This window comes from Thioclava arctica (genome assembly GCF_040892615.1).
In the GTDB taxonomy this organism is placed as follows: Bacteria; Pseudomonadota; Alphaproteobacteria; order Rhodobacterales; family Rhodobacteraceae; genus Thioclava; species Thioclava arctica.
In genome coordinates this window covers 453,338-509,724 of sequence record NZ_JBFRYC010000003.1, presented here as the reverse complement: position 1 = coordinate 509,724, position 56,387 = coordinate 453,338, and the positions used below count along the sequence as shown (strand labels likewise).

Below are 56,387 nucleotides of genomic sequence, written 5' to 3'. Positions count from 1 at the left end.
CGACCAGCCCGAATTCCACGACCGGGCAATGATCTTTGACAAAGCGCGCATCCGAAGTGCCCCCAGACGTCGAGAGTTCCGGCGCCATACCGGTTTCCGCCTGAACCGCATCCGCAACCAAATCGACAAACGGGCCGGGCGGGGTGACAAAACTTTCGCCCGAAATATCGGGGTTGAGAGTGAAATCAACGCCGGTTTGCGTCGTGATGCCTTGGGCCAGTTCATGCGCCCACGCAATCAGAGACGCGCCCGTATGGGCATCGTTGAAACGGATATTCACCGTCGCCTTGGCCCGCGCCGGGATCACGTTATTGGCCGGGTTGGCGCAGTCGATCGTGGTGATCTGCAGACTTGTCGGCTGAAAATGTTTCGTGCCCGGATCAAGCGGCTCTGCCACCATCTGCCCAAGCAAAGCGACCAATGCATGCAGCGGGTTTTTCGCGCGATGGGGATAGGCAGCATGGCCCTGCACCCCCTCGGCCTCGATGTAAAATGTCATCGAGCCACGCCGCCCGATTTTCATCATCTGCCCCATCACCTCGGGGCAGGTCGGCTCACCCACCAGACAGACTGACATCGCCTCGCCCTGATCGGCCATCCAGTCGAGCAATGCGCGGGTGCCATCACGCCCCGGCCCTTCTTCATCGCCGGTGATCGCCAAGATCACCGCGCCGTCGGGCGGGGTGGCGCGCACGAAATCCACCGCAGCGGCGGCAAAGGCGGCCACGCCCGATTTCATGTCTTGCGCCCCACGTCCCCACAAAACGCCCGAATTTATCTCGCCACCAAACGGGTCATGGCTCCAGGCACGCGCGTCGCCAACCGGCACGACATCGGTATGGCCGTTGAAGCCAAAGGTCTTGGCCGCCCCCTTCGCCCCCCAGCGCGCAAACAAATTGGGTGTGCCATTGCGATCCACGCGCGTGCAACTAAACCCAGCCCCAATAAGCAGGGATTGCAACAACACCAGCGCCCCGCCCTCATCAGGGGTGACCGAGGGGCAGCGGATCAGATCGGCGCTTAGGGCAACGGCATCGGTGGTCATTTGCGCTCCTTTCGATATCGCTCACAGGAGTAAAGCGCAGGCGCGGTGCGGGCAATGGCTGTTGCAACACCGCCACCGCTGCTCGCCATTGCGAGACCGGGGTCTCGTAATCGCCGTAAAACCTGTCAGTATAAAGAAAAATATAAACGGCCCGAGGCAGGGCAACACGAGCAGGGCAAAAGCCCACACCAAATAAACGAGGCCAAATGGCCCGCGAAATGCGGCAATGACCGCAAATGTGTTGCGCTGTCTTCGAGGGGTTCGGGGGCAGAAATGGCTGAGTTGACCTATGATCTAAGCGCGACTGCGATGGAGATGGCGCAGGATGCTGGCGCGCAACCGCTGGTCTGGCGCGGCTCCAAAACCGGTACGGCGGAGACCGAGCTTACCCCGACCGGCATTCGCAAAGGCACGTTTGGGGCAACCCGCGATCAGATTGTGTCGCCACAGCATCGCGTGCTGGTGCGCGATCCGAGCGCCGAAATCCTGACGCTTTTTCCTGAACTCGATCCGCTCACCGGCATAGGCTACGGCGCACCCGCCCGCCCGCTGCTGCGCAGCTTCGAGGCCAGCTTGCTGCAAAGGCGCGCCGCATGAGTCACACATCTGGTTGGATTGCCGCCTTTGAGGCCCATCGCGGCCCTTACCGCTTTGATGATCGCGTTTTGCCGGCGATGCTGGCGCAAGGCACGTTGATGCTGGAATTCTCGCTGGTGCGGGGCGAAAACGGCCCCCTACCGCTGATCCATCTGGAAAACCGCGCTGCTGGCTGGCGTGAATTTCTCTCGCTCGGGCTGGACGCGCAGGGGCGCATCGCGCTGACGCAGCGGCGCGGCGATCTGGTGCATGCGATTTCGCTTGATGCCAAGCAGGAAATCATGACCGGCGGGCGCATGCGGTTGAGCTGGCGCTGGGATGGGCCGGGCCGGGAAAGCCTGCTGACGCTCAAGGCGCTGGATCACGGGACGTTGCGCCAACATTCCGGGCGCGCGCCGCTGCCGCTGACGCGCACCGAGGCGCTGGCGCTGGTTGCGGGTGATGGTCGCGCCAAGATCGGGCCGCGCGTGTCCTGGCTGGCGCTGGGCGATCATTTGCATCCGCTGGGACCGGGCGCGTGCTTTGCCCCCGCGACCCCGATCGAGACGCCGCAAGGACCGCGCCCCGCAGCGCATATCAAAGCAGGCGATCAGGTGCTGACAAGCGATGCCGGGCCGCAAGACGTTGTCTGGGCTGGTCGCATCTCTCTACCCGCCTTGGGCCATCTGCGCCCGGTACAGTTGCGCGCCCCGGTTTTTGGCAAAACCCGGGATCTGTGGCTGCTCCCGCAACATCGTATCGCGCTATGTGGGCCCTCGGTCGACTATATTCTGGGCGAAGAAAAGGTGCTGATCGAGGCACATCACCTCGTCGATGCCTGTACTGCGCTACAACCGGATCGGCCCGGATTGCTTAGCTGGCAAGGGATCTTGCTGGGCGGGCATCATTTGCTGATCGCGGATGGGTGCGAGGTGGAAAGCCTGCATATCGGGCGGCTTGCGCGCCAACCTCTGCTGGCCGCGACAACCGCTTTGGCCGATCTCGCGCGTGCTGGCAGCTTGCCGCTGCATCGCAAACCCGCGCTCAAGATCGCCAGCGGATACGAGGCCACGACTTTGGCCGCAGCGCGCCGTCACGGGCGCGGCCCAGTCGCCGCCTGATCCTATCGCCGGCAAATCCTATCGCCGCCTAGCCCATCAGGGCGCGACGCACCAGATTGGCGCCCGCGAGACCCAGCAAGATCAGCGTCAGGCGGCGAAACAGCACCGGATCCAGCCGGTCCTGCGCGCCAAATCCCAACCGCATCCCGATCAAAGCGGGCACCACCATCAGCGCCGAAAGCGGCACGGTCTGCGCATTCAGCACGCCAGACGCCAGATGCGACCCGGTCAAAATCACCGAGCCGATCATGAACACGACGCCCTGAATACGCACCGCTTCGCGTTTGGGCGCATGAATAGACAGCAAATAAACGATCAGCGGCGGCCCCCAAATGCCTGAAATGCCGCCATATAGCCCGCCGATGATGCCCAAAATACTCTCGGTCAGCTTGCGATGATGCATCGGCAGCACCAAGGGCCGCCCGGACAGCTGCCAGATCGCAAAGGCAACAATCGGCACTCCCAGCAGCAGATACATCGTGTTTTGCGGGATGATGCGCACAAAGCCCGCACTGATCGGAATGAACACGATAATCATCGCGATAAATATCTGATAGCGCCGGATCGAGCCCCACGCCGCCCCCACGCCTTGTCGGAACGCTTGAATAAGATTGCTCACCAAAGTGGGCAGGATCAGCAGCGCCAGCGCGATCTCGGGCGGCAGAAACGAGGCAAAACTCGACAGCATGATCATCGGCATCGCGAACCCGACCGCACCTTTGACGAATCCCGCAAACAGCGTCACCGCCAGCGCCATGGCGATTTGCCAAATCTCTAGTCCTGCCATCTCTTTCCCCCCGTTTGACTTGCTTTTAGCGAGTTTTGTCGCCGTAGCCAGCCCACGGGCAAAATCGCGCAAAGATCGGGCGTGCCAGCCAAATATCGAGACTCGGCGCGACATTTTAGGTCTTGATCGCAGCGTCTCGCGTATTTTAATTGCGCTGCGAGTGCAAAATACCTATGCACTATGCAACTGCAGAATAGGGAGCCGATTCATGGCGCATGACGGGGCCGATATAGTGATGACGATCATTCTGGATGACCTTCTAACACGCAGCGAAGCGGCCTTGCCTGAACTGGCGGCGCTGGTCTCGCAGGCGACCGAAGCTTTGCGCGCGAAAGTCAGCAAGGACGGGCGCATTTCTGGCGCGTTGCTTGAAGCGCATCAGTATCAGGCCCACGGACTGGCATGGCTGACGACCTATGAGCAATCGCTCAAACAGTTGCATGGCTGGGCCAAGCGACTGGCCGATGAGGGCAAGTTCGGCGAGATCGAACAGTTGATCCTGCAAATCGGCTTTGGCGAATACCTCGCCCAGATCGCTGGCGGCATCCAGATGAACCAAGGCGAGATGGTGCGCCTTGCCGATATGGACATCAGCTGGACCCCATCCGACGCCGCCGCCACGCTGATCGCGTCAGGCAACTCCAACGCCGCGCGCCTGCGTCTGGTCGAGCTGATGCAAGATGTTCAAGGCCGCTCGATCTTTGGCCAATCCGGTCTGGATGACGAGCTGGAGATGATCCGCGAGCAATTCTACCGTTACGCCGAGGACCGGGTGAAACCCTTTGCCCATGAATGGCACCTCAAGGACGAACTGATCCCGATGTCGGTGATCGAGGAACTGGCGGAGCTGGGCGTGTTCGGCCTGACCATCCCCGAAGAATATGGCGGGCTGGGCCTGTCCAAAGCGACGATGGCAGTCGTGACCGAGGAACTTTCGCGCGGCTACATCGGGGTGGGATCGCTTGGCACGCGCTCCGAGATCGCGGCAGAGCTGATCATCTGCGGCGGCACCCAAGAGCAGAAAGAAAAGTGGCTGCCCGGTCTGGCCAGCGGCGAGATCCTGAGCACCGCTGTCTTCACCGAACCCAATACCGGATCGGATCTTGGATCGTTGCGCACCCGTGCAGTCAAGGATGGTGAAGATTGGGTCGTGACCGGCAACAAGACGTGGATCACCCACGCCGCGCGCACCCATGTCATGACTCTGCTGGCGCGCACCAATCCCGATTCAAGCGATTATAAAGGCCTGTCGATGTTCCTGGCCGAGAAGACGCCGGGCACCGATGACGCCCCCTTCCCCACGCCCGGCATGACCGGCGGCGAGATCGAGGTGCTGGGCTATCGCGGCATGAAGGAATACGAGCTGGCCTTTGACGGCTTCCGCGTGAAGGGCGAGAACCTGCTGGGCGGCGAAGAGGGCAAGGGTTTCAAGCAGCTCATGGAGACGTTTGAATCTGCGCGCATCCAGACCGCCGCGCGCGCCGTGGGCGTGGCGCAATCAGCGCTGGAAATCGGCATGCAATACGCGATTGATCGCAAGCAATTCGGCAAATCGCTGATCGAGTTTCCGCGGGTGGCCTCCAAACTGGCGATGATGGCGGTCGAAACCATGATCGCGCGCCAGTTGACCTATTTCTCGGCATGGGAAAAGGATCACGGCCATCGCTGCGATCTTGAGGCGGGCATGGCGAAACTGCTGGGGGCGCGTGTCGCATGGGCGGCCGCCGACAACGCGCTGCAAATCCACGGCGGCAACGGGTTCGCGCTGGAATACCAGATCTCGCGTATTCTGTGTGACGCACGCATCCTCAATATTTTCGAGGGCGCGGCAGAAATTCAGGCGCAGGTCATCGCGCGACGTCTGCTCGGCTAAGGCGGTTTGTTCCAGATCCTCAAGGCGGCGTCCCTGCGGCGCCGCCTTTTGCATCGGTGGCAACTGCGCCACAAGTGAATGCCCGGCGCGTCGGGGCAAGCTTGACTTCACCCCTGCCCTCCCCAATTTGAACACAACCGCTCACATTAGGAGGGCCGTATGCCCCGCACGATCCTCGTCACCGGCATCACCGGGTTTATCGCCAAGAAGATCGCCTATGATCTGCTGGCGCGCGGCGACACAGTGCGCGGCACCTTGCGCAAATCCGGACGCAGCCAAGAGGTGCGCGCGGCGCTCGCGGGCTTGCCACCCGAGGCCTTGGCGCGGCTCAGTTTTGTCGAGGCCGATCTGATGACGGATCGCGGTTGGGCCGAAGCGATGGGCGGCGTGGACGGCGTGATGCACACGGCCTCGCCCTTTCCCCTCAGCAAGCCCAAGGACGAATCCCAGATCATTGGCCCGGCGGTTGAGGGCACCAAGCGCGTGCTCAAAGCGGCCCATAAAGCGGGCGTGACGCGTGTTGTGCTGACATCCTCGATGGAGGCGGTGATGCATGGCGTGACCTCGAACCCGATGACCGAGGCCGATTGGTCCAACCCCGAGGCCCCGACCTGCAGCGCCTATACGCGCTCAAAAATCTTCGCCGAACGGGCCGCTTGGGACTTTGTCAAAACCCATCCCGAGATGCAGTTGAGCGTGATCAATCCCGGCCTCGTCTGCGGCACGCCGATGGATAAGCACACCGGATCTTCCGTCGCGGTGATTGCGCGCCTGTTGTCGGGGCGCGACCCGATGCAACCTGATCTCGACATGCCAGTTGTGGATGTCGCCGATGTCTCAGCATGTCATATCGCTGCGCTGGATACGCCCGAAGCGATCAACAAGCGCTATATCTGCGCCGAAAGTTTCGCCAATTTCCGCGATCTTGCCGCTGCCCTTCAGGCGAATTTCCCCGATCGCAAAATCTCGCAGCGACTGGCTCCGAAATTCGTGCTGAAGCTGCTGGCCTTGTTCGATGCCCAGATCGCGCTGATCTTGCCGATGATCGGCAAGAAGATGCATCTCAGCCATGCGGCGGCAACCGATGAGCTGGGCGTCAAATTCACCCCTGCCGATAAGGCCGTTATCCGCACCGCGCGTTTCCTCGCCGCGAAATGAGGCTTGCACGCCGCCGTGATGCGCGCCAATTCTGCGCCTGAACAAGGAGAGCGCAGATGATCCGGGACGCCAAATCCGAAGATGCCGAAGCCATCGCTGAAATCTACAATGACGCGGTGCGCAACACGACCGCGATCTGGAACGATATCGAGATCGATGCGCAGAACCGCCGTGACTGGATCGCGGATCGACAGGCGGCAGGCTATCCGGTGCTGGTCTGGGAGGAAGCTGGCAAGGCCGTGGGCTATGTCAGTTTCGGCCCGTTTCGCCCCCATGACGGCTATCGTCTAAGCGTGGAACATTCGGTTTACGTTCATCGCGATCACCGCGCAGGCGGCAAGGGCGCGCAGATGATGGAGGCGCTGATTGCGCGCGCCCGTGAGGGCGGTTTCCACGTCATGATCGCGGCGGTTGATGCAGCCAATGCCGGGTCGGTGCGCCTACATGAGCGGCTTGGGTTTGCCCATGTCGGGCGGCTGCCGCAAGTGGGCAAGAAATTCGGGCGCTGGTTGGATCTGGCGCTGTTGCAACTGGTGCTGGACGACCGCGCTCAGCCCTGACGCGACAGCAGATCGACCAATCGGTTACGGGCCTCGGGCAGCGGGCGATTGCCCAGATCGGGGGCCATCCGCTCGCCCAGAAAAAACCCGGTCAGGCGCAACCCCTGTGCAATCTCGGCCCCCGAGGCCGGCCCCTGCCCCAGCAGAAACAGCGGCAGATGCAGCAGCTTGGGCGCCCATTCGCCCGCCGCCTCACGACTAACGGCGCGCCCGGTGCGCGGGCTGACATAGGCCAGATCATCGCGCGTGCCAGTCACCGCGCATTGGCTTAGATCGAGGCCATAGCCCATCTCTTCAAGCAGCCCCATCTCCCAGCGCAGATAATCAGCCGCCCAATCGCCGCCCTCAACGAACAGATCAAACAGTGCCTCGGACGCCGCGAAGACACGCATATGCGCCTCGCGCTCGGGCAGGGTAAAGCGTAGCAGTGCGCAGGTCGCATTCAGCCCCGCCAGCGCCAAGCGATCGGACAAGATCACGGTGCGGCTTTGCAGCGGCTCGATGGTGAAGCTGCCCATATGATCCTCAAGCCGCGCCCGCCACGTTGCCGAAACGCGATTGCCCGGCTGCAATATCCCCACCATCTTGCGCGACGCACCACCGCGCACCACCCCCGCATGACGGCCGTGATCGGCAGTGAACAGCTCGACGATCATCGAGTTTTCACCATGCGGGCGCGCAGAAAGAATGGTGCCGTGATCTTGCCAATCCATGGCGCGACTATCGAATGGGTGACGTTGCGGCGCAAGCGGCTTCGTGAATTGTGCAACGGCCTTGGCTGGCCCTAACTTGCGCCCATGACACGTATTTCCCGTTCTCTCGCATTGCTGATTTTCCTGTGTGAAGCCATCGCCTTCGCCGCAAGCTTCAGCACCAATCTCGCCGCCCATCCCCATGCCTCGGTGCCGTTGGGGATTTTATGGCTGATGGTGCGCTATTTCACGATCTGGACCAACTCATTGGTCGGGGTTTTGTTTGGCGTGATGCTCTGGCGCAAACGTTTGTTTTCGCCTGCATTACTGGCGGCCCTCACGCTGTGGATGATCATCGTGGGCGCGGTCTATCACCTGCTGCTCGCGGGAGACGAACCCTTGCACGGCCTCGATTGGCTGGAGAATTTCCTGTATCACACTGCAGTGCCGATTTTGCTGCCGATCTGGTGGCTGATCTTTGCGCCCAAGCGAGCGTTGCAATGGCGTGACGCGGCGCTGTGGCTGATTTGGCCGCTGATCTATCTGGTCTATGCGGAAATCCGCGGGCTCGAGACCGGGTTTTACCCGTATTTCTTTCTCAATCTCACGCAGCTTGGCTGGAACGGGCTGGCGATCTGGTGCGCGCAATTTGTGATTGCGTTCTGGATTGGCGGGCTCGTGATAATCGCAGTGGGGCGTGCGATGGCGTTGCTGCGCCTTACGCGTTAAGCCCGTCTTCATCCAGCAACGTGCGCCCATCCCGGCTTTCGATCTCGATCACCCAGAGGTCGGGGTCAAAGCCGCGCTGTTTGGCGATGCTCGCGTCGACCTCGGCCTCGGGGCCATCGTGCAGCAACATCCACGCGCTGGCCCCCGTCATCAGATCGGTCCGCCGTTCATAGCTTTGGGCGGTGCCGTCAAGACGCGCGCATTTCACCAGAACCGCGCCCGAGCTTTGCTGCCCATGCGCGGTCACATAGGCGGGGATATTGGCCAGCTCCAGCCGCTTGAGATAGGCGTGCACCCACAGATCGGTCGTGAGCCGCGCCGCCATCTCAGTTGCCGTCCTTGAAATCGAGACCCATCTCGGAATAGCGCTCGGCATCGTCCAGCCAGTTCGGGCGCACTTTGATCTGCAAGAACAGATGCACGGGGCGGTCGAGGAATTCGATCATCTCCATCCGCGCCGCCTTGGAGATCGACTTGATCGTCTCGCCCTTATGGCCAAGGATGATGCCCTTATGGCCATCGCGCGCGACATAGATCAGCTGATCGATGCGCACCGAGCCATCCTCGCGTTCTTCCCAATTCTCGGTCTCGACGGTGAGTTGATAAGGCAGTTCTTCATGTAACCGCAGTGTCAGCTTTTCGCGGGTGATTTCCGAGGCGATCATGCGCAGCGGCAGATCGGCAATCTGATCTTCGGGGTACAGCCACGGCCCCTCGGGCATCTCGCCTGCCAGCCATTCCTTGAGGTCCGCCACGCCATGACCACGCTCGGCAGAGATCATGAAGGTCTTGGCGAACTCGAATTTTTCGTTGAGTTGCGCCGCAAGACCCAGCAGCGCCTCGGATTTCACCTTGTCGATCTTGTTGATCGCAAGTGCCACGCGCAGACCTTCGCGCTCTTTGAGCGACTCCAGAATGGCCTTGCCGCCCTCAGTCAGACCGCGATGCGCCTCGATCAGCAGCACCACGACATCGGCGTCAGCCGCCCCGCCCCAAGCAGCCTGCACCATTGCACGGTCCAGACGGCGGCGCGGGCGGAAGATGCCGGGTGTGTCGACGAACACGATCTGGCTTTGCCCTTGCATCGCAACGCCACGGATGCGCGCGCGCGTCGTCTGCACCTTATGCGTCACGATCGAGACCTTGGCCCCCACCATCGCATTCAGCAGGGTGGATTTTCCGGCATTGGGCTCTCCGATGAGGGCCACGAATCCGGCGCGTGTCGGGTTGGTCATTCGCTCTCCTTCAGCCGCGCCAGCAAAGCCTTGGCAGCAGCCATTTCGCCCTGACGCTTGGACTTGGCCTGCGCGGTTTCGCGCGCGCCATTGTCCAACAGGACTTCAATCGTAAATTTCGGGGCATGATCGGGGCCATCGCGGCCAGTGATCTCGTATTTCGGGGGGGGCAGACCGCGGGCCTGCGCCCATTCTTGTAGCGAGGTCTTGGGATCGCGCGCGTCCTCTTCGACAGAGTCCAGACGCGCCCCCCAAAGCCGTAAGATAAAGGCACGGGCCGTTTCAAACCCGGCATCCAGATAGACGGCGGCAATCACCGCCTCCATCGCATCGCCCAGCAGCGCCTCTTTGCGCCGCCCGCCGGTCATCATCTCGGAGCGCCCCAGTTTGAGCACCGCCCCCAGATCAATCTGGCGCGCGACATCGGCGCAGGTCTCTTTGCGCACGAGCGCGTTAAAACGTGGCGCCAACTGTCCTTCCGAGGCCGCGCGATCGGCCAAGAACAACGCCTCGGACATCACCAGCCCCAGCACCCGGTCGCCCAGAAACTCAAGGCGCTGATTGTCGGGCCGGGTCGCGGTCGAAATCGACGAATGCGTAAGCGCGCGCAGCAAGATCTCGGGCTTGGTAAAGTGATAACCCAACCGGCCCTCAAAGGCCTTGATGTCCGCGCTCAGCTTCAATTGATCGCCTTGAAGAAGCGATCCGAACGCCACGTCCAGAAGTAGAACAACGAGCGGCCCGCCGAGGAAAACATGATGCGATCCGCGCGCCCGACCAGATTGGCCAAAGGCACATAGCCCACACCACCCACCGATTGCGAGAACCGGCTATCTTCGGAGTTGTCGCGGTTGTCACCCATGAAGAAATACTCGCCCTCGGGCACGGTGAAGACCGGGGTGTTATTGGCATAGCCACCATCGGTGATCTTGAGGATCTCGTGGCTCACGCCATTGGGCAGCGTTTCGATATAGCGGTGCTTGATGCAGGTATCGCCCTCGCCCACCGGAGCATTGCTACAGCGCGGCATCAACTGCTGCGGACCTTGCGGGGCCATCACCTCGGAGAAATCGCCGTCGGGTTTTTCCTGAACTGGCTTGCCGTTGATATAGAGCAGCCCATCGGTGACCTGAATCGTGTCGCCGGGCATCCCGATCAGACGCTTGATGAAATCGACATCCTTTGTCGGATGGCGGAACACCACAACATCGCCGCGCGTGGGCGCGCGCTCAAGGATGCGACCCGGAATCGGGCAGGCCGAGAACGGGCAGGAATATTTCGAATAACCATAGGCCATCTTGTTGACGAACAGGAAATCGCCGATCAGCAGCGTGTCTTTCATCGAGCCGGATGGGATCCAGAACGGCTGAAAGAACAGCGTGCGGAACACGCCCGCGATCAGCAATGCCCAGAAGATCGTCTTAACGGTTTCCCAGACACCGCCCTCGGTTTTCTTTTTCGCCATCTGCCCTGCCCTCATGAATTCTCGCCCTCCTTACCCAGCCTCACGCCCGAGTCAAGAAAGCTTGCGCGCCTCGATCACCACAAAGGCCTGCGCCCAAGGGTGGTCATCGGTCAATGTGACATGCACCACGGCCTCGTAACCCTCTGGCGTCATGGCCTTTAGCCGATCCGCCGCCCAACCCGTCAGGTGCATTACCGGCTGCCCCGTTGGCAGATTTGTGACCGCCATATCTTTCCACGAGATGCCCATACGCAGCCCGGTACCCAACGCTTTGGAACACGCCTCTTTCGCCGCCCAGCGCTTGGCGTAGGTGCCAGCAACGTCGCGGCGACGCTCGGCCTTGCGCTGTTCGACCTCGGTGAAGACGCGATTGCGAAAGCGGTCGCCAAAGCGTTCTAGCGTGCGCGCGATCCGCTCGATATTGGCCAAATCGGTGCCGATTCCAAGGATCATGGGTCAGTCGCTCCGATCGTCCGCCGCCGATAACGACTTTAGGTGAATCCGCACGCCAATCGGAAAGAACAAGCGATTGATCACGAGGACCACCCCCAGAACGATCAGAAAAATTGCCCCCAAAACCGCAAAATAATATGGGTCTCGCTGGGTCCACAGGGGCGCAAATTGCGCGCGCAAGGCGGGTGAGAAGCCGCTCAAAACGAGACTGCGGAGCACCGAAAGAATGGCGACGATCAGCGTTCCGATCGCAGCAAAATGCCATGCCTCACGCGATGTCGGCATCGCAACGTGAGTGCGCGCGAACCGTATGCCTGCAATCATCGAGGCTATCGCCGGCGGAACGACCCCAAAGACAAGCCGTGGCATCACGACCCCGAAATGCTTCAAGAGTTGCGAGAATAACAACGCCATCAAAACAGAGGTCATGAACCAGTGCCAGCCAAAGCGCAGATAGAGAAATCGCGTGCGACTCATCCCCGCGCCGCGTCCATCAGCTTGCGCATATGCGTGATCGCTGGGCCGAGCCCGGAAAAGATCGCCTCGGCAATCAGGAAATGGCCGATATTCAACTCGCGGATCTGCTTTATCGCGGCAATCGGTGCCACTGTGTCATAGGTCAGCCCGTGACCCGCATGCACCTCTAGTCCCAGACTGTCGGCATAGGCCGCGCCTGCGCGCAGCGCCTCAAGCTCGACATCGCGCGCTGCAAAATCGCCCGCATGATGCAGGTCGCAGTAATGACCCGTGTGCAATTCGATCACCTGCGCGCCGATCTTGGCCGAAGCCTCGATTTGCGCAGGATCGTGGCCGATGAACATCGACACGCGAATGCCCGCCTCGACCAGCGGTGCAACATAATCGGTCAGGCGTGCCTGATCACCCGCTACGTCCAGACCGCCTTCGGTCGTAACCTCCTCGCGCTTTTCGGGCACGATGCAGCAGGCGTGCGGGATATGGCGCAGCGCGATGGTTTGCATTTCGGGGGTGGCGGCCATCTCGAAATTCAGCGGCACTTTGATGCCCGCCATCAGCGCGTCAATGTCGCCATCGCGAATGTGACGGCGGTCTTCGCGCAGATGGGCAGTGATGCCATCCGCCCCCGCCTCTTGCGCCATCAGCGCCGCGCGCAGCGGATCGGGATAGGCCGAGCCGCGCGCATTTCGGATCGTCGCGACATGATCGATATTTACGCCAAGGCGCAGGGAATTGGGCATGGGAGGTCTCCGCGTTCTACTTGGCCAGAGTATGCCCGTCCGCGCGACCGGGGAAAAGAGCGCGATTGTATCGATTTTAGAACGGACAGGGGGCGTTGAAGCTCATATGCATGCCGCCATCTGGGTGACGAAAGCGTAGGGATTCCGCGTGCAGCATCAGGCGGGGGAAGTCGCGCGCCGGTCCTTCGGCATATAGCGGGTCGCCCAAGATCGGGTGGCCCAGCTCTGCCATATGCACGCGCAGCTGGTGACTGCGCCCGGTCAGCGGCATCAGACGGATGCGCGTCGTGCCGTCCTCGTGGCGCATCACCCGCCAATCGGTCTGCGCCGCACGGCCGTTCTCAAAATCGACATGCTGGCGCGGGCGGTTGGGCCAATCGACGCAAAGCGGCAGATCGACCGTGCCTTCCTTTTGCGCCATCTCGCCCCAAAGCCGCGCCTGATAGACCTTCTTGGTCTGACGTTTCTCAAATTGCAGACCCAGATGGCGCTGCGCATGAGGGGTCAGCGCATAGACCATCACGCCCGAGGTGTCGGTATCCAGACGATGCACCAGCAACACCTGCGGATGGATCGCCTTCAGCCGGCTCAGCAGGCAATCCGCCTTGTCCGGCCCCTTGCCGGGCACCGAAAGCAGCCCCGCCTGCTTGTCGACCACGAGAACCTCGTGATCGGCATGCAGAATGCGCGGGGCCTCTTTGGGCGGATCGTAGACATAGCTCATCGCGCGGGGATGCACCGCAGCGCCCGCGCGGTCAAGTCAGAGCGGGGCAAACACATCGCGCAAGATCGCCTCCAGCGCATCTGCATCCGCTTGCGTGAACGCATCGGGCTGATTGCTGTCGATATCGAGCACCCCGATCACCCCGCGCTTGGCGAAGACCGGGATCACCAATTCCGAGCGCGTGGAGCTGGCGCAAGCGATATGACCGGGGAAGGCCTCGACATCGGGCACCAGCTGCGTCTCGCCGGTGCGCGCCGCAGCCCCGCAGACGCCGCGCGCGAACGGGATCACGAGGCAGCCATGCCCACCCTGATAGGGGCCGATTTTCAGCAACTCCGGCGCGGTCACCCGGTAGAACCCCGTCCAGTCGAAACGGTCATCGCTGTGATGGATCTCGCAGGCCAGCGTCGCCATCAGCGCGACCTCATCGCTCTCACCCGCCGTTAGCGCCGCGATGCGCTTGGCCAGATCGGCATAATCGACGCTCATGGACGTTCAATCGCGATGGCCGTGCCCTCGCCCCCGCCGATGCAGATCGCAGCGATCCCGCGTTTCAGCCCACGCTTTTCCAGCGCATTGAGCAGCGTCACGATGATGCGCGCGCCCGAGGCCCCGATCGGATGGCCCAGCGCGCAGGCCCCGCCATTCACGTTCACCTTGTCATGCGGCACGCCCAGCTTGTGCATGAAGGCCATCGGGACCACAGCAAAGGCCTCGTTCACCTCCCACAGATCGACATCCTCGACCGACCAGCCCAGCTTTTGCAGCAGCTTCTCAATCGCGGGGACCGGTGCGGTCGGGAAATCCGCCGGAGCTTGGGCATGGCTCGCATGGCCCAAGATGCGCGCGCGGATCGTCAGCCCCTCGGCCTGCGCAACCTTTTCCGAGGCCAGCACCAGCGCCGCCGCCCCATCCGAGATCGACGACGAATTCGCCGCCGTCACCGTCCCATCCTTGCGAAAGGCGGGTTTGAGCTGCGGGATCTTGTCGGGGCGGGCATTGGCGGGCTGCTCATCCGTTCCTACGACCGTTTCACCCTTGCGGCTTTTGACGGCGACAGGCGCGATCTCATCTGCGAAAGCGCCGGATGCCTCGGCTTCCAAAGCGCGTGACAGCGAGGCCAGCGCGTAGTCATCCTGTGTCTCGCGGGTGAATTGAAACGCCTGCGCGCAATCCTCGGCAAAGGTGCCCATCAGGCGGCCCTTGTCATAGGCGTCCTCCAGCCCGTCGAGAAACATGTGGTCGATCACCTGCGCATGGCCCAGCCGCGCCCCGCCGCGCATCTTGGGCAGCAGATAGGGCGCGTTCGTCATGCTCTCCATGCCGCCCGCCACCATCACCCCGGTCTGGCCCAAGGCGACCTGATCAAAGGCAATCATCGCCGCTTTCATGCCCGAGCCACACATCTTGTTAAGCGTGGTCGCGGGCACGCCTTCGCCCAGCCCCGCCGCAAAACCGGCTTGGCGCGCGGGGGCCTGCCCCTGACCCGCTGGCAACACGCAGCCCATCAGGAGTTCTTCGATCCGCGCAGGTGCGACACCCGCCCCCGCAAGAGCCGCTGCAATCGCCACACCGCCCAGCTCTGAGGCGCTTACATCGGAAAAAACGCCCTGCATTCCGCCCATCGGGGTACGCGCCGCCCCCAAGATCACCACGTTTTCCATCTTCATCTCCCTAAATTCTGCCCCACGGATACCGAATGGTAAGCATTGGCGTCTAGCCTGCATTCAGAAATCTTGCTGCAGGAGCCATAGATGAACCTCTTTTCTGAAGCCTGCGATGGCGCGCTGGTCGTGCGTGTGGACGAACCGCGCCTTGATGCGGCGGTTGCGATTCGCTTTAAAGAACAGATGCGCGAAGTGACCGCGCAACCCGCGCACCGGGTTATTCTCGACATGTCAAAAATCGAATTTCTTGACAGTTCCGGGCTTGGCGCCGTGGTTGCGGTGATGAAAGCCCTTGCTCCACATCGCCAGCTTGAACTGTGCGGTTTGACGGGCAATGTCGACAAGGTGTTTCGTCTGACCCGGATGGATACGGTGTTTCGCATCCATACCGATCTGGCCTCAGCGCTGAGTGAAGGGCGGAAATATGCTTGAGACGTCAATGGGGCTGCGCCCCGGGCCCCATAGCGACTCTGCGGATACCCATCGTATCTTTTGCATGAGCTTCCCAGCCAGTGCGCTTTCCGTGCGTACGGCCCTGCGCGCGGCGCTTGCACGTTTTATGCGGCTGATGGAACCAGATGAGGCGGGCACATTGGAACTGATCTTGGCAGAGGTGCTGAATAATATCGTCGAACACAGCTACGCAGATAGCGGGGTGGGCACGATCACGCTGTCGATGGTGCGCGATTCGCAAGGGCTCAGCTGTTCGGTCAGTGACGATGGCGTGCCTTTGCCGATGACCTGTTTGACCAAAACCGAGGATAACAGCGCAAGACCAAGCCCCGAAAGCCTGCCTGAAGGCGGCTTTGGCTGGTTCCTGATCCGCGATCTGGCAACCGATTTGGGGTATTCACGCGATCAGGACCGCAATCTTCTGGCGTTCCGCTTGCCACTCGCGCCCACGCTGGACCGCAACGCGGGCTAAGCCAATCAGTTCAGCTGAAACTGGAGGGGATAGGCGCCATTGTCGAAATCCCCAAACAGATCAGGAAGATCGGGGTGGCTCACCGGCTCTCCGGTGCGATCCGCGATCAAGTTCTGCTCAGACACATAGGCGACGTAAAAGCTTTCATCATTCTCCGCGAGCAGATGATAGAAAGGCTGATCTTTACTGGGGCGCACATCCTCGGGGATCGACTCATACCAAGCCTGCGAATTCGAGAAGACCGCATCGACATCAAACACGACACCCCGAAAGGGATGCTTGCGATGGCGCACGATCTGACCGATGTGATATTTCGCCTGAGAACTATGCATTGCGACCCCTCTTTCTTTGTTTCTAATTTGTGAAGGCCCACCCTGTCCACATTTGTGCCGCATTTTTGCCGGAAACAGTCTGTGCCAGCGAAACGAACAGTCTTTCCGAAGCAATGTGCCTTTGCGGTTTCCGAAACGTGAAAAACAGCCTAATATAGCTGTAAATAAGCCGTTAGAGCAAAGAAGAGCAGTGATGAAGAAAATTCTCGCCCTTGGTTTGGTGCTGTTGATTGCCGCCTGCGGTGGTGCGCCGAGACCCCCGCGCAACCTTGATGACGCTTGCGCAATCATTCACGAGCGACCCAAATACTACTCTGCAATGCGCAGAGCCGAAGCTCGGTGGGGCGTGCCGGTTGCAGTGCAAATGGCCACGATCCATCAGGAAAGCAAGTTCGACGGCAATGCCAAAACGCCCTATCGCTTTGCGCTTGGAGTGATCCCGCTGGGCCGTCAAAGCTCCGCCTATGGCTATAGCCAAGCGCTGGATGCGACCTGGGAAGAGTATCGCAAAGAAAACGGCCGCTACGGTGCCAAGCGCAATCGCATTTTCGATGCCACCGATTTCATGGGCTGGTATATGGATGGCACGACACGACAGCTTGGGATCTCGAAATCAGACGCGCGCAACCAGTATCTCGCCTATCACGAGGGGCGCGGCGGGTTTTCGCGCGGCAGTCACCGGTCCAAAACTTGGCTAATGGCCGTGGCCAATCGAGTCGCCGCACGCGCCCAGATGTATCAGATTCAATTGGAAAGCTGCCGCCGCTAGGCGCAGTGCTCAGTTCTCGCGCGCCATCTGCAAATCAATCGAGAACAGCGACGACGGGTAGTCACCACCTTTTTGCAGGTTATTCAGGATCGTCGTGGTCTTAGCGCCCGCCTGATCGGTGATCACCCATTGGCGCAGCTCGACTGGACTGGCGGTAAACACAAGCTGGATCGAGCCATACTCGGGATGTTCCGGATCTTGTGCCGTCACCAACGTTTTCGCCCCGTCAGAGCTGTACCCAGTCACCATCTTGTTGCGATTGAGGTCAATGTTGCGGGCCAAAATCAAGTTCAGTGGCGTCTTCACCAGCGGGTATTGCTCCGGTGGCTGGTTCGATTTCGCATCGAATATCGCCACCCGATTGGCCGTGGCCAAGACCAATGTTTTGTCCGAATTATACTGAAACCGCGCCTGACCGGGCCGCTTGAGATACAGCTTTCCGGTGGCAATTGAGCCGTCGGAATTGACCTGCGTGAAATCGGCCGAGGCCGTCTTCAAGCCATTGAGATAGGCCGAAATGGCGTTGAGCGACAACTTCTCGGCCATGGCCGGAAGCGCGAATGCCAGCGTGAACACGGCGGCCAGAAGGATGCGTATTTGTTTCATGTCACGATATTTAGGCACTCTTACGCAAAGGGAAAGCCCCAGTGCATCATCGCGCCGGGGCTTTTCGAGAATGTGAGCGTTTTTGCGCCGGCCTATCCCTGCTCGGGCACGAGGATCTCACGCTTGCCGACATGGTTGGCGGCGCTGACAACGCTTTGATCTTCCATCTGCTCAACCAGTTTCGCAGCCTTGTTATAGCCGATCCCCAGTTTGCGCTGGATATACGAGGTCGAGCATTTGCGATCCTTGATCACGATCGCCACCGCCTGATCGTAAAGTGCATCTTCGCCGCCAGTATTGCCACCAGTGTTCAGCCCGAGCACCGCGTCGATTTCAGATGCAGTGCCATCATCAGGCCCATCGACCACGCCCGACATGTATTCCGGCGGACCAAAGCTCTTGAGATGGTTGACGATTTCCTCAACCTCTTCATCAGACACGAACGGCCCGTGACAACGCGTGATCTTGCCGCCACCCGCCATATACAGCATGTCGCCCATGCCCAGAAGCTGTTCGGCCCCTTGCTCGCCCAGAATGGTGCGCGAGTCGATTTTCGAGGTCACCTGGAAAGAGATCCGGGTCGGGAAGTTGGCCTTGATCGTGCCGGTGATGACATCGACCGAGGGGCGCTGCGTCGCCATGATCAGGTGAATCCCCGAGGCACGCGCCATCTGCGCAAGGCGCTGAATGCAGGCCTCGATTTCCTTACCGGCGACCATCATCAGGTCTGCCATCTCGTCAACGATCACGACGATATAGGGCAGCGTTGCGGGCTGGAATTCATCGGTTTCAAAGATCGGCTCGCCGGTTTCCTCGTCGAACCCGGTCTGCACAGTGCGCTTGAACATCTCGCCTTTCTCAAGGCTTTCTTTGACGCGCCCGTTATAGCCCTCAATGTTGCGCACGCCCATTTTGGACATCTTGCGGTAGCGGTCCTCCATCTCGGAGACCACCCATTTCAACGCAACAACCGCCTTTTTCGGATCGGTCACAACCGGGCTCAGCAGATGCGGGATACCGTCATAAACCGACAGTTCCAGCATCTTCGGGTCGATCATGATCAACCGGCATTCCTCGGGCGACAGGCGATACAGAAGCGACAGGATCATCGTGTTGATCGCCACCGATTTACCCGAGCCCGTGGTGCCCGCGATCAGCAGGTGGGGCATCTTGGCGAGGTTGGTGACAATCGGCTCGCCGCCAATGGTCTTGCCCAGCGCGAGGGGCAATTTGGTATTCTTATCCTCGAAATCGCGCGCCGAAAGAATTTCGCGCAGCACAACCTTTTCGCGATGCTCATTGGGCAGTTCGATACCAATCACAGAGCGCCCCGGCACGGTCGAAACGCGCGCCGAAAGTGCGGACATCGAGCGCGCGATATCATCGGCCAGACCGATCACGCGGCTCGCTTTCAGACCCGGCGCGGGTTCAAGTTCATACATCGTGACCACGGGACCCGGACGCACCGAAACGATCTCGCCCTTCACGCCATAATCATCAAGCACCGATTCCAGCATCCGCGCGTTTTCCTCCAGCGCCTCATCGGACAACTGGTGACGCTGGATCGAAACCGGGTTGGTCAGCAAGGACAGCGGCGGCATTTCATAAGGCGCGCTCGGCTTGGCCTCGAATGCCAGTTTCGGCTGCGCCTCTTCAAGGGCGCGGCGCGAGGGTGCTGCGGGTTTGCTGATGGGCTGCACGACGCGTTTTGCTTCGGGCTGCTTGATGACCTTGCGATCAAGTCCGCGCGCAGCAACCGGCAGGTCGGGCACCTCGGTCTCATAGGCGTCATAAGCGTCATAGCTCGGCTCTTGCACCCATTGGGATTCTCCGCTGAGCGCGTTCAAGTCGGCCTCGTCGCCCGTGTAGAAATGATCGGTGCGTAGATCCATCGCATCGGTCTCGACCTCTTCAGGCGGAGTCCAATCGGGATGCGTCCAGTCATGCCCGTCAGTGGCAGGCGTTTCGCGCGTCACGCGCACCGCCGGCGCGGAATTGGGCATGTAGCGCGGGGTTGCATGCAAAGGCGGCTCGGCGCGCAGCACAGGTTCGGCGCGCATCGCGGGTTGCGCGGGCGTCGGTTGGGCCGGACGCGGCGCGCGGGCCAGACGCTTGGCCACGGCAGCCAGCACCGAAGCAGGGGGGGCTTGCGGCTCGGGCTGGACCATCGCCTCGGGCAAATCATGAGCCAGATTGGGGGCGGATTTCGGAGCATAGTCGGGCGCAAAATCTGGTGCCACCGCTGCCGTTTTGCGGCTTTGCACCGCTTGCGTGATGCGCGCGCGAATGCGGTCATCGCTGGGCGTTTCTTGGGGCAGATGATCCCAATGCGGCTCGGTCTCGAAAAGCTCGGGCGTGGGATCATAGGCGTCATAGTCCGGCTCGGCGGGGCGCCGGATGCGCGACAAAAGCGAGGGGCGCGCAGCCTCGACCTCGGGGGCCCAATGGCCAGCGACCAAGGCCTGTTGCTCTTCCCAAGCGGCTTGTTCTGCCGCACGTTCTGCGGCTTGCGCTCTGCGCTCGCGCGCACGCTCGGCTGCCAGACGCGCCCCGTTCACCGAGGCCGATGCGCCTTTGCCCAGCAGATTCATCACGCCAACATACACCGCCACCGTGCCAAGCCACATGAACCGCGTGATCACGCGCAGCTCCAGCTTGGTGAAGCCCAGCACAAACGCCGCCATCGCCAGCATCGCCACCGCCAGCACCAGCGACAACAGCTTTAGCCCGAAGGTCCCCGACACAGGCACGATTCCCAAAAGCGAGCCTGCGATCATATCGCCGAAATGCCCGCCCAAACCAAAGGCCTGCCCCCATTGCGCACCCGGCACCAGAAGCGCGGCGTAAACGGCGGCTATCGCAACGGCGATCGGGAAGAAGATGATGCGCGACAGCACGCGCTCTTCGCCGCGATGGGTGATCAAGCGCACGCCCCAGACCAGCAAAGCGGCGGGCAGCAACCACGCGCCATGACCCACGATGACAAACAGCGGCGAGGCAATGCCCGCACCGATCCGTCCCAGCCAGTTCTGCACAGGCTGATCAGAGGCTGCCATCCAGCTTGGATCTTCGGGTGCGTAGGAAAACAGCATCATCGCCGCAAGCACGCCGATCAGAACCAGAACGGCCCCCACCAACTCCTTGCCACGTCGTTCAAGAACTGCCTGCGTGTCCTGATCGAATAGCGGATCGCGCTGTCGTACCTGATAAGATGCCATAACCTACCGTCCTCAATCGTATAGGCAGTCGCGTAGCTGAATAAGCCCGCGCTGCGTTTCTTCTTTTGGGGCGACCAAGGCCACCCGTATGAATCCCTTACCGGGATTTTCTCCGTTAACGTCGCGCGCCAGATAGGCGCCCGGCAAGACCCGAATGCCGGTCTCTTGCCACAGTTTCAGCGCCGCAGCTTCGCCATCCTTGACGGGCAGCCACAAAAAGAACCCACCCTGCGGCAGCCTGAACCCGTCAACACCCGAAAACACGTCGCCCGCGATGTCGTATTTCTCGCCATACAAACGGCGGCTCTCGATCACATGCGCCTCATCGGCCCAAACACGTTCGGCGACGCGTTGCAAAGGCTGGGGCAACGGTGCACCTGCATAGGCGCGCAAACGGCGAATATGGCGGATGCTTTCCGGGCCAGCGGCCAAAAAGCCCGAGCGCAGCCCCGGCAAGTTCGAGCGTTTCGAGAGCGAATGGAAGATCACCACGCGCTCGGGGTTGATGCCCTGTTCTGCTGCGACTTGGGCGGCACCCACGGGCGGTGCTTCGCGCCAGATCTCGGAATAGCATTCATCCGCGAAGATCCGGAAATCGTGCTTTTCGGCCAGCGCCAGCAGGTTCGCCAGATAGTCGCGCGATGCCACTGCACCTTGCGGGTTCGATGGTGAGCACAGATAGGCCACGCTCACGCGATCCAGAACCTCAGGCGCAAGTGCCTCATAATCAGGCAGAAAATCAGTTTCAGGGCCTGCAGGCACGAAGATTGGCTCTGCGCCGACTGCGGCTGCCGCCACAGCATAGACCTGATAAAATGGGTTCGGGATCAAAATCGCAGGCTGTTTGCCGTTCTTCAGCTCGGGCGCCAGCGCCATAGCCGCGTTGAACAACCCTTCGCGCGTGCCATTGAGCGCCATGATCCGCTCGGGGCCAATCGCGACATCATAGCGCCGCTTCAGCCAAGCGGAAATCGCAGTCAGCAGCTCTGGCGTGCCATCATTGGCCGGATATTTCCCAAACTCTTCAAGGCTTTGCGCAATCACCTCGCCCACAAACGAAGGCATGGGGTGACGCGGCTCACCAATCGACATGGCAAGCGGTGCGCCGCCGGGCGCGTGCGAATCAAGCAGCCCCCGCAAACGCGGGAACGCATATTCGGGCAGGTTCGAAAACCGCTCGGGAAAATCCATCATTGCCTCATGCTTCGGAGTCTATGTCGCCCCGTATTGAGAGATAGGTTACAAAACCCAAGCCCCTGCGTCCAGAAAAAGACAGTGCTCCAAGAGGCTTGACAGACATGACTGTGACTTTTCAGACGAGCGCCGATTCGGCGGCCATGCCAAGGCGCAACAGACGATCTTCGCCCATCGGCGCGCCCATCAACGAAATCCCGCAAGACACAACCCCCGTTGGCAAGGTCAGCACACAGAGCCCCAGAATATTCCCGATCCGGGTATTGCGCAGCGCCAGCAGATTTTCCGTCTCGAAATAGTCGCGATCCGTGAGCAGACGTTGCGCATCTGGGGGGGCAATCGGAGCGGTGGGCACCAACACAGCGTCATATTCCACCGTCGCTGCCAAATAGGCCGCGCGATAGTCCACGAGCGCATGCCAACCCGCCACATAATCTGACGCCAGCACATCGCGCCCACTGCGGAAGCGTTCCAAAATCAACGGATACATTTTCTCGGGCGCGGCTTCGATCAGGTGCTTCCACTCGCCATACGCCTCGGGGGCAAACAGAATGCCCGACAGATCCATCGCAGGCGCCACCATCGACAAGCCACGCCGCTCGATCACCGCACCTGCTTTGGCGAGGCGATCCACCGCCGTCTCAAACCCTTGCACGGGCTTTTCGCGTGTGCCCTCGAATGGCAGCCCTTCCAGCACCAGCAGCCGCGCCCCACGCAGCGTTGTGTCGCGCAGATCCGGCGGATTGCGCCCCTCAAGCAGCGCAAGCACATGGGCGCAATCCTCGACATTGCGCGCCAGTGGCCCGATCGTATCAAAGCTACGACACAGCGGCACAACCCCACGCGTAGACACCCGTCCATGCGTGGTTTTCAGCCCCACCAGATCGTTCCACGCCGCCGGAATACGCACCGATCCGCCAGTGTCAGACCCGACCGCCGCCGCCGCAAGCCCGCGCGCCACCGACAGTGCCGCCCCCGAAGACGACCCACCCGGCGCACGCTTTACATCATGGATATTTCCCGGCGTGGCGGTCATCGGGTTCACGCCAAGCCCTGAGAACGCCAATTCGGTCATATGGGTCTTGCCCAGACAGACCGAGCCCCCAAGCCCCGCCTGAACCAACACTTCCGCATCCCTATCGGGCACCCGGCCTGCAAGCAGACGCGACCCCGACTCGGTCGCGACACCTGCGGTATCAACTAGGTCTTTCCAACTCAGCGCGACGCCATCCAACACGCCGCGCCGCTGCCCCGATTTGGCGCGTTGATGGGCCGCCATTGCCTCGTCTCGGGCGCGTTGCGGCGTGAGGCGGGCATAGATGTCATTGCTGTGTTGCGCAGCCTCCAAATAGGCTTCGGTTTGCTCCACCGGATCAAGCTGCCCAGCCGCAATCGCACGCCCCTGTTCCACCGCACCTGCCAGCCGCCAATCCATGCCCGTCTCCTTACTTATTTGACGCCACGCTAGCGACACCGGCGCGCATGGACAATCCCGGACGGCGCGCCATAGTAAGCACCATGAAATATGATTCCGATGTCCTTATCGCCGGCGGTGGGCTGAACGGCCCTGCATTGGCTCTGGCACTGGCCTCCGCTGGTGTCAGCGTCACCTTGGTCGATGCCGCCCCCGCCCGCCAACGCGCCACCGATACGTTCGACGGGCGCGCTTATGCTTTGGCGATTGCGTCGCAGAAATTGCTGGCCACGCTTGGAATTTGGGGCGCAATTGCCGAGACCGCGCAACCGATGATGGAAGTCAAAGCAAGCGATGGCCATGCCGGCGAAGGTGCATCCCCGTTTTTCCTGCATTTCGACGCGCGCGAGCTTGATCAGGCCCCGGTCGGTTACATGCTGGAAGATCGCTTTCTGTATCGCGCCTTTCTGGACGCGATGGAGGCCAATCCCGCGATCACCTTGATCCATGACACCCAAGTCACCGATCAAACGGTTACGCCGGGCGTGATCACCGCGACGCTGTCAGACGGGCGCAGCTTGCGCGCCAAGCTGCTTGTGGGGGCAGATGGGCGGCGCTCGGGCGCGGCGCAACGCGCGGGCATCACGCGCGAAGGCTGGGGCTATGGTCAGACCGCACTGGTCGCCGCGATCGAACACGCGCTGCCCCATAATGGCGTGGCGCATCAATTCTTCATGCCCTCAGGGCCGCTGGCGATCTTGCCGCTCAAGGGCAACCGCTCGTCGATCGTCTGGAGCGAGAAAGACGAAACCGCCCAAGCCATCGCGGCACTGGATGACGCCGATTTTCTGGCCGTTCTGCGCCCACGTTTCGGCGATTTCCTGGGCGAGATCAAACTGGCCGGACCGCGCTTTAGCTATCCGCTGAACCTGACGCTGGCCAAGTCTTATGCCGCGCCGCGCGTGGCGTTAGTGGGCGACGCGGCCCATGGCGTGCACCCGATCGCGGGTCAGGGGTTGAACCTTGGGCTGCGCGATGTCGCCGCCCTCGCCGAGGTGCTGGTCGAGGCGATGCGACGCGGCGAAGACATTGGCGCGCTGGATGTGTTGGAACGCTATCAGGGCTGGCGGCGGTTCGATTCTACCGCGCTTGCACTGGGTATGGACAGCGTCAACAAGCTGTTTTCAAACAACAATCCGCTTCTGCGCGCGGGGCGCGACATTGGCATGGGGCTTGTGCAAGCTCTGCCTGCCCTGCGCCAAGGCTTCATGCGTCAGGCGGCGGGGCTGTCAGGCCCCATGCCCCGCTTACTGCAAGGACGCCCGCTTTAGTCGTCGAGGCGGCGGGCTTCGTCTTCGAGCAAAATTGGAATGCCGCCGCGGATCGGAAATGCCAGTTTGGCGCGCTTGGAGATCAGTTCCTGCGCCTCGGCGTCATACTGCAACACGGCGTGGGTGAGCGGGCAAACCAAGGCCTCAAGCATGTGGCGGTCAAATAGCGGCCGCGCGCGCGCAGGTTCGGCTGGGCTTTCTGTCGGTTCGATATCGTCGCTCATTGCAGCTTCTCCTCGCTGCCACCATAAAGCGCATATTCCAGCAGCGTTACCAAAGTTTCACGCCGCGTGGACAGGCAAGGTGCCTCAAGCATCGCCTGCTTGTCTTCCGACTCAAGCGGCAACAGCATCCCAAGCGAATTGATCAGCAATTCTTCTTCGGCCTCTTGCAACGACTCCCAGTCGGTATCGAGCCCCTGCGTCACGAAATAGCGTTCGAGCAATTCGAAAAACGCCGTGCGATCGAACTCTGGATCTTGCTCGGTCGGGCCCAGATCGCGGGCGAATGGCTCCCAGTTGACGGCCGCACATAGATAGGGCGTGAAGCCCTCTTTCTCGTGCAGGAACCGGAACCGCGACACCCCCGCAAGCGTGATCATATAGCGCCCGTCCTCGGTCTCGGAGAACCCGGTCAAACGGCCTGCACAGCCAATCGCATTCAGGTGATTTTGCCCCGAGGGCCCTTTCAGCGGCTGGATCATCCCGATCAGCCGCTGCGGGGTTTTCATGCAATCCTCAATCATCTGAAGATAGCGGGGTTCAAAAATATGCAACGGCAGCCGTGCCCTGGGCAGCAAGAGCGCTCCGGGCAATGGAAAAAGTGGAAGAGTGTCTGGCAGATCGCCTTGCTTTATCATTCCACCGAGGTAGGTCATCGGACCGATCAGGCAAATATCATCGACGACAAGCGACGACGACCCGACTGCACGACCGGGTCATTTGGCTTGAGCGCGTCAAAAATCGTGAACAGCTGCGTTTTCGCAGCGCCATCATCCCACTCGCGGTCGCGACGGAATAGGTCCAGCAATTGATCAACCGCCCCCGCCGCGTCGCCCGCCGCATAAAGCGCCTGCGCATATTCAAAGCGCGCTTGATGATCGTCCGCATTGGCCTCGACCTTGGCTTTGAGGTCATCCAGCGGCCCCGCCGATTGCGCCTGTTTGGCCAGATCAAGCTGGGCACGCGCCGCGTCAATCGGGGCCGCATCGGTCAGCTTTGCCGGAACAGCCGCAAGCGCAGCCCCCGCCGCGTCGAGATCGCCCAGCGCGATGCGCGCGCGGATCAAACCGCCATGCGCCTCGGCCAGTTCCGGGTCTTCGCCAAGGATCGCAACGAAGGTCTCGGCGGCATCTTCTGCCGCGCCCTCATTCAACATCGCCTCGGCGGCCTCAACCGCGTCAGCAAGACCGTTATCGGCCCCACCAGCGGCCTCAATCACCTTGGCGACGAATTTCTTGATCTCCGAACCGGGAAGCGCGCCTTGGAACCCGTCAATCGGCTGGCCTTGCCAGAACGCGTAAACTGTGGGGATCGACTGCACCCGCAACTGCCCGGCAATCCCCTGGTTCTCATCGACATTGACCTTGGCCATCACGACCGCGCCCTTCGCGGCCATCACCTCGGCCTCAAGCGCCGGGCCAAGCTGCTTGCATGGGCCACACCACGGCGCCCAAAAATCGACGATAACCGGCACGGTCTGCGATTTCTCGACCACTTCGGCCATGAAGTCGGCTTCGGATACGTCCTTGATCAGATCGCCCGCGGGGGCGGCGTTTTGCGTGGTGCCAAGTTCTAACATGTCTCTCTCCATCCGGTTGCGGAGTTTCGATTTCTATATGGCGTTTAAGATTGAAAACGCAAACCCCGATTACCCTGCGACAGTTTGCAGCGCCCGCCCGTCACAAATCAAAGCTGGCGAAAACCGGCGCATGATCCGAGGGCTGTTCCCAGCCGCGCGCCGCACGCAAGACGCGGCTTGAATGGGCAGCTGCCGCGATATCCGAGGTCGCCCAGACATGATCAAGGCGACGCCCCTTATCCGCCGCGTCCCAGTCGCGCGCCCGGTAGCTCCACCATGAATAGAGCAGCCCCTCGGGAATATCCTGACGCGTCACATCAACCCAATCCCCGGCATCCATCGCGGCGCTCAGATGCTCCACTTCGATGGGCGTATGCGACACGATCTTGAGCAATTGCTTATGGCTCCAGACATCATCTTCACGCGGCGCGATGTTCAAATCGCCCACCAAGATTGCTTTTTTCGGCGACTCAGCGTGGAAATGATCGCGCATCTGCGTCAGATAATCGAGCTTTTGACCAAATTTCTCATTCACTGCGCGGTCAGGCACATCGCCCCCCGCAGGCACATAGAAATTATGGATCGTGACGCCGTTTTCCAGCTGTGCTGCGACATGGCGCGCATGGCCAAGATCGGCGAAATCATGCGCCCCAACTTCGGTGATTGGCAGCTTGGACAGGATCGCAACGCCATTATAGCCTTTTTGCCCGCGCGCAACCATATGGGTGTAACCCAGATCGCGAAACGCCTCGGTCGGGATTTTCTCAACCGGGCTTTTACATTCCTGCAAGCACAACACATCCGGCGCTTCTTCCTGCAAAAGTTTGCAGACAAGCCCTTCGCGCAGCCGCACCGAGTTGATATTCCAAGTCGCCAGCGTGAAGGCCATCGCCATCTCCTCATTTCAGTGCACACAGATAAAGTCTTGTCGCAAAGTTTTTAGAGCTTTCATCCGTGACTGCAATGCCACCGAGGATTTCCACGAACAGTATGTGAGCGCGAGACAGAAGGATGGCCGCGCGGGGTTGCTGCTTGGAACGGCGGGCGAGATGCGGGTGGCGATCGCCGCCGGACAAGAGGCCGGATTGGCGCGGACGCGCTGACCAAGGTCGCCTCCAGCGCGACCAGCCTCATTCGCAGCCTCGATATGACCGAACGCCGCGCCCGCATTCACGGACCGCCAGCCAATACGGATCTCCTTTTTCCGCGCATGTGGGTGCCCCAATTCATCGGCTCGATTCCCGTGGGCCAAACGATACTGATTTGCTACTGTGCCGCAGGCGCCCCCCCCGGCACCGCAGCCTGACCGCATCCCGGATAATACAGAGCTCACAGCGCTTTGTCCCAAGATGGACCCGATCGGCGCGCTCACGGGGGCACCAGAAATTTGACACCGACACCGCCAGACTGGAGACACTATGAGCAATTTGGACCAACCTGCCCTCGGCCCGGCAGATGCCGAAGGCACTTGGCTTAATGACCCGCAGCACCGCCGCTTTTTGCAACACGAAGCGCGCACGCAGCTCAACTTCTTCCGCGCGAGCCTTGGCCCTAACGGCTGGATCAAGACGCTTGACTGGACCGGCGCTCCGCGCCCCGACACGACCCAAGAACTGCATACCATCACCCGGCTGGTGCATTCCTACGCGCTGGGGGAAAAGGCCGGATACACTGCGGGCGCGCCCTTGATCGATGCCGGAATTCAGGGGCTAAGAACCCGACACCGCGACGATCTTCATGGTGGCTATTTCTGGGCCGTTTCGCCCGACGGCCCCGTGGATGACATCAAGCTCGCCTATGGCCACGTCTTCGTAATGCTCGCCGCAGCCTCGGCCAAAAGCGTAGGCCACCCAGATGCCGACCGGCTTTTGGAAGATGTCTGGGATGTGCTAGACAGCCGCTATTGGGACGAGGAGGCCGGGCTCTTTCGCGACGAGTATGCTCGCGACTGGACGCCGATTTCGCGCTATCGCGGCATGAACGCGAACATGCACGCGATTGAGGCGATGCTCACGGCTTACGAAGCGACCGGCGAGAGCGTCTTTCTGCAACGCGCGGGTCGGATTCTCGATTTCTTCATCAACCGGATCGCGTCGCATCACGGCTGGCGTCTGCCCGAACATTACACCGAGGCGTGGGAGGTCGACCCGCATTACGCTGGCAATCCGATGTTCCGCCCCGCCGGGACGACACCCGGCCATTCGCTGGAACTGGGACGCCTGCTGATCCAACATTGGGACCTGAGCGGACGCCCCACGCCCGAAGCACCAATCCGAGCCCGACACCTGATCGAGCAGGCGCTGAGCGATGCCTGGCGTGAGGATGGCGGCTTTGTCTACACGTTGGATATCGAAGGCCGCCCTGCGATCCGCGACCGCTACTGGTGGCCGGTGAGCGAAGGGATCGGCGCAATGGCGGCCCTGATCAAGCTGGAAGCCCGCGCCTCGGACGAGGAATGGTATCGCCGCCTTTGGAATTACGCCGCAGCCCATTTCATCGATGCGTCACGGGGCGGCTGGTTTCCGGAAATCGATGAGGCGGGAGCGCCCTGCGAGCGTCAGTTCCTCGGCAAGCCCGACATCTACCATTCCCTTCAGGCGGCGCTTTTCCCGCTTGTGCCCCGTCTCTCGCGGATCGCGGAGGGGTTGGAGTCGGACAGTGCCGCCGAGACCTCTGATCTTTAACAAAGGGGCGCGCACCGCAGCGGCAGTTGAACGGACAGGGTAAGGATCAAGGGACTCGTCGCAAACTTACGGGTGGCTCGAACGTCGGACCGGACATGGGGGGATCGAAGTCGCCCCCCCATGTTCCGAAATGGTCTGTTGGGCGCCAATGGCCTCACCCAAAAGTTTGCGACAGCGCCCCCTTATTCTGCCCAGCCCGAGATTGACTTCACGTCGCAGAATTCCTCGATCCCCCAGCGACCGCCTTCACGCGCGCGCCCCGAAGCACCAACGCCGCCAAATGGCGCGCCCGCGCCGCGATCTGCGCCGTTCATCTCGACCATGCCCGAGCGCAACGCCCGTGCCAGACGGTTGCGACGCGCTCCATCGCTGGACTGGACGTAATTCGTCAGACCGTAAGGCGTGGCATTGGCCACTTCGATCGCCTGATCTTCCGAGTCAAACGGCATGATCGACAGAACCGGGCCAAAGATTTCCTCGTTCATGATCGTCATCGACGGGTCGCAATCGGCAAAGACCGTGGGGCGGACGTAGAACCCCCGGTTCAGATTTTCCGGACGCCCCGGACCGCCTGCGACCAGCTTGGCCCCCTCGGCGATGCCTTGTTCGATCAACCCTTGGATCTTTTCGAATTGCGATTTGTTCACCACCGGGCCGATATGTCCGCCCTCTTCGCGCGGGCTTGCCACGCGGGTCGCTTCCGCCGTTTTGCGCGCGATCTCGACGGCGCGGTCGTAGGCAGGGCGTTCGACCAGCATCCGGGTTGGCGCGTTGCAGCTTTGCCCCGAATTCTGGAAGCAGTGTTTCACGCCGCGTGCCACCGCTTCGTCATCCGCATCGGCAAAGACGAGGTTGGCCCCCTTGCCGCCCAGCTCCAGCGTGACGCGTTTCAACGTCTCTGCCGCCGCCTTGGAAATTGCACGGCCTGCGCGGGTCGATCCGGTGAACGAGATCATCTCGATATCGGGATGCGTCGAAAGCTGCGAGCCCACACCCATACCGTCGCCATTCACCAGATTGAACACGCCCGGCGGCAAGCCCGCCTCGTCCAGAATCTCGGCAAAGAGTAGCGAGGATAGCGGCGATTCCTCGGAGGGTTTCAGCACCATCGTGCAGCCCGCCAAAATCGCCGGAATCACCTTGAGCGTGACTTGGTTCATCGGCCAGTTCCACGGCGTGATCAGCCCGACAACCCCCACCGCCTCATGCGCGATCATCGCGCCGGGCGTGCCATCCCCCAGCGGATGCACCCAGGGGAACGCCTTTGCGGCCGTGATGAAATTGGCGATGTGATAGGCACCCGCGCCCCATTGGTTCCTGCGCGCCAGATCAATCGGCGCGCCCATCTCAAGGCTCATCGCCTGCGCCATCTCCTCGGAGCGGCGGGCATAGACCTCGGCGATCCGTTCGACAGCGGCGATACGCACCGCTGGGTCGGCCGCTTTCCAACCGGGAAGCGCCGCCTTGGCAGCCGCGACCGCCGCATCGGTATCGGCCTGATCCCCCAAAGAAATCACCGCACAGGGCTCTTCGCTGGCCGGGTCGATCACTTGGTAATCGCGCGCTACTTTCGGTGCCACCCATGCCCCGTTGATATAAAAATCCCGCTTCTCGATCATCGCCGCCTCCTTGGCTGAATACTGGGCAAATCTGTCACCCCGCCCGCGCAAGGACAAGATGTCACGCGGCACAACCCAAAAAGAATACCAACCGTCTGGAAGCGAGACGGCGAAAGGCCTATATCCGGGTTGACGATGAATTTTCACTGACAGGAGGTGCCTCATGGGCCTGCGCATCAACGATATTGCTCCCGATTTCACCGCTGACTCGACCGCTGGCGAGATCAAATTCCATGATTGGGTCGGCGACGGTTACGCGATCCTTTTCTCGCATCCCAAAGACTTCACCCCGGTTTGCACCACCGAATTCAGCGCGGTCGCTCAGCTCGCCTCCGAATTCGAAAAGCGCAACACCAAGGTGATGGGCGTCTCCGTCGACACCGTCGAAGAGCACGTGAAATGGAAAGCCGACATCGAGAAAGTCGCTGGTGCGCCCGCGAATTTCCCGATCATCGACGATACCTCGCTCAATGTCTCCAAGCTCTATGACATGCTGCCCGCAGAGGCCTATATGCCCGACGGGCGCACGGCGGCTGACTCGGCTTCGGTGCGTACGACCTTTATCATCGGCCCCGACAAGAAAATCCGCCTGATGATCATCTACCCGATGACCGTTGGTCGCAACTTCGCCGAGATCCTGCGCGCTCTTGATGCCGTGCAAGCCACCGACGGCCAGCCGCTGGCAACCCCCGCCAACTGGGTGCCCGGTCAAGACGTGATCGTGGGCCTGTCGCTGTCGACCGAGGAAGCCAAGGCGAAATACGGCGATGTCGATGTCAAACTGCCCTACCTGCGCACCGTCAAGATCTGAGGTCAGGGCTGAACAGCACCTGCGATAGCATGAAGCCCCGGCCGCCGCGCCGGGGCTTTTTCATGCGCGCTCTTGTGCCCAGTAATTGCGCTGCGCAGGCGTGTCGAAATCAAACCCGAAGCGCTCGATATCGGCGTGATACCAGTCGGCAACGATCTGGATCGTGCGCGGGGTGTAGAAGCTGCGGTAATCAGCCTTCGCAGAGCGGTTGCGTTGTGGGGCGGGGTCCACCTTGAAATAGGCGGGCAGTTCGTCGCGCAAATGCTCAAGACGCAAGATGTCAGCCTGAATTTCACCCGCCTCATTGGTCACGTAGTCAAGCTGCGGATACCACCCGCGGATCGCACGATGCCAATAAAACGGCTTGTTGCCCCAGACGTGACGCTCTTCAAGGAACGCGTCGAAGCTTTGGGCGGTATAATCATTGGAGCGGGTCGATTTTTCCATCGCCAGCTTGCCGAAGGTCCAGCGCGACACCGTGCGCGCCCAAGGGTTGCGCACCACCGCAAAGGCCTGCAAGCGCGCCTGCGCTTTGTGCGACAAATCCCGCCAGCGCGCGTGCTGATAGCCGTGATGCTCTCCATTGGCGTTCATCGTTGCCAGCAGTTCCTTGCGATAGGCGCGATCCTTGAGAAGATATGGATCGGCGGGCAAGATACGCCCCTGCAACTGGGGATGCTTGCGCAGACTCACCCCGGCATTCTTGGGGATGTGCAGAAACAAATGGGTCGGGTGACCAAGCTGCCAAGTCAGGTAGTTACGGATCATACGAAGACCAGCCATCAACGCCCCTCGTGTTGTGATGCGGGCTGAACTTCGCACCGCTGCGCCCCAAATAGAGTGCGCAAACCTATCAAGCCCATCACAGCTTGGCGATAGATGCGCCTGACACGAAAGCGCCAACCACCGCGCCCGGGCCGCGCCACGCTAGAAATCGCGCTGGCAACCGCGATCGGGGCGCTTAGCCCATAGCGGTCAGCCATGTCGATCTGGATCGCTTGCGCCGGATCGGCCTGCCAACGCTTCAGCCCCGACGTCTCAACCAGCACCGCATCAGCCAGCGCGGGAACCGCATCGGCCCGCGCCAACAACTTGCGTGCGCCGTCGGGCCAAAGCACATAGGCCGCAGCCCCGCTGCGATCAAGATACAGCCGCCGCAGACCCGGCAGGTCAGCGTGACGCCCCCCCATGATCTTGCGCCGCCCGCGCGTCTCAAGGGTCACAAGCTCAACATTCGGAGCCGCTTGCAGCTGCGCCAAAAACGCCGTCGCGCTGTTCATAAGCCAAGCGTCATCTTCAAGCACAAGCATCGCGCAGCCTTCAGCAACGACGCGCTCCCATGCGATGCGATGTGACATCAGCGTGGCGATCTCAACGCCGCGCAACGGGCGCTGCCAGCGCGCCCAGATCGGGGCCTCCAAGGGCGGCACGATAGCGTCGACCGTCACAGCGGCGATCCGCGTCAGCTCATAGCCCAACCGGGCGGCTTGGTCCTGTTGAAACGCCAATCGCGCCGTTTCACGGTCAAGATTGATCACCAGCGCTTTCATTCCGCATCGGGTCTGGTCTGGGCTGTAAAATCGCCCGAAAACACGCGCAGATAGGCATCGACCACCGCATCACGACTGAAATACGCGTCAAGCCGTTCGCGGGCATTGGCAACGAACATCTCACCCAAACCCGGCTCATCGCGCAACCGCGCCAAACCAGCGGCAATCGCAAAGTCATCGTCGATCTCGGTGACGATCCCGTCGACGCCATCGCGCATATACCAGTCCGGCCCCTCAGAGCGTGTCGCGACCGTCGGCACACCGGCCTGCCACGCCTCAAGCAAGGTATTGCCCAAGGGCTCATGGCGCGAGGGCATCACGAACGCATCGCCAGCCGCCACATGATGCATCGGCTCGCTCACCCAGCCTGCAAAACGCACCCGGTCGGCCATGCCCAACTCTTTCGCCAGAGCCGTGAGCGCGCCGCGTTGCTCTCCATCCCCCAGCAGCCATAAATAGGCGTCGGGCAGGCGGGCAACCGCCCGGATCAACGTATCAAACCCTTTGCGCCGCACGAAACGGCCCGAGGCTACCACGACAAACGCCCCTTCCGGGGTGCCCATTGCAGCGCGATTGATCGGGCTTGCATCTACCTTGCGGGCGAAATTCGAGATCGTCAGAACCGGGCGTTGCCAGCCCAGATCGCGACAGCGCGTGGCAATCCCCGGCAGATTTCCCACCAGCACATCGCATTTGCCGAAATGTTTAAGATTCTCGGGAAAATCCCCCATCCGCGCAAGTTTCACGACACCGGGCCAGTCATGCAACAACCGCCCCGCGCGCGGCATCCACGCCATCACCGCGTCGGGCTTCCAGTCGCGCACCCACGCATTTGCCCGCCAATGCGCCAGCAGGCTGAGCGGCGAAATCCGGCTGAAATTGTTGCGCATCACCGGGCCGAGCGGCGTGATGTCCCCCTCCCAAGTCCGGTTCGGGCGGATCACAAAGCGCTGCTCCAGTCCGCGTTCGGCGAAAGCTCCTGCGAGGTTCACGAAAAACCGCTCCGCCCCGCCCTCTTTGCCGAAATGGAAATGCAACACACGTTTGGGCATCGCCTTAGTCATTGTGCGACCAACCTTCCTTGCGCCGATGACGCGCCAATGCGCGACGATAGCGCAACCCATAAATCAGCGAATGCAGCGCTTGGCCCAAGCCGCCGCGCCGCCCGGCGCGACGTGCCTTGCCAATGGTGCCCGTGACCGCCTGTTGATCGCCGATGCGCACGGGCCCGGGCAGCACCAAGGCCACCCGCAGCCCGGTTTCCCAGACGAATTTTTGATCCTCATCCACGGGGCGGAAAAACGGCGTGGCGCGCGCAACCAAACGCTGCGCCGCCGCGCGGGTCAGCGCATAGCCGATCAGGCAGGTCGGCACCCGATACGGAACGCCAATACGGATGCCGGGAAGCAGATCGCGCGCCTGCGCCAAATCAACCTGAGGATCGAGCGTGAACAGCTTGACCATGTCCCAATCGCGCGCGCCGTCGTTGGACAGGGCCTCAATCACGGGGCGCAACGTGTCGTCGGCCTCGAAATCATCCTCAAAGATCACGCCACCTTCGGCCGGACCCTCGGCAATCTGGCGCCAAGCGTCGATATGCGACAGGTAACAGCCAATCTCGGCAGGCACGAGCGGCTGACGGCCCGCACGCGCATTGCGCTTAGCGTCATAACAGGCATCGATTTTGGCCTGCGGCAATTGCCAGCCATTCACTGCCTCAACCCGCTGAAACGCAATCCCCTGCCCCTCAAGCACCGCCCGCGCCTGATCCATCCGCACAGTATTATCGGCAAGGTTTATGACATAGGCAGGCCACATGGGTTAGCTTGTCTCTCGACTAAGCCAGACTGTTTTATGCCGCTTTTCACGAAGGTTAAAGCCACGTTCAACTAGATTTGCCAGCATGCCATCAATCGCCTTTTCACCCATGATATGGGGATGCACTTCGATAATCATTTCGCGTATGCTCGACAAATCGGCCGCTTCTAGCAGTGCAATTTCACCACCTTCGACGTCCATTACCAATACATTTGCCTTGGTTTCCTCCAAAGCCTGCTTGATCGAAACACTTTCCACGGTTACCTGATCACTCTTGAGGCCGCGATCTATGACCGAGGAAGAAACGATACCCGGATCGCGGAAGAAAGTAATCGGGCTGCCATCGACTGTAACCGCCTTGAGTATCAGGTTAGGAGACAAACCATTGAGAGCATAATTCTCACGGATAATTGTCTCTAGCGTAGAATTTGCCTCATAGGAAGTGACGCGACCTTCACTCGCAGCTTTGGTGCAGATAAGACCAACCACGCCCACCCCAGCGCCAATCTCGATCACCCTATCAGTTGAACGGATCGCTTTGCGAGCAAGCTGCCTCTCTGCAAGTTCGTAGCCCCCCTTTATTATGCCTGCCGCAACTGAACGCGGGACCTTATCCTCGGCACAGATCAGACATAGCCCGTCGAGGCGAGTAACTTTCCTGCGTGTAACACGATGCAGCCAGAGGCGCAGACTTCTAAAAATCGGTTTTTTGCGTGTCACTCGTATCTCCCTGTTCGCCTCCCGATCACCTCTCTTTTTGGTGATCGCCCTACAAGTCCAATAGACGACGGCTCCAGAGCAGGCAAGCTGCGCGCGGCTTATCCCAAGAGCCGCCCGAGTGACTTGCTAGTTTGATAGGGCCGCGTGCCTGTGAAGGTCGGAGAACGGGCAAGCAATGCTTCCTGTTCGACAATATGCATGTAATGCGCGCTTCCCTGAGCATGTTCGCCCCGGTCTGCGATGTAGCGGATTTGGTCGACGCCATTCGTAAACTTGAAATGCAAAAGCGCCATACGTGATTTTGCCAATGGCAGCTTGCGCGAGAGTGCATGCGCTCCATTGTAGAAATACATTCCGGACTGCCAGCGTAACAAAGGTATCTTGGTCAAATTGTATAGCGGTACATTACGCAGTCGGGCTCTTAGCCGGTGCCTAAGCAACGCCGCCCTCAATCTCTCGACATATCCAGGTTCGTAACTGCCACCAACGTCAGCAAATCGGTGTATCATTCTCGCTTCGGCGGAATCTCGTGAAACCCCCAATGGAGCGAAAATCCGCTGCCGCATGCCACCTATCACCTGGAAATAGGGGGTCGGATACTTTGCGCGAAATTTGCGCGGACTGGCAATTCGCATATAAGAATCGGGGCCATCAAAAAGTGGGAATGTTTCGATCAAACGCCCCTCTTGATACCGATGTTCGCTAAGCGGCGCATCCTGATACATGTCGATCATCGTTGCTTGCACAGCTTCAGCCCCTTCCGACTCGAAGCCGGAAATAACCGTATGCAAATCACGATCTTCCACTTGGTGATAGACTAGATGTTCGTCGACATCGGGCACAACGACCCACGAACAATCGCAATACCCATCCAGCAGTTGAGCACGCCAGAAACGCTTATCGCGCGAATAGCTTGAACCATCGACAGGCGAAAAAAGGCTCACATCATGTTGCGCTTCAAGCAGTTCGCGTGAGCCGTCGTTCGAACGATCATCAACTATCAGAAAATGATCAACTCCAAGCAAACGGTAGTGCGCAAGGAACTCTGGTAAAATCCGCCCTTCATTGTGAGTAAGTGCGACACATGTCAAACGCGCGCCAGACTTGCGCAGCGCTGTGATAGGCTTGAGTAGGCTTGTCTGGTTCATGACATCTCCGGCGACCTGCTTGGCTACATCAAATAGCAAAGGCCCCTGCTATTGGGCAGGGGCCAGCGCAATTTTCATCGAAAGCGAAAAGCTTACGCGTCTTCGCCTTTTGCCTTTTCCGGAGCAATCTCTTGCCCGGTTTCCTGATCGACCATCTTCATGCCGAGGCGCACTTTACCGCGATCGTCAAATCCGAGCAGTTTCACCTTCACTTCCTGACCTTCCTTGAGCAGATCGCTCGGGTGGTTCAGGCGGGTGTTGGCGATCTGGCTGACATGGACGAGGCCGTCGCGCTTGCCGAAGAAGTTCACGAAGGCGCCGAAATCGACGAGCTTCACGACTTTGCCGGTGTAGATCTGGCCTTCCTCGGGCTCGGCCACGATCGCGTGGATCATGTCGTAAGCCTTCTGGATAGCCTCACCATTGGCCGAAGCGATCTTGATGACACCGTCATCGTTGATATCGACCTTGGCACCCGACACTTCGACGATCTCGCGGATCACCTTGCCGCCCGAGCCGATCACTTCACGGATCTTGTCGGTCGGGATCTGCATCGTCTCGATGCGCGGAGCATGGGCGGAGAATTCCTGACGGCCAGCCGACAGCGCCTTGTTCATCTCGCCAAGGATGTGCATCCGGCCATCTTTCGCCTGCGCAAGCGCCTGCTCCATGATGTCGGGCGTGATGCCCGCAACCTTGATGTCCATCTGCAACGAGGTGATGCCGTTCTCGGTACCCGCCACTTTGAAGTCCATGTCGCCAAGGTGATCTTCGTCACCCAGGATGTCGGTCAGCACGGCGTATTTGCCATCCTCTTCAAGGATCAGGCCCATCGCCACACCAGCCACCGGAGCTTTCAGCGGAACGCCCGCATCCATCATCGACAGCGAACCACCGCAGACCGACGCCATCGACGACGAGCCGTTGGATTCGGTGATCTCGGACACCACGCGAATGGTGTAGGGGAAGTCGGTCGCAGCCGGCAGCACCGCTTGCAGCGCGCGCCATGCCAGCTTGCCGTGACCAATTTCACGACGCCCCGGACCCATCACACGACCCACTTCACCGACCGAGTAGGGCGGGAAGTTGTAATGCAGCAGGAAGTTGGAGCGCGAGTTGCCATGCAGCGCGTCGATGATCTGTTCATCATCGCCGGTGCCCAGCGTGGTCACGACCAGCGCCTGCGTTTCACCACGGGTGAACAGCGAGGAGCCATGGGTGCGCGGCAGGATGCCGACTTCGGACACGATCGGACGCACGGTGGTGTTGTCACGCCCGTCGATACGCGCGCCACCACTGATGATGTCGCCACGCAGGATCGAGGATTCGAGCTTTTTGAACGCCGAACCGAGGTTGACGTCGGCCAGATCATCTTCGCTCAATGCAGCTTTGATGGCATCACGGGCAGCAGCGATCGCATTGGTGCGCTCTTGCTTGTCCTTGATGGCAAAGGCGGCGCGCATCTGCGCTTCGCCAGCGGCTTTGACCTTGCCATACAGCGCGGAATAATCCGGAGCCTGGAAGTCGAAGGGCTCTTTGGCTGCCGTTTCGGCCAGATCGATGATCAGGTCCAGCACGGGCTGCATCGCCTCGTGACCGAATTTCACAGCGCCCAGCATCTCGGCTTCCGACAGCTCGTAAGCTTCGGATTCGACCATCATCACGGCGTCTTTGGTGCCTGCGACAACCAGATCGAGACGCTGCTCGGGGTTCTCGCGCAGTTTCTGCATGTCGTCGACTTCGGGGTTGAGGATGTATTCGCCATCCGCATAACCCACGCGCGCCGCCGCGATCGGCCCCATGAAGGGCACGCCCGAAATGGTCAGCGCAGCCGAGGCCGCGATCATCGCCACGACGTCGGGTTCGTTGACCAGATCGTGCGAAAGCACGGTACACATCACCAGCACTTCATGTTTGAAGCCCGGCACGAACAGCGGACGGCACGGACGGTCGATCAGACGCGCGGTCAGCGTCTCTTTCTCGGTCGGGCGCGCCTCGCGCTTGAAGAAGCCGCCCGGCACTTTGCCCGCAGCGTAATATTTCTCTTGGTAATGCACCGTGAGCGGGAAGAAATCCTGACCCGGCTTCGGCGCCTTGGCGAAAGTCACGTTGGCCATGACCGAGGTTTCGCCCAAAGTGGCGATAACCGAGCCGTCAGCCTGACGCGCAACTTTACCGGTTTCCAGCGTGAGCTCTTCTTCGCCCCACTGGATTGATTTTTTAACGATATTGAACATTCAGCGTATCCTGTCTGGGAGCACCCACGGGCCCATCCCGTGTCTCCCGATTTGCATGGCGGCCCCATTGCCGCCGCCCCCAATCCTAATCGCATGTGCCCGGGGGCTTTGGGCGTCACGTCACAGATGGCAGCGCCATACAGGAAAACAAGGGAGTTGGGAAGCACAAGCTGCACGCGCCCCGCCCGTTGCAGCCACGAAAAAACGCCCGCCTCACATGAGACGGGCGTTTCCGTGATGGGACGGGGTGATTATTCCGCGGGGATCGCGCGGAACTCTCCGGTGTCGCGGGTCGCAAGGCTGACCGCCACAATCGCGACGAACGCGGCGATGAAACCGGGGATGATCTCATAGACCCCTGCGCCGCCCATGAAGGACTTGTTCAGCCCCAGAGCGATCCAGATGATCACCGTCAGCGCGCCGACAACCAAACCAGCGACTGCACCGAGCCCGGTCATTCGCTTCCATGTCAGCGACAGCAGGATCAGCGGGCCAAAGGCTGCGCCGAAACCGGCCCAGGCGTTTGACACAAGACCCAACACTTTGCTGTCAGGATTGCGCGCGATGATGATCGCCGCGACCCCGACCGCCAGCACCGCCAGACGCCCGACATTGACCAAGGTGCGGTCCGATGCATCCCGGTTGAGGACCATCTTGTAGAAATCCTCGGTCAGCGACGAGGACGAGACCAACAACTGGCTCGACACCGTCGACATGATCGCCGCCAGTAGCGCGGCATAGAGGAACCCGGTGATCAACGGGTGGAACAGCAGGTTCGACAGGATGATAAAGATCGTCTCGGGATCAGTGACGTTCAGCCCGTTACGCTCAGCATAGGCGCGCCCGAAAATCCCGACCGAAATCGCGCCGATCAGCGAAATCGCCATCCAGCCCATGCCGATATTGCGTGCTTTTGGCACATCGGCAACCGAGCGCACGGCCATAAAGCGCACGATAATATGGGGCTGACCGAAATAGCCCAGCCCCCAAGCCACAGCCGAGAGCCAGCCCACAAAGGTCAACCCGTGCGTCATCGACAGGTAGTTCGGATCAATCGCGGTCAGACGGGTCGCCGCAGCGCTCACCCCATCGCCCTGCCCGGTGGTCAGGATTACGATCGGCATGATCACCAGCGCCAGCATCATGATGCAGCCCTGCACGAAATCGGTCAGACTGACGGCCAGAAACCCGCCGATTACGGTGTAAACCAGTACGATCCCCAGCGTCAGGATCACACCCGCCATGTAGCTGCCACCAAAGGCACTGGCGAACAGCTTGCCGCCGCCGACCAAGCCCGAAGCGGTATACACAGCGAAGAACACCACGATGATCACGGCCGACACCATGCGCAGCAGCGCGGCTTGGGTGGGGAAGCGATTGCCCAAGAACCCCGGAATGGTGAGACTGTTGTCATAACGCTCGGTCTGCTCGCGCAGGCGCGGGGCCACGACGATCCAGTTCACCAGCGCGCCCACGAACAGACCGATCCCGATCCAGCTTTGCGTCAGGCCAGACACAAACAACGCGCCGGGTAGGCCCAGCAGCAGCCAACCGCTCATATCAGATGCCCCAGCCGACAGCGCGGCAACGGCGGGGGGCAGATTGCGCCCGCCCAGCATGTATTCCTCAGAATTCGATGTGGATTTACGCCAAGCGTATACGCCGATGCCAATCATCAAAACGAAATACGCGGTCAGGCTGATCCAGACGCCAACTCCCATTTGCTCCTCCATGTCGCAATGTTTCATGTGTCCTGTTCGCAGGGAACTCGTGACACAGTTTAATTGTAAATCGAAGGAAAATTAGGCCATTGGACTTGCGCGGCAAACGGTTTGGTCAAATCGTCTTTAAAAAATGAATATTTAGGTCAAATCGCCACTAAAGAGCCGAATACAGATCATTCGACTTCTTGAAATTCCGCCAAAAAGGCAGGTGTCAAAGCAAAACGCCCGCCTGTGAAGGCGGGCGCTTGCGCAGTTCGAAAACTGACGACGGTTAGCGGCGCAGGCCGAGACGCTCGATCAGCGACTGGTAGCGGGCCACATCTTTGGCTTTGGTGTAATCGAGCAGCTTGCGGCGCTGCGCGACGAGCATCAGCAGACCACGACGCGAGTGGTTGTCTTTTTTATGCTCTTTGAAATGCTCGGTGAGGTTTGCGATACGCTTGGTCAGGATCGCGACCTGAACTTCGGGCGAACCGGTGTCGCCTTCTTTGGTGGCGTATTCTTTGATCAGCGCATTCTTGTCTTCAACAGTGATCGACATCGGGATCTCCTTATATCGAGGGTTCGGGCGCAAGCCGGGATGTCGTCCAGCAGGGTCCATATATACCGAGCCTGTTCGGTTCGGATGGGCGCGTATAGGCGCGAATCGGCGCGAAGAAAAGTGATTTTTCGCGGCGTCTGCGCCCTAGAGCCACGCAAATTGCTGCGGCGTCGCCAGCAGCACGTCTTCGCTTCTTAGATCGCGCGCGTTGAGCACCTCGGCCAGCCGCACCCCGTTGAGCAAGACCCAAGACGCCGCCTCATGATCTTGCGATGGCTCAACTGACACCACCGGATCGGGCGTCGCCTCGGGGTCATAAACGATCGCGATTTGATCTTCGCTCTGGGCGTAATCGGCAATTGTGGCCGGCGCGGCAGGATCAATCCATTCGCCCAAAGTGAACAGATCGCTATCCTCACCGCCATTGGCCCAATCGCCTGACCCCATCACCAGCGTGTCCGCCCCAGCGCCGCCATTCAGCAGGTCGCCATCCTCTCGGTCATCGAAGCCAGCATTGGGAACAAGCCCAAGGATAACATCATCGCCAGCCCCGCCCGACATCTCGTCATGGCCCTGATCGCCAGACAAGGTGTCATCGCCTGCATCGCCCTCCAGCGTGTCATCGCCGCTGCCCCCGCGCAGCAAGTCGCCATCGGCCCCGCCCGACAGCGTGTCGCTGCCCGCGCCACCCATCAGCGTGTCCGCGCCAAAGGCACCGACCAACGCGTCATCGCCATCTTCGGCAACCAGCAAATCATCGCCATCCCCACCATTAAGCGCATCATCGCCCGCGCCCCCGGCCAGCATGTCATCGCCCGCATCGCCAAACAGATGATCGCGCCCATCGCCACCCAGCAGCGTGTCGTTGCCCTCATAGCCTGCGATCTGATCATCGCCCGCGCCGCCCTCAATCGTGTCGCCCTGCGCGGCCCCCCAGACGATATCATCGCCCGCGCCCGCGCTTGGAGAAACAACCGGATCAAGACGTTCTTCGCCTGCGGTGACCTCGGCTGGCACGTCATTGGGCCCGGAGACATCCTCTAGCGTGACCTGCATCTCAGTCGCGGTCGCCAAATCGAACAGATCGGGCGCGTCACTATTTTCAGACCCGTCCGAAACCTCAGTCTCAGGGTCCGTATCGGTTTCAGACGTATCCGATTTGAACGCAAACATGCCCGCAGACGTCCCGGCAACGAGAAGCCCCAATAGGCTGGACAGAAAAAGCATAGATCACACCTCTGTGAATTCGCGTGATTGATACGCCATTTCCAGAGGGTTCTCTAATGAGAAAAGGTTAAAATACTAAGCGTTTGTTAACACAGGCCGCATGACGCGATCATGAAATCACTTGTGTGGACCGGGCCAAAGCGCCGGTTGGCGGTCATAGGCGATATAGAGCGGATGCTTGGGCGCCCCCGACTTGGTCAGCCCAAGCTGGTGCAGATCACGCCCGGTCGCGCGCAGCAGGCGCTCGACAGAAGCGCCGCGATCAAGATGCGCCCCATGCGCCCCCCAGGCACAGATGATGCGGTCGTCAGGCCCGCTTGCCCATGCAACACTATCGCGGATCATCATGTCATTGTCCGGGCCAACCGGATCGGTTTGCGCGCGCATCACCTTGGGATCGGTGGCGCGCCAAGCAAAAATATTGGTCACCCGGAACGCGCCAAAGCCCAGAGCGCGGGCGCGGCGCTCGCAACGCTCGACGGTCGGGTCATTCTGGCGCTCGGTTGCGGTGGAAGGGTTGAGCATCACGAACAGCGCGCGCGGTTTGCGCGTGTCCCAGACACGGGTCAGCGCGTAGCGATACGCCTCGCATTCGGAATAGAGCGCGACAGAGGGCGCATCGCCCTTGATATGTTCACGTGAGATCATCACCAATCGCTCCGTTTCCTTCTGCCAGCCCCGATTGCGCCAAGCTCCAGCTGCGGAAGCCTCCGGCGGGAGTATTTCGGGCTAGATGAAAGATCAAAGATTGAAGACGCGCGAGGGGTGCAATTCGCCCGATTTATAGACACCCACAGCAAGCGGCTTGCCCTCAAAACTGACCCAGGCCTCATCGCCCCATTCCACTGCATCCGCGCCGGGAATAACCATGCCAGGATTGCCATTCTTCAGCCGCACAGCGCCTTCTGGCGTGGCTTTGAGCTGGGGCAGGTCATCCAGCCCCAATTCCAACGGCAGCAGTTTGGCATCGAGTTCGGGGGTCTTGGCGAGCGCATCAATCTGATCGAGGCTGATCCCGTCACTGGCCTCGAATGGCCCCGACCATTCGCGGCGCAGCCATGCAACATGACCAAGACAGCCAAGGTTTTGCCCCAGATCGCGCGCGATCGAGCGCACATAGCCACCCTTGCCGCAGACCATTTCCAACTCGACCTGATCTGCATCGAGGCGCGCAATCATCACCAAGCTTTCCACAAAAAGCGGGCGCGCCACGAGATCCATTTCCTCACCTGCGCGCGCCAAAGCATAGGCGCGTTCGCCATCCACCTTTACGGCAGAGAATTGCGGCGGGACTTGCTCGATATCGCCTTCAAAGGCGTGTAGCGCGGTGCGGATTTCGTCATCAGAGGGGCGCGCGTCGGAGGTGGCGATCACCTCGCCTTCGGCATCGTCGGTCTTGGTCGATGCCCCCAATTGCACTACGAAACGGTAGCATTTCAGCGCATCGGTGATGAAAGGCACGGTTTTGGTGGCCTCGCCCAGCGCCACGGCAAGAACGCCGGTCGCCGCAGGATCAAGCGTGCCGGCATGGCCTGCCTTCTTTGCGTCCAAGGCCCAGCGCACCTTATTGACCACAGAGGTCGACGTCACACCCGCAGGTTTGTCCACGATCAGCCAACCTGAAATATCGCGCCCTTTTTTGCGAGCCATAATCGTCCCTTATCTTTGCAGCGCGTCTGCTATCGCAGGGGGCAGACCGCGTCAATTGGCGGCAGGTTTCGCTGCGATCAGCGCCACGATTGGCCCCATAGGCAACCCCAGATCCTCGCGCCCCTGCGCAGGAACCGTCAACCGCGAGACCTTGCCATCAAAATAAAGCGCATCTTTCGCGCCCAGATCGTCGCGGAAAAACCGCGCGAATTGATGAAATGTCACGGGCTGGTTGGAAATCGCGAACCATGCCGTCTGACCATCCGCCGAAACCCCGACACCGTTGCGAATATTGGTCGAGGTGCCATCGGCGAGAAACTTGGGGTGCAGCGCGCCGTCGATCACCAGCATCGGGCCGGATTGCGTTGCATAGCGACAGCTTGGCGGATCGGCTGCAAAGGCACGCGATTCAATGACCGATAGCGTATCGGCAATACAAAACACCCCGTTGGGCAGCAACCCGAAATTCCCCGGCCCCTCGGAGGTCACAATTTTATGCTCTTGGGTGCCATCCTCGACGAACAGCCCAACCGGCTTGCGATCAGGATGATACATGCCCGCATTCATCGCAAAAACCACCTGCTTGTCAGCGGGCAGGATCGCGGCAAGGCGCTCGGGCGTGCCGATCAGCTGACCATCGGAATCATTGAGGTAAAGCCGCAAATCATCGCCCGCATGCGCGGTGCAAACGGTATAGCCAAGCCCGTCAAACTGCATGTCTTCACAGGGCACCGTTTGCGCCCAAGCGGGCACCGCGAGCAGCGCAAGCACCGCGAACGCCACGTTAGTCACGCGCGTCGTCATCATCGCCTTCATCGCGCGCCGCGATGTCGCGCTGCACCGTTTCATCTGAAAACAAGCGCCGCGTCTCATCCATCTGGTCATAGGTCTCATCAAGACGGAACCGCAGATCGGGAACGTATTTCGCCGTCATCTCTTTGCCCAGAAGATGGCGCAGCTCGCCCTTGTTGCGCGCCAGTGCCGCGATCAAGTCACTGCCGCCCTGACCGCCCAAAGGCGTGACATAAGCGGTGGCAACTTTGAGATCGGGCGAACACCGCACCTCCCCCACTGTCACCGAAATCCGGTTGAGATCGGGATCATGCACATCGCCACGCAAAAGCAGATCCGACAGGGTGTGCCGGATCAGCTCGCCCATGCGAAGCTGACGGAGTTTCGGCCCGCGGGCCGCTGAGGAACTGTTCTTTGCCATGGCGCTCACATAATGCTTCAGGCCTGCGCGCGCAACGGGGGCTTTGCATGGGCGCGCGCAAGCGGCTAGATAGCGCCAAAGCGAGAAGGAGATGTCAGATGAGCGATTTGCCGGGTATCGTCGTGACCGGGGCTTCGGGGCGCATGGGCCAGATGCTGATCCGCCTCATCCAAGACAGTGCCAAAGCGCGTCTTGTCGGCGCAATTGAACGCGAGGGCCATGACTGGGTCGGGCGCGATCTTGGCGAGGCGATGGGTGGAGCCGCCAATGGCGTGCTCGTGACCGATGACCCGCTCGTGGCGTTTTCGGGCGCGCAGGCCGTGATCGACTTCACCGCCCCTGATGCCACCGTGGCCTTCGCCAAACTCGCCGCCCAAGCCCGCCTCACCCATGTCATCGGCACTACCGGCATGGGCGTAGATCACATCGCCGCGCTCAAACCCTGCGCGCGCCATGCGGTGATCGTGCGCGCGGGCAACATGAGTCTCGGGGTCAATCTTCTCACGCAGCTTACGAAAAAGGTCGCCGCCGCGCTGGATACCGATTGGGATATTGAGGTGATCGAGGCCCATCACAACAAAAAAGTCGACGCCCCTTCAGGAACGGCGCTGATGCTGGGCGAGGCCGCCGCGGAAGGCCGGGGCATCACGCTCGCCGAGCACCGCGAATCGGGGCGTGACGGAATGACCGGCGCGCGGGCGAAAGGGGCCATCGGCTTTTCTGCCATTCGCGGCGGCGATATCGTGGGCGAGCATGACGTGCTTTTCGCAGGCCAAGGCGAGCGTATCGTACTGCGCCATATTGCCACCGACCGCGCCATTTTTGCACGCGGCGCACTCAAGGCCGCGCTTTGGGGGCAAGACAAAGCGCCCGGAGAATATGACATGCTCGACGTCTTGGGCCTCTGAACCGCCGCCCCCACTCCAAATTCTGAAAATATCCTGCGGGGGTCCGGGGGTGCAAAACCCCCGGCGTGCACCAAGGGCGCGGCGCTCAGAAATCGATCGCGAGACCCTTTTTTTCCCAATCGCCGTAGCGCACCGGCTCGGGGCCATCACGTCCACCCAGTTCTGTGGGCAGTTCGGCCCCCTTCACGGCGCGGCGGCGTTCTTCAGCCTCCGCCAAGGCACGTTGAGCGGCGGGCGGCAAATCGTGTGGCTGTTGCGGATTATCGCGAAATTCTTCGGACATCGGAGGGTGTTCCTTGTCAGTGGGCGCGCGCATGATATAGGCCGTTGACCCAATCGTAACAAGCTACAAGGCCGCATCCCATGGCACGTCCCGATCCAGCGCGTTTTGCGGCCCTCGGCCTGATCATCGGCGTGACCGAAGATCACGAGAGCCTCTCAGATCAAATTGGCCAAGACGCGCTGGATGGGCTCGAACCGGCCCAGCGCGCGCGCGCCCAACGATTGGCAACAACGACATTGCGCCACCTCGCGCGGGCCGATGGCGTGCTCAAACCGCATCTGCGGCGCAAGCCTTCGGCCGATATCATGGCGCTCCTGCGGCTGGCGACAGTCGAGTTGCTGCAAGAGGGTCAGGCCCCGCATGGCGTCGTGGATGCGGCTGTGACGCTGGCGAAATCGGCCGGACCCAAGACCAGCAGCTTTTCCGGGCTGGTCAATGCAGTGCTGCGCAAGGTCTCGGTCGAAACCGAGGCTTGGGCGAAACAACCTGCGCCGGAAATGCCCGGCTGGCTGCGGGGCCGCGTGATGGCCGCTTATGGCAAGCGCACGGCGCAGTTGATCGAAACCGCGCATTTGGCCGGTGCACCAACAGATCTCAGCGTGAAATCGGACTCGGCAAAATGGGCCGAAACGCTAGGCGCCGAACTGCTGCCCACCGGCTCTCTGCGCCTGCCCGCGCAAGGCAAGATCACCGATCTGCCGGGGTTCGAAAGCGGCGATTGGTGGGTGCAAGATGCCGCTGCGGCGCTGCCAGCGAAACTGCTGGCGCCAGCACCGGGGGCGCGCGTCCTTGATCTGTGCGCGGCACCGGGGGGCAAAACGCTGCAACTGGCCGCGATGGGCGCGCAGGTCACCGCACTGGATATTTCCGGCCCGCGCCTTGAGCGGTTGGTGGAAAACCTCGAACGTACCGGGCTGGCGGCAGAGATCGTAGCTGCGGATGCGCTGAATTGGCAGCCCGATGCGCCCTTCGATGCGATCTTGCTGGATGCGCCCTGTTCGGCCACCGGCACGATCCGCCGTCACCCCGATCTGCCCTTCGTCAAGAACAGCGCCACGATCAAACCGCTCTTTGCGCTGCAAGCCGACTTGCTCGATCGCGCGATTGGTTGGCTCAAACCGGGCGGCACTCTGGTCTATGCAACCTGCTCGCTGCTGCCTGAAGAAGGCGAGGCGCAAATCAAGGCCGCGCTGGAGCGCCACGCAGACCTATCCATTTCGCCGCCCGACCTCGCTGGGATTGATCCCGACTGGATCACACCCGAAGGCGGATTGCGTCTGCGACCCGATTTCTGGGCCGATCGCGGCGGCATGGACGGCTTTTACATGGCGCGACTGCAACGCTTGGCCTGATCTGCACGTCAGACCGGTGACAGCGGGCCGCCGCCCCGGTAACGTGACGCCTATCCCCGGCAGAAGGGCTTTAGAGCAGCAGGCATGAGCAAGGACAGCTCCCAATCATCGGCAAAACTCGCCACGGCGCTGAACCGGCTGGCGGCGGCGCGTGCAGGGCGATCACGCCCGGCGACCGGTTTTGTCAGCCAACCCGAACCGCGCACGATCGGCTCGTTTGCGCGTGGACGTCAACTTATTCAGGGGAATTTCCTGTTTTCCGGCTTCTTGGTTGAAGGACCGGGCGTCAATATCTGGGACCTGACAATGCCCGATCCAAGCTTTCAAGAGGCCTTGCACGGCTTCTCATGGCTTGATGATCTGGCCGCTGTGGGTGACCGCGAGGCCCGCATGCGGGCGCAGGATTGGGTCTTTGGCTGGATCACCCGATTTGGCACCGGCAAAGGGGCTGGCTGGACCCCGGATCTGACGGGCTGCCGCCTGATCCGCTGGATCAACCACGCAATCTTGATCTTGAACGGACGCTCCAGCACCGATTCCGATCATTTTTTTCGCGCGCTCGGCCAGCAAACGATCTTTCTGTCGAACCGCTGGAAATCCACCGCTCCCGGCCTGCCCCGTTTTGAGGCGCTGACCGGGCTGATCTATGCCGGACTGGCCCTGACCGGGATGGAGCATCACGCCGATCCCGCGATCAAGGCGCTGGCACGCGAATGCGGAAAGCGGATCAACCCCGAGGGCGCAATCGCCACGCGCAATCCGCAAGAGCTGCTGGAAGTGCTGACTCTGCTGAACTGGGCCTGCGAGGCGCTGGATGTCGCCGGACGCTCCCCTCCGGGTGAAGTGCTTGATGCGATTTCGCGAATCGCCCCGACCCTGCGCGCGTTGCGCCATTCCGATGGCGGCTTGGCGCGGTTTCATGGCGGCGGGCGCGGATTGGAGGGGCGGCTGGATGCGGCCCTGTCGGCAACGGGCATTCGCGGGCTGCGGCGCGAGCCGATGGCGATGGGATTTTCACGCATGCAAGGCGGGCGCAGCTCGCTGATCATCGACACTGCGCCGCCGCCGCAAGGGCTGGCCTCGGCCAATGGGCACGCCTCGACGCTGGCGTTCGAACTGACCTCCGGGCGCCGCCCGTTGATCGTCAATTGTGGCTCGGGGACGCATTTCGGGCGCGATTGGGCGCGCGCAGGTCGGGCCACGGCCAGCCATTCAACGCTATCGATCTACGGCTATTCCTCGTCTCGCCTTGGCCCCGAGCGGCTGTTTGGCCGCGCGCCGCGTGCCTTTCTGGACAAGGTGCCGCACAATGTCTGGGCGCGCGGCGATGATCGCTCGGATACTGGGATGCTGTTTGGCCATGACGGCTATGTCGAGACCCATGGCATGACCCATATCCGCGAGCTCGACCTCAGCGCGGATGGGCGCGAACTGATCGGCCATGACACGCTGGGGGCGATGACGCCCAATGATATCGCGCGGTTTGACCAGATTTTCGAACGCGAAGGCCTGCGCGGCATTCCCTTTGATATCCGTTTCCATCTGCACCCCGATTGCGATGCCACGCTGGATATGGGCGGGCATGCGGTTTCGGTGGCGCTGCGCTCGGGCGAAATTTGGGTATTTCGCCATGACGGGGTGGCGGAATTGACGCTGGAGCCCTCGGTCTATCTGGAACGTGGGCGCATTCGGCCCCGCCCGTCGCTGCAAATCGTGCTTTCTGCCCGAGTTCTGGACCGCGCATGTCAGATCGGCTGGACCTTTTCGCAAGCACGCGATAACCCGTCCGCGATCGACGCGCCCTGACCTTGGGGCAAATTCCAAGGCCGGCCTCGGGCGCTTTCCTGACCAACGCCATGCGAGGATGCTGCCCGTGACCCGCCCGATCCCTTTGACCCGTGCCCTGATTTCGGTTTCTGACAAGACCGGCCTGCTTGATTTCGCCAAAGCGCTTGCCGCGCGCGGCGTTGAATTGCTGTCCACTGGCGGCACCGCCAAGACCCTGCGCGAAGCGGGCCTGAGCGTGCGCGACGTGGCCGAGGTCACCGGCTTTCCCGAGATGATGGATGGCCGCGTGAAAACGCTGCATCCGGCGGTGCATGGCGGCTTGCTCGCGCTGCGCGATAATCAAGAACATCTCGCCGCGATGAAGGCGCATCAGATCGAGGCGATCGACCTGCTGGTGGTGAACCTTTACCCGTTCGAAGAAACCGTGGCCAAAGGGGGCGATTACGCCGAGTGCATCGAGAATATCGACATTGGCGGCCCCGCAATGATCCGCGCTGCGGCCAAGAACCACGCCTTTGTGACCACCGTGGTGGATGTTGACGATTACGCGGCAGTTCTGGCCGAGATGGACGAAAACGACGGCGCGATTGGCTATCCGTTCCGCCAAAAGCTGGCGCAAATCGCCTATGCCCGCACCGCTGCTTATGACGCTGCCGTTTCCACGTGGATGGCGGGCGCGATTGGCGAAGAGACCCCACGGCGGCGCGCCTTTGCCGGCACCTTGGCGCAGACCCTGCGCTACGGCGAGAACCCGCATCAATCGGCGGCATTTTATCTGGATGGCACCGATCGCCCCGGTGTGGCCACGGCCAAGCAATTGCAGGGCAAAGAGCTGTCCTACAACAATATCAACGATACTGACGCAGCCTTTGAGCTGGTCGCAGAGTTCGGCACCGACAAGCCCACTGTCGCGATCATCAAACACGCCAATCCTTGCGGGGTCGCCACCGGAGACACCGTGATCGAGGCCTACAAACGCGCATTTGACTGCGACCGCACCTCGGCCTTTGGCGGCATCATCGCGCTGAACAAGCCGCTTGATGCGGCCACCGCCGAAGAGATCACGAAAATTTTCTCGGAAGTCATCATCGCGCCTTCGGTCGAAGAAGCCGCGAAAGAGGTGATCGCCAAGAAGAAAAACGTGCGCCTGCTGGAAACCGGTGGCCTGCCCGACCCGATGGCGGCGATCACCACCTATCGCCAGGTCGCGGGCGGCTTCCTTGTGCAGGGCAAGGATAACGGCGCGATCACGCCGGACGACCTGAAAGTCGTGACCAAGCGTCAACCCACGCAAGCCGAACTCCAAGACCTGCTTTTCGCGTGGAAAGTCGCCAAACACGTCAAATCCAACGCGATCATCTATGTCAAAGACGGCGCAACGGTCGGCGTCGGCGCAGGCCAGATGAGCCGCGTTGACAGCACCCGAATCGCCGCGCGCAAAGCACAAGACATGATGGAAGCCTGCGGGATGGATCAGACGCCAACCAAGGGCTCGGTCGTCGCTTCGGATGCGTTCTTCCCCTTTGCGGACGGTCTGATCACCGCCGCCGAGGCCGGCGCCACCGCAATCATCCAACCGGGCGGCTCGATGCGCGACCAAGAGGTGATCGACGCGGCCAATGAACGCGGTCTCGCGATGGTCTTCACCGGAATGCGCCATTTCCGCCATTGAATTGTCGGGTTCTGCCCCTAGCTCAGCCATCGAGCGGGGCAGAGTCCCCGATACCAAGCGAAAGCAAAAATCCCGATGCAATTGGCAGGCAAAACCGCGGCGAGCGTGCTGGTCCTTGATCAGCTTTCGAAATTCATCGTGGTGCACCAGATGCAGCTGGATCGACACGGCGCGATTGACGTGTTGCCGCCTTGGCTCAATTTCCGCATGGCATGGAACCGGGGCGTAAATTTCGGGCTGTTTTCGGGCGAAGGCGATGTCAGCCGCTGGCTTTTGATCGCCTTGGCGTTGGCAATTTCGGGCTGGGTTTGGTTTTGGATCGCGCGCGAACCCCATTGCAAGCGTGTCCATATGGCCGCTGGCCTGCTTGTGGGCGGGGCGCTGGGCAACGTGGTGGACCGCATCGCTTACGGCGCGGTGGCCGACTTCATCAACATGTCGTTGCCCGGTTGGAACAATCCCTTTTCGTTCAACATTGCCGATGTCGCCATTTTCCTGGGCGCGCTGGGGCTGGTCCTCTTTACCGGCAAAGAGAAACATCCTGCGCAGGACTAGGCGTTTTTCGCAGGTGACGGCGCTGCAATGTTGCGCTAAGACGGGGACGCAAACGGCAACGGGAGTGGTTCATGCAGGTTCGATACGGCACGCTCGGCATCGCGATGGTAGCGGTCCTGACGCTTGCGGCCTGTGGTGGTGACCGCACGCCGACCCTGATGAATCTGCGCTCTTCGGGCCAGGGGCCGGATGAATTTGGCATTTTGCCGAGCAAACCGCTGCAAATGCCCGAAAACCTTGCCCAGCTTCCGCCCCCGACGCCGGGTGGCAAGAATCTGACGGACCCGACGCCCGAAGCAGATGCTGTCGCCGCCCTTGGTGGCAATCCGCGCAGGCTTGATATCACGGGCAAAGTGCCGGGGTCGGATCAGGCTTTGGTCTCGGCGGTCTCGCGCTATGGCGCGCAGGCTGGCATTCGTCAGACCCTCGCGGGCGAAGACCTTGCCTATCGCAAAAAGCGTGACGCGCGCCTACTAGAGCGGCTGTTCTCGGTTTCGACCTATTACAAGGCCTACAAGCCGATGGAATTGGATCAGACCGCAGAGCTAGAGCGTTGGCGCCGTGCCGGGGCACAAACCCCCGCAGCACCGCCCTCGGGCGCGGCACAGGAAAGCCACCAGTAAACCTGTGACATCCCTTCGGTAATCACGACAACGTCAGGCCCTTTCATCGGCGGGTGGGAATGCTTATCTTCGCGCCAACTGTATTTGGTAAGGAGTTGGGCATTGCGTGCTTTTCTGGTGGCCCTGCTGCTATTGTTGGGACTGAACCCGGCAATGGCCGGAGATGTCTCGACCTTTGAATTGCCCAACGGATTGAAGGCGGTTGTGATCGAAGATCACCGCGCCCCGGTCGTCGTGCATATGGTCTGGTACAAGGTTGGCTCAGCCGATGAGCAACGTGGCAAATCGGGCATCGCGCATTACCTCGAGCACCTTATGTTCAAGGGCACCGACACAATGGCGCCGGGTGAATTGTCAAAAACCGTGGCGGCCAATGGCGGCTCGGACAACGCCTTTACCAGCTATGATTACACCGCCTATTTCCAGCGGATCGCGGCGGATCGCCTGCCTTTGGTGATGAAAATGGAAGCCGATCGGATGCGCAATCTGCGGATCTCGCCCGATGACGCCAAAACCGAGTTGCAGGTGATTCTCGAAGAGCGCTCGCAGCGCACCGATTCCAACGCCAATGCGCTGTTTTCCGAACAGGAACGCGCCGCGCAATTCCTGAATTCGCCCTATGGCACCCCGGTGATCGGTTGGCGCAAAGAGATGGAAGGTCTGACGCGACAAAACGCGCTGGATTGGTATCACGAATTCTACGCCCCCAATAACGCGATCCTCGTGGTTGCGGGCGATGTGACCCCGGCCGAGGTAAAGACGCTGGCCGAGAAATATTACGGGCCGCTCAAACCAACTGAAGGCCTCAAACCACGCGCCCGCCCGCAAGAGCCGCCGCAACGCGCGGCGCGTCAGGTCACCTTCAAGGATGACCGGATCGCGCAACCCTATCTGATGCGCTCGTATCTGGCCCCCGAACGCAATCCCGGCGATCAGAAAACCGCCGCTGCGCTGACCGTTCTCTCCGAGATTTTGGGGGGCAATCAGGCGACCTCGGTTCTCGGGCGCAAGTTGATTTACGGCGATGGCACGGCGATCTACGCGTCAAGCTATTATGACGGAATGTCGATTGACCCCACGACTTTCAACATATCGGTCATGCCCGCCAAAGACGTCTCCCTGCCCGAGGCGGAAAAGGCGTTGGATGGTGCGCTGGCGCAATTCCTCAAGGACGGGATCGACCCCGATCAATTCGCCCGCATCAAAACTCAGGTGAAAGCCGCCGAGATTTACTCACGCGACAACACCCAAGGTCTGGCGCGCCGCTATGGCGAGGCGCTGGCCTCGGGCTTTAGCGTGCAAGACGTCGAAAATTGGCCCGATGTGCTGACCTCGGTCACCGAGGCCGATGTGATGGCCGCCGCCAAAGACCTGTTCCAGGCCCGCGAGTCGGTGACCGGCTATGCCGAACGCGCCACTGCGGCCCCGACCCCGGTCTCTGTGCCGATGGCTCCGCCCGCCACGCAGGAGGTCACGCAATGATTCGTGCCATTTTCACCCTACCCGCGCGGCTTGCGCTGGCGGGCCTGTTCGCCCTGATCCTCGCCCTGCCGGCGCGCGCGATTGAAATCCAGCAAGTCACCTCGCCCGGCGGAATCAAGGCGTGGCTGGTGGAGAATCACGACATTCCCTTCATCGCGCTGGATATCGCCTTCAAGGGCGGCGCGAGCCTTGATGCGCCCGACAAACGTGGCGCGATCAATTTGATGACCGCGACGCTTGAAGAGGGCGCGGGTCAAATGGACAGCCAGCAATTCGCCGAGGCGCAAGAGGCATTGGCGGCACAATTCGGCTTTGACGTGGGCGATGATTCACTCGAGGTTTCCGCCCAGATGCTCAGCGAAAACCGCGATAAATCCGTTAATTTGTTGCGTGCCGCGCTGATTACTCCGCGCTTTGAACAAACCGCGATTGACCGGGTGCGCGCGCAGGTGCTGTCGATCATTGCCTCTGACAAAACCGACCCAAACGCGATTGCCGCCAAGACAATGCGCAAACTTGCCTTTGGCGATCATCCCTATGGCACCTCGCTGAACGGCACGATCGATAGCGTCAAGGCGCTGACGCAAGAAGATATGTTTGATGCCAAGGCCCGCGTGATGAGCCGCGATCACATGGTGGTTTCGGTGGTGGGTGACATCACCCCGGCTGAACTGGGCCCGATGCTGGATCATCTGCTGGGCGATCTGCCCGCCAAAGGCGCGCCGATGCCCGCCGCGATCACGCCCAATCTGACCGGCGGCGTGACCACGGTCGATTTCGACAGTCCGCAATCAGTGGTGATGTTCGCCCAAAAGGGCATCGCGATGAGCGATCCTGATTTCTTCGCCGCCTATGTTCTCAACCAGATCCTCGGCGCGGGCGGGTTTTCCTCGCGACTGATGGATGAGGTGCGCGAAAAACGCGGGCTGACCTATGGCATTGCCTCCTATCTGGTGGACAAGGATCTGGCGAAGACTTGGCAGGGCAGCTTTGCCTCGGCCAATGAAAAGGTCGCGCAGGCGATCTCGGTCGTCAAAGAGCAATGGGCCAAGGCCGCGACCGGCGCTGTCACCGACAAGGAACTGCAAGACGCCAAGACCTATCTGACAGGCGCCTATCCGCTGCGCTTTGATGGCAATGGCACGATTGCGGGAATCATGACGGGGATGCAGCTCAACGGGATGCCGATCAGCTACATCACGACGCGCAATGATCAGGTGAACGCGGTGACCAAAGAAGACATCGCACGGGTGGCCAAACGCATCCTTGACCCGTCGGCGCTGCGCTTTGTCGTGGTCGGGCGTCCCAGCGGGCTGAACTGATTTCGCTGGGGATAGCTTGCGCGAATCTCTTGGGGTGACCCGCGCGCTGTGCTATCCCTAGTGGCATGAACCAGCACAACCGCAATATGGGTGCGAATGAGCGCCCCGTCATTCGTCAGCTTGACGATGCCGCCGCCAACCGCATCGCGGCGGGCGAAGTGGTCGAACGTCCCGCCAGCGCCGTCAAGGAACTGGTTGAAAATGCGCTGGATGCCGGGGCCTCGCGCATCGACGTCACCTATTGCGATGGCGGCAAGACGCTGATCCGCGTCAGCGATGATGGTTGCGGGATGACGGGCGATGATCTGCCGCTTGCGCTGTCGCGCCATGCGACGTCGAAAATCGACGGCTCGGATCTGCTCAATATCCACACCTTCGGTTTTCGCGGCGAGGCGCTGCCCTCGCTTGGCGCCGTTGGGCGTCTGACGATTACCTCGCGCGCGCAAGGCCATGACGCGGCGCAGATCACGGTGGCCGGGGGGGCGATGGGTCCGATCAAGCCCGCCGCGCTCAATCAGGGGACCGTGGTTGAGTTGCGCGATTTGTTCTACGCCACGCCCGCGCGTCTG

General features: G+C 61.0%; 59 protein-coding genes (2 of these 59 running past the window's edge). 21 read left to right on the top strand and 38 right to left on the bottom strand.

Translation table 11 applies throughout. The features are described 5' to 3' along the window. Positions 1-1,045, bottom strand: the 5' portion of a protein-coding gene (gene dapE, locus AB4874_RS08095) for a succinyl-diaminopimelate desuccinylase (protein WP_368391605.1). The gene continues 98 nt to the left of window position 1, outside the view; only the first 1,045 of its 1,143 coding nucleotides appear in the window; the start codon lies at positions 1,043-1,045; the stop codon falls past the left edge of the window. Positions 1,046-1,318: 273 nt separating this feature from the next. Between dapE and AB4874_RS08090 the strand changes: the two genes are divergently transcribed. Together AB4874_RS08090 and AB4874_RS08085 are read left to right on the top strand one after the other, a co-directional pair. Next, complete coding sequence (locus AB4874_RS08090; protein WP_368391604.1) at positions 1,319-1,642, top strand: Hint domain-containing protein; 324 nt, start codon at positions 1,319-1,321, stop codon at positions 1,640-1,642. Then, on the top strand, positions 1,639-2,742 hold the full coding sequence (locus AB4874_RS08085) for a Hint domain-containing protein (protein WP_368391603.1): 1,104 nt from the start codon (positions 1,639-1,641) through the stop codon (positions 2,740-2,742). The genes AB4874_RS08090 and AB4874_RS08085 overlap by 4 nt, the downstream gene beginning before the upstream one ends. 28 nt (positions 2,743-2,770) lie before the next feature. Here the strand turns inward: AB4874_RS08085 and AB4874_RS08080 are convergent, their stop codons facing one another. Continuing rightward, complete coding sequence (locus AB4874_RS08080; RefSeq protein ID WP_368391602.1) at positions 2,771-3,529, bottom strand: TSUP family transporter; 759 nt, start codon at positions 3,527-3,529, stop codon at positions 2,771-2,773. A gap of 208 nt (positions 3,530-3,737) precedes the next feature. Here AB4874_RS08080 and AB4874_RS08075 point away from each other — a divergent pair, with 208 nt between their 5' ends. The 3 genes from AB4874_RS08075 to AB4874_RS08065 all read left to right on the top strand — a co-directional run bounded on the left by AB4874_RS08075 (position 3,738) and on the right by AB4874_RS08065 (position 7,120). Then, a complete protein-coding gene (locus AB4874_RS08075) occupies positions 3,738-5,402 on the top strand; it encodes an acyl-CoA dehydrogenase family protein (protein WP_368391601.1) in 1,665 nt (554 codons plus the stop codon). A 159-nt stretch (positions 5,403-5,561) separates the two neighbouring features. Further along, entirely contained in the window at positions 5,562-6,560 is a 999-nt protein-coding gene (locus tag AB4874_RS08070) for an NAD-dependent epimerase/dehydratase family protein (protein WP_368391600.1), read from the top strand. 56 nt (positions 6,561-6,616) lie between these two features. Next, positions 6,617-7,120 (top strand): GNAT family N-acetyltransferase, encoded by a 504-nt coding sequence (locus tag AB4874_RS08065; RefSeq protein WP_368391599.1) that lies wholly within the window; start codon positions 6,617-6,619, stop codon positions 7,118-7,120. Here AB4874_RS08065 and recO read toward each other — a convergent pair. Further along, the gene (gene recO, locus AB4874_RS08060) at positions 7,111-7,833 is read right to left on the bottom strand and encodes a DNA repair protein RecO (protein ID WP_368391598.1); all 723 of its coding nucleotides are present in this window, start codon (positions 7,831-7,833) and stop codon (positions 7,111-7,113) included. The genes AB4874_RS08065 and recO overlap by 10 nt on opposite strands. An 84-nt stretch (positions 7,834-7,917) precedes the next feature. Here recO and AB4874_RS08055 point away from each other — a divergent pair, with 84 nt between their 5' ends. After that, positions 7,918-8,541 carry a Pr6Pr family membrane protein gene (locus tag AB4874_RS08055; RefSeq protein ID WP_368391597.1) on the top strand — a complete coding sequence of 208 codons (624 nt, stop codon included), beginning with the start codon at positions 7,918-7,920 and terminating at the stop codon, positions 8,539-8,541. Here AB4874_RS08055 and AB4874_RS08050 read toward each other — a convergent pair. From AB4874_RS08050 to AB4874_RS08005, 10 genes are all read right to left on the bottom strand, one after another. Further along, positions 8,531-8,866 (bottom strand): DUF1491 family protein, encoded by a 336-nt coding sequence (locus AB4874_RS08050; RefSeq protein ID WP_295532011.1) that lies wholly within the window; start codon positions 8,864-8,866, stop codon positions 8,531-8,533. The genes AB4874_RS08055 and AB4874_RS08050 overlap by 11 nt on opposite strands. Before the next feature lies 1 nt (position 8,867). Then, on the bottom strand, positions 8,868-9,776 hold the full coding sequence (gene era, locus AB4874_RS08045) for a GTPase Era (RefSeq protein WP_368391596.1): 909 nt from the start codon (positions 9,774-9,776) through the stop codon (positions 8,868-8,870). Beyond that, positions 9,773-10,459 carry a ribonuclease III gene (gene rnc, locus AB4874_RS08040; protein WP_295532019.1) on the bottom strand — a complete coding sequence of 229 codons (687 nt, stop codon included), beginning with the start codon at positions 10,457-10,459 and terminating at the stop codon, positions 9,773-9,775. The genes era and rnc overlap by 4 nt, the downstream gene beginning before the upstream one ends. Beyond that, the gene (gene lepB / locus AB4874_RS08035; protein ID WP_295532022.1) at positions 10,456-11,241 is read right to left on the bottom strand and encodes a signal peptidase I; all 786 of its coding nucleotides are present in this window, start codon (positions 11,239-11,241) and stop codon (positions 10,456-10,458) included. The genes rnc and lepB overlap by 4 nt, the downstream gene beginning before the upstream one ends. Before the next feature lie 51 nt (positions 11,242-11,292). Next, positions 11,293-11,694, bottom strand: coding sequence for a holo-ACP synthase (acpS, locus tag AB4874_RS08030; protein ID WP_368391595.1), 402 nt, complete (start codon positions 11,692-11,694; stop codon positions 11,293-11,295). Positions 11,695-11,697: 3 nt separating this feature from the next. Then, positions 11,698-12,171, bottom strand: a complete 474-nt coding sequence (locus tag AB4874_RS08025) for an ABZJ_00895 family protein (RefSeq protein WP_368391594.1) — start codon at positions 12,169-12,171, stop codon at positions 11,698-11,700. Beyond that, positions 12,168-12,911 (bottom strand): pyridoxine 5'-phosphate synthase, encoded by a 744-nt coding sequence (locus AB4874_RS08020; protein ID WP_368391593.1) that lies wholly within the window; start codon positions 12,909-12,911, stop codon positions 12,168-12,170. Before AB4874_RS08020 ends, AB4874_RS08025 begins: the two co-directional genes overlap by 4 nt. Positions 12,912-12,987: 76 nt before the next feature. Next, positions 12,988-13,635 (bottom strand): pseudouridine synthase, encoded by a 648-nt coding sequence (locus AB4874_RS08015; protein ID WP_295532035.1) that lies wholly within the window; start codon positions 13,633-13,635, stop codon positions 12,988-12,990. A 36-nt stretch (positions 13,636-13,671) separates the two neighbouring features. Beyond that, on the bottom strand, positions 13,672-14,124 hold the full coding sequence (locus tag AB4874_RS08010) for a GAF domain-containing protein (RefSeq protein ID WP_368391592.1): 453 nt from the start codon (positions 14,122-14,124) through the stop codon (positions 13,672-13,674). Next, a complete protein-coding gene (locus AB4874_RS08005) occupies positions 14,121-15,299 on the bottom strand; it encodes a thiolase family protein (protein WP_368391591.1) in 1,179 nt (392 codons plus the stop codon). Before AB4874_RS08005 ends, AB4874_RS08010 begins: the two co-directional genes overlap by 4 nt. Positions 15,300-15,389: 90 nt before the next feature. On the opposite strand from AB4874_RS08005, the gene AB4874_RS08000 reads away from it, so the two are divergent. Together AB4874_RS08000 and AB4874_RS07995 are read left to right on the top strand one after the other, a co-directional pair. Then, positions 15,390-15,734, top strand: a complete 345-nt coding sequence (locus AB4874_RS08000) for an STAS domain-containing protein (protein ID WP_368391590.1) — start codon at positions 15,390-15,392, stop codon at positions 15,732-15,734. Next, on the top strand, positions 15,727-16,227 hold the full coding sequence (locus AB4874_RS07995) for an ATP-binding protein (RefSeq protein ID WP_368391589.1): 501 nt from the start codon (positions 15,727-15,729) through the stop codon (positions 16,225-16,227). Before AB4874_RS08000 ends, AB4874_RS07995 begins: the two co-directional genes overlap by 8 nt. A 5-nt stretch (positions 16,228-16,232) precedes the next feature. Here the strand turns inward: AB4874_RS07995 and hspQ are convergent, their stop codons facing one another. Next, the gene (gene hspQ / locus AB4874_RS07990) at positions 16,233-16,559 is read right to left on the bottom strand and encodes a heat shock protein HspQ (protein WP_295532050.1); all 327 of its coding nucleotides are present in this window, start codon (positions 16,557-16,559) and stop codon (positions 16,233-16,235) included. Positions 16,560-16,752: 193 nt separating this feature from the next. On the opposite strand from hspQ, the gene AB4874_RS07985 reads away from it, so the two are divergent. Beyond that, the gene (locus AB4874_RS07985) at positions 16,753-17,328 is read left to right on the top strand and encodes a transglycosylase SLT domain-containing protein (RefSeq protein ID WP_295532053.1); all 576 of its coding nucleotides are present in this window, start codon (positions 16,753-16,755) and stop codon (positions 17,326-17,328) included. A gap of 9 nt (positions 17,329-17,337) precedes the next feature. Here AB4874_RS07985 and AB4874_RS07980 read toward each other — a convergent pair whose 3' ends face one another. From AB4874_RS07980 to AB4874_RS07965, 4 genes are all read right to left on the bottom strand, one after another. Continuing rightward, complete coding sequence (locus tag AB4874_RS07980) at positions 17,338-17,934, bottom strand: LolA family protein (RefSeq protein ID WP_368391588.1); 597 nt, start codon at positions 17,932-17,934, stop codon at positions 17,338-17,340. Positions 17,935-18,026: 92 nt separating this feature from the next. Then, a complete protein-coding gene (locus AB4874_RS07975) occupies positions 18,027-21,152 on the bottom strand; it encodes a DNA translocase FtsK (protein ID WP_368391587.1) in 3,126 nt (1,041 codons plus the stop codon). A 12-nt stretch (positions 21,153-21,164) separates the two neighbouring features. Further along, positions 21,165-22,343, bottom strand: a complete 1,179-nt coding sequence (locus tag AB4874_RS07970) for an aminotransferase class I/II-fold pyridoxal phosphate-dependent enzyme (RefSeq protein WP_368391586.1) — start codon at positions 22,341-22,343, stop codon at positions 21,165-21,167. A gap of 121 nt (positions 22,344-22,464) precedes the next feature. After that, a complete protein-coding gene (locus AB4874_RS07965) occupies positions 22,465-23,781 on the bottom strand; it encodes an amidase (protein WP_368391585.1) in 1,317 nt (438 codons plus the stop codon). Between the two features lie 83 nt (positions 23,782-23,864). Here AB4874_RS07965 and AB4874_RS07960 point away from each other — a divergent pair, with 83 nt between their 5' ends. Continuing rightward, positions 23,865-25,091 carry an FAD-dependent monooxygenase gene (locus AB4874_RS07960; protein WP_368391584.1) on the top strand — a complete coding sequence of 409 codons (1,227 nt, stop codon included), beginning with the start codon at positions 23,865-23,867 and terminating at the stop codon, positions 25,089-25,091. Here the strand turns inward: AB4874_RS07960 and AB4874_RS07955 are convergent. The 4 genes from AB4874_RS07955 to AB4874_RS07940 all read right to left on the bottom strand — a co-directional run bounded on the left by AB4874_RS07955 (position 25,088) and on the right by AB4874_RS07940 (position 27,780). Further along, positions 25,088-25,315 (bottom strand): Trm112 family protein, encoded by a 228-nt coding sequence (locus tag AB4874_RS07955; protein WP_438273453.1) that lies wholly within the window; start codon positions 25,313-25,315, stop codon positions 25,088-25,090. The two genes, AB4874_RS07960 and AB4874_RS07955, sit on opposite strands and share 4 nt — an antisense overlap. After that, entirely contained in the window at positions 25,312-25,950 is a 639-nt protein-coding gene (locus tag AB4874_RS07950; RefSeq protein WP_368391644.1) for an LON peptidase substrate-binding domain-containing protein, read from the bottom strand. The genes AB4874_RS07955 and AB4874_RS07950 overlap by 4 nt, the downstream gene beginning before the upstream one ends. A gap of 26 nt (positions 25,951-25,976) precedes the next feature. Continuing rightward, a complete protein-coding gene (locus tag AB4874_RS07945) occupies positions 25,977-26,891 on the bottom strand; it encodes a tetratricopeptide repeat protein (protein ID WP_368391583.1) in 915 nt (304 codons plus the stop codon). 100 nt (positions 26,892-26,991) lie between these two features. Further along, on the bottom strand, positions 26,992-27,780 hold the full coding sequence (locus AB4874_RS07940) for an exodeoxyribonuclease III (protein ID WP_368391582.1): 789 nt from the start codon (positions 27,778-27,780) through the stop codon (positions 26,992-26,994). A gap of 529 nt (positions 27,781-28,309) precedes the next feature. Here AB4874_RS07940 and AB4874_RS07935 point away from each other — a divergent pair. Continuing rightward, positions 28,310-29,575 (top strand): AGE family epimerase/isomerase, encoded by a 1,266-nt coding sequence (locus AB4874_RS07935; protein ID WP_368391581.1) that lies wholly within the window; start codon positions 28,310-28,312, stop codon positions 29,573-29,575. Between the two features lie 182 nt (positions 29,576-29,757). Here AB4874_RS07935 and AB4874_RS07930 read toward each other — a convergent pair whose 3' ends face one another. Further along, complete coding sequence (locus AB4874_RS07930) at positions 29,758-31,194, bottom strand: aldehyde dehydrogenase family protein (protein ID WP_368391580.1); 1,437 nt, start codon at positions 31,192-31,194, stop codon at positions 29,758-29,760. 163 nt (positions 31,195-31,357) lie between these two features. On the opposite strand from AB4874_RS07930, the gene AB4874_RS07925 reads away from it, so the two are divergent. After that, positions 31,358-32,005, top strand: a complete 648-nt coding sequence (locus AB4874_RS07925) for a peroxiredoxin (RefSeq protein ID WP_295532087.1) — start codon at positions 31,358-31,360, stop codon at positions 32,003-32,005. Positions 32,006-32,065: 60 nt separating this feature from the next. Here the strand turns inward: AB4874_RS07925 and AB4874_RS07920 are convergent, their stop codons facing one another. From AB4874_RS07920 to rbfA, 14 genes are all read right to left on the bottom strand, one after another. Further along, the gene (locus AB4874_RS07920; RefSeq protein ID WP_295532090.1) at positions 32,066-32,788 is read right to left on the bottom strand and encodes a sulfotransferase family 2 domain-containing protein; all 723 of its coding nucleotides are present in this window, start codon (positions 32,786-32,788) and stop codon (positions 32,066-32,068) included. Continuing rightward, positions 32,788-33,543, bottom strand: coding sequence for a glycosyltransferase family 25 protein (locus tag AB4874_RS07915; RefSeq protein ID WP_368391579.1), 756 nt, complete (start codon positions 33,541-33,543; stop codon positions 32,788-32,790). The genes AB4874_RS07920 and AB4874_RS07915 overlap by 1 nt, the downstream gene beginning before the upstream one ends. A gap of 8 nt (positions 33,544-33,551) precedes the next feature. Continuing rightward, entirely contained in the window at positions 33,552-34,619 is a 1,068-nt protein-coding gene (locus AB4874_RS07910; RefSeq protein ID WP_368391578.1) for a glycosyltransferase, read from the bottom strand. Beyond that, positions 34,612-35,373: a glycosyltransferase family 25 protein gene (locus AB4874_RS07905; protein WP_368391577.1), complete on the bottom strand. Its 762-nt coding sequence runs from the start codon at positions 35,371-35,373 to the stop codon at positions 34,612-34,614. Before AB4874_RS07905 ends, AB4874_RS07910 begins: the two co-directional genes overlap by 8 nt. A gap of 3 nt (positions 35,374-35,376) precedes the next feature. Then, positions 35,377-36,093 (bottom strand): FkbM family methyltransferase, encoded by a 717-nt coding sequence (locus tag AB4874_RS07900; RefSeq protein WP_368391576.1) that lies wholly within the window; start codon positions 36,091-36,093, stop codon positions 35,377-35,379. Positions 36,094-36,191: 98 nt separating this feature from the next. Next, entirely contained in the window at positions 36,192-37,241 is a 1,050-nt protein-coding gene (locus tag AB4874_RS07895) for a glycosyltransferase family 2 protein (RefSeq protein ID WP_368391575.1), read from the bottom strand. Positions 37,242-37,333: 92 nt separating this feature from the next. Beyond that, a complete protein-coding gene (pnp, locus tag AB4874_RS07890; protein WP_295532109.1) occupies positions 37,334-39,478 on the bottom strand; it encodes a polyribonucleotide nucleotidyltransferase in 2,145 nt (714 codons plus the stop codon). 251 nt (positions 39,479-39,729) lie between these two features. Further along, positions 39,730-41,199, bottom strand: a complete 1,470-nt coding sequence (gene putP / locus AB4874_RS07885) for a sodium/proline symporter PutP (RefSeq protein ID WP_368391574.1) — start codon at positions 41,197-41,199, stop codon at positions 39,730-39,732. Positions 41,200-41,473: 274 nt separating this feature from the next. Beyond that, positions 41,474-41,743, bottom strand: a complete 270-nt coding sequence (rpsO, locus tag AB4874_RS07880; RefSeq protein ID WP_295532114.1) for a 30S ribosomal protein S15 — start codon at positions 41,741-41,743, stop codon at positions 41,474-41,476. Positions 41,744-41,887: 144 nt separating this feature from the next. Further along, positions 41,888-42,970 carry a calcium-binding protein gene (locus AB4874_RS07875; RefSeq protein ID WP_368391573.1) on the bottom strand — a complete coding sequence of 361 codons (1,083 nt, stop codon included), beginning with the start codon at positions 42,968-42,970 and terminating at the stop codon, positions 41,888-41,890. A 117-nt stretch (positions 42,971-43,087) separates the two neighbouring features. Beyond that, entirely contained in the window at positions 43,088-43,618 is a 531-nt protein-coding gene (locus AB4874_RS07870; protein ID WP_368391572.1) for a DUF1643 domain-containing protein, read from the bottom strand. A 93-nt stretch (positions 43,619-43,711) separates the two neighbouring features. Further along, entirely contained in the window at positions 43,712-44,620 is a 909-nt protein-coding gene (gene truB / locus AB4874_RS07865; protein ID WP_368391571.1) for a tRNA pseudouridine(55) synthase TruB, read from the bottom strand. A 51-nt stretch (positions 44,621-44,671) separates the two neighbouring features. Then, positions 44,672-45,424, bottom strand: coding sequence for a phosphodiester glycosidase family protein (locus AB4874_RS07860; protein WP_368391570.1), 753 nt, complete (start codon positions 45,422-45,424; stop codon positions 44,672-44,674). Beyond that, entirely contained in the window at positions 45,405-45,833 is a 429-nt protein-coding gene (rbfA, locus tag AB4874_RS07855) for a 30S ribosome-binding factor RbfA (RefSeq protein ID WP_368391569.1), read from the bottom strand. Before rbfA ends, AB4874_RS07860 begins: the two co-directional genes overlap by 20 nt. Before the next feature lie 98 nt (positions 45,834-45,931). Here rbfA and dapB point away from each other — a divergent pair, with 98 nt between their 5' ends. Then, positions 45,932-46,741 (top strand): 4-hydroxy-tetrahydrodipicolinate reductase, encoded by an 810-nt coding sequence (dapB, locus tag AB4874_RS07850; protein ID WP_368391568.1) that lies wholly within the window; start codon positions 45,932-45,934, stop codon positions 46,739-46,741. An 85-nt stretch (positions 46,742-46,826) separates the two neighbouring features. Here dapB and AB4874_RS07845 read toward each other — a convergent pair whose 3' ends face one another. Then, the gene (locus AB4874_RS07845) at positions 46,827-47,024 is read right to left on the bottom strand and encodes a DUF1674 domain-containing protein (RefSeq protein ID WP_368391567.1); all 198 of its coding nucleotides are present in this window, start codon (positions 47,022-47,024) and stop codon (positions 46,827-46,829) included. 80 nt (positions 47,025-47,104) lie between these two features. Between AB4874_RS07845 and AB4874_RS07840 the strand changes: the two genes are divergently transcribed. The 8 genes from AB4874_RS07840 to mutL form a co-directional block, all read left to right on the top strand. Then, positions 47,105-48,376 (top strand): RsmB/NOP family class I SAM-dependent RNA methyltransferase, encoded by a 1,272-nt coding sequence (locus tag AB4874_RS07840; RefSeq protein WP_368391566.1) that lies wholly within the window; start codon positions 47,105-47,107, stop codon positions 48,374-48,376. Positions 48,377-48,460: 84 nt separating this feature from the next. Further along, entirely contained in the window at positions 48,461-50,182 is a 1,722-nt protein-coding gene (locus tag AB4874_RS07835; protein WP_295532140.1) for a heparinase II/III family protein, read from the top strand. Between the two features lie 67 nt (positions 50,183-50,249). Next, entirely contained in the window at positions 50,250-51,836 is a 1,587-nt protein-coding gene (purH, locus tag AB4874_RS07830) for a bifunctional phosphoribosylaminoimidazolecarboxamide formyltransferase/IMP cyclohydrolase (protein WP_368391565.1), read from the top strand. Between the two features lie 75 nt (positions 51,837-51,911). Then, entirely contained in the window at positions 51,912-52,391 is a 480-nt protein-coding gene (lspA, locus tag AB4874_RS07825) for a signal peptidase II (RefSeq protein ID WP_368391564.1), read from the top strand. A 71-nt stretch (positions 52,392-52,462) separates the two neighbouring features. Next, a complete protein-coding gene (locus tag AB4874_RS07820) occupies positions 52,463-53,014 on the top strand; it encodes a DUF3035 domain-containing protein (protein WP_295532146.1) in 552 nt (183 codons plus the stop codon). Between the two features lie 102 nt (positions 53,015-53,116). Beyond that, a complete protein-coding gene (locus tag AB4874_RS07815) occupies positions 53,117-54,496 on the top strand; it encodes a M16 family metallopeptidase (RefSeq protein WP_438273452.1) in 1,380 nt (459 codons plus the stop codon). After that, positions 54,493-55,818 (top strand): M16 family metallopeptidase, encoded by a 1,326-nt coding sequence (locus AB4874_RS07810; RefSeq protein WP_368391563.1) that lies wholly within the window; start codon positions 54,493-54,495, stop codon positions 55,816-55,818. Before AB4874_RS07815 ends, AB4874_RS07810 begins: the two co-directional genes overlap by 4 nt. A gap of 65 nt (positions 55,819-55,883) precedes the next feature. Then, a protein-coding gene (gene mutL / locus AB4874_RS07805) for a DNA mismatch repair endonuclease MutL (protein WP_368391562.1) crosses the window boundary here: on the top strand, positions 55,884-56,387 show its start. The gene runs 1,350 nt beyond the window's last position; the window shows 504 of its 1,854 coding nt (coding positions 1-504); the start codon lies at positions 55,884-55,886; its stop codon lies off the right edge, out of view.

Coding starts and splice junctions, on each gene's coding strand:
- AB4874_RS08090 (WP_368391604.1), top strand. CDS start 1,319: ATGGCTGAGTTGACCTATGATCTAAGCGCGACTGCGATGGAGATGGCG.
- AB4874_RS08085 (WP_368391603.1), top strand. CDS start 1,639: ATGAGTCACACATCTGGTTGGATTGCCGCCTTTGAGGCCCATCGCGGC.
- AB4874_RS08080 (WP_368391602.1), bottom strand. CDS start 3,529: ATGGCAGGACTAGAGATTTGGCAAATCGCCATGGCGCTGGCGGTGACG.
- AB4874_RS08075 (WP_368391601.1), top strand. CDS start 3,738: ATGGCGCATGACGGGGCCGATATAGTGATGACGATCATTCTGGATGAC.
- AB4874_RS08070 (WP_368391600.1), top strand. CDS start 5,562: ATGCCCCGCACGATCCTCGTCACCGGCATCACCGGGTTTATCGCCAAG.
- AB4874_RS08065 (WP_368391599.1), top strand. CDS start 6,617: ATGATCCGGGACGCCAAATCCGAAGATGCCGAAGCCATCGCTGAAATC.
- recO (WP_368391598.1), bottom strand. CDS start 7,833: ATGGATTGGCAAGATCACGGCACCATTCTTTCTGCGCGCCCGCATGGT.
- AB4874_RS08055 (WP_368391597.1), top strand. CDS start 7,918: ATGACACGTATTTCCCGTTCTCTCGCATTGCTGATTTTCCTGTGTGAA.
- AB4874_RS08050 (WP_295532011.1), bottom strand. CDS start 8,866: ATGGCGGCGCGGCTCACGACCGATCTGTGGGTGCACGCCTATCTCAAG.
- era (WP_368391596.1), bottom strand. CDS start 9,776: ATGACCAACCCGACACGCGCCGGATTCGTGGCCCTCATCGGAGAGCCC.
- lepB (WP_295532022.1), bottom strand. CDS start 11,241: ATGGCGAAAAAGAAAACCGAGGGCGGTGTCTGGGAAACCGTTAAGACG.
- acpS (WP_368391595.1), bottom strand. CDS start 11,694: ATGATCCTTGGAATCGGCACCGATTTGGCCAATATCGAGCGGATCGCG.
- AB4874_RS08025 (WP_368391594.1), bottom strand. CDS start 12,171: ATGAGTCGCACGCGATTTCTCTATCTGCGCTTTGGCTGGCACTGGTTC.
- AB4874_RS08020 (WP_368391593.1), bottom strand. CDS start 12,911: ATGCCCAATTCCCTGCGCCTTGGCGTAAATATCGATCATGTCGCGACG.
- AB4874_RS08015 (WP_295532035.1), bottom strand. CDS start 13,635: ATGAGCTATGTCTACGATCCGCCCAAAGAGGCCCCGCGCATTCTGCAT.
- AB4874_RS08010 (WP_368391592.1), bottom strand. CDS start 14,124: ATGAGCGTCGATTATGCCGATCTGGCCAAGCGCATCGCGGCGCTAACG.
- AB4874_RS08005 (WP_368391591.1), bottom strand. CDS start 15,299: ATGGAAAACGTGGTGATCTTGGGGGCGGCGCGTACCCCGATGGGCGGA.
- AB4874_RS08000 (WP_368391590.1), top strand. CDS start 15,390: ATGAACCTCTTTTCTGAAGCCTGCGATGGCGCGCTGGTCGTGCGTGTG.
- AB4874_RS07995 (WP_368391589.1), top strand. CDS start 15,727: ATGCTTGAGACGTCAATGGGGCTGCGCCCCGGGCCCCATAGCGACTCT.
- hspQ (WP_295532050.1), bottom strand. CDS start 16,559: ATGCATAGTTCTCAGGCGAAATATCACATCGGTCAGATCGTGCGCCAT.
- AB4874_RS07985 (WP_295532053.1), top strand. CDS start 16,753: ATGAAGAAAATTCTCGCCCTTGGTTTGGTGCTGTTGATTGCCGCCTGC.
- AB4874_RS07980 (WP_368391588.1), bottom strand. CDS start 17,934: ATGAAACAAATACGCATCCTTCTGGCCGCCGTGTTCACGCTGGCATTC.
- AB4874_RS07975 (WP_368391587.1), bottom strand. CDS start 21,152: ATGGCATCTTATCAGGTACGACAGCGCGATCCGCTATTCGATCAGGAC.
- AB4874_RS07970 (WP_368391586.1), bottom strand. CDS start 22,343: ATGGATTTTCCCGAGCGGTTTTCGAACCTGCCCGAATATGCGTTCCCG.
- AB4874_RS07965 (WP_368391585.1), bottom strand. CDS start 23,781: ATGGATTGGCGGCTGGCAGGTGCGGTGGAACAGGGGCGTGCGATTGCG.
- AB4874_RS07960 (WP_368391584.1), top strand. CDS start 23,865: ATGAAATATGATTCCGATGTCCTTATCGCCGGCGGTGGGCTGAACGGC.
- AB4874_RS07955 (WP_438273453.1), bottom strand. CDS start 25,315: ATGAGCGACGATATCGAACCGACAGAAAGCCCAGCCGAACCTGCGCGC.
- AB4874_RS07950 (WP_368391644.1), bottom strand. CDS start 25,950: ATGATAAAGCAAGGCGATCTGCCAGACACTCTTCCACTTTTTCCATTG.
- AB4874_RS07945 (WP_368391583.1), bottom strand. CDS start 26,891: ATGTTAGAACTTGGCACCACGCAAAACGCCGCCCCCGCGGGCGATCTG.
- AB4874_RS07940 (WP_368391582.1), bottom strand. CDS start 27,780: ATGGCCTTCACGCTGGCGACTTGGAATATCAACTCGGTGCGGCTGCGC.
- AB4874_RS07935 (WP_368391581.1), top strand. CDS start 28,310: ATGAGCAATTTGGACCAACCTGCCCTCGGCCCGGCAGATGCCGAAGGC.
- AB4874_RS07930 (WP_368391580.1), bottom strand. CDS start 31,194: ATGATCGAGAAGCGGGATTTTTATATCAACGGGGCATGGGTGGCACCG.
- AB4874_RS07925 (WP_295532087.1), top strand. CDS start 31,358: ATGGGCCTGCGCATCAACGATATTGCTCCCGATTTCACCGCTGACTCG.
- AB4874_RS07920 (WP_295532090.1), bottom strand. CDS start 32,788: ATGGCTGGTCTTCGTATGATCCGTAACTACCTGACTTGGCAGCTTGGT.
- AB4874_RS07910 (WP_368391578.1), bottom strand. CDS start 34,619: ATGACTAAGGCGATGCCCAAACGTGTGTTGCATTTCCATTTCGGCAAA.
- AB4874_RS07905 (WP_368391577.1), bottom strand. CDS start 35,373: ATGTGGCCTGCCTATGTCATAAACCTTGCCGATAATACTGTGCGGATG.
- AB4874_RS07895 (WP_368391575.1), bottom strand. CDS start 37,241: ATGAACCAGACAAGCCTACTCAAGCCTATCACAGCGCTGCGCAAGTCT.
- pnp (WP_295532109.1), bottom strand. CDS start 39,478: ATGTTCAATATCGTTAAAAAATCAATCCAGTGGGGCGAAGAAGAGCTC.
- putP (WP_368391574.1), bottom strand. CDS start 41,199: ATGGGAGTTGGCGTCTGGATCAGCCTGACCGCGTATTTCGTTTTGATG.
- rpsO (WP_295532114.1), bottom strand. CDS start 41,743: ATGTCGATCACTGTTGAAGACAAGAATGCGCTGATCAAAGAATACGCC.
- AB4874_RS07875 (WP_368391573.1), bottom strand. CDS start 42,970: ATGCTTTTTCTGTCCAGCCTATTGGGGCTTCTCGTTGCCGGGACGTCT.
- AB4874_RS07870 (WP_368391572.1), bottom strand. CDS start 43,618: ATGATCTCACGTGAACATATCAAGGGCGATGCGCCCTCTGTCGCGCTC.
- truB (WP_368391571.1), bottom strand. CDS start 44,620: ATGGCTCGCAAAAAAGGGCGCGATATTTCAGGTTGGCTGATCGTGGAC.
- AB4874_RS07860 (WP_368391570.1), bottom strand. CDS start 45,424: ATGACGACGCGCGTGACTAACGTGGCGTTCGCGGTGCTTGCGCTGCTC.
- rbfA (WP_368391569.1), bottom strand. CDS start 45,833: ATGGCAAAGAACAGTTCCTCAGCGGCCCGCGGGCCGAAACTCCGTCAG.
- dapB (WP_368391568.1), top strand. CDS start 45,932: ATGAGCGATTTGCCGGGTATCGTCGTGACCGGGGCTTCGGGGCGCATG.
- AB4874_RS07845 (WP_368391567.1), bottom strand. CDS start 47,024: ATGTCCGAAGAATTTCGCGATAATCCGCAACAGCCACACGATTTGCCG.
- AB4874_RS07840 (WP_368391566.1), top strand. CDS start 47,105: ATGGCACGTCCCGATCCAGCGCGTTTTGCGGCCCTCGGCCTGATCATC.
- AB4874_RS07835 (WP_295532140.1), top strand. CDS start 48,461: ATGAGCAAGGACAGCTCCCAATCATCGGCAAAACTCGCCACGGCGCTG.
- lspA (WP_368391564.1), top strand. CDS start 51,912: ATGCAATTGGCAGGCAAAACCGCGGCGAGCGTGCTGGTCCTTGATCAG.
- AB4874_RS07820 (WP_295532146.1), top strand. CDS start 52,463: ATGCAGGTTCGATACGGCACGCTCGGCATCGCGATGGTAGCGGTCCTG.
- AB4874_RS07810 (WP_368391563.1), top strand. CDS start 54,493: ATGATTCGTGCCATTTTCACCCTACCCGCGCGGCTTGCGCTGGCGGGC.